Below are 57,671 nucleotides of genomic sequence, written 5' to 3' on the forward strand. Positions count from 1 at the left end.
GGAAAGGTGAAAAGCACCCCGACAAGGGGAGTGAAACAGTTCCTGAAACCGGATGCCTACAAGCAGTCGGAGCCTCTTCATGGGGTGACGGCGTACCTTTTGTATAATGGGTCAGCGACTTAGAGTATGCAGCGAGCTTAAGCCGGTAGGTGGAGGCGCAGCGAAAGCGAGTCTGAATAGGGCGACCGAGTTGCATGCTTTAGACCCGAAACCTGATGATCTAGCCATGGGCAGGTTGAAGGTGCGGTAACACGCACTGGAGGACCGAACTCACGCCTGTTGAAAAAGTCGGAGATGACCTGTGGCTAGGGGTGAAAGGCCAATCAAATCAGGAAATAGCTGGTTCTCCGCGAAAGCTATTTAGGTAGCGCGTCGGATATCACCTGCGGGGGTAGAGCACTGGATGGGCTAGGGGGGCGCGAGCCTTACCAAACCTAACCAAACTCCGAATACCGCAGAGTGCAGTCCGGCAGACAGACGGTGGGTGCTAAGGTCCATCGTCGAGAGGGAAACAGCCCAGACCGCCAGCTAAGGTCCCCAAATCACGGCTAAGTGGGAAAGGATGTGGGAAGGCCATGACAACCAGGAGGTTGGCTTAGAAGCAGCCATCCTTTAAAGAAAGCGTAATAGCTCACTGGTCTAGTTAAGCCGGCCTGCGCCGAAAATGTATCGGGGCTCAAGCCGTGTACCGAAGCTGCGGATGTGATCTTCGATCACGTGGTAGCGGAGCGTTCCGTAAGCCTGCGAAGGGTGTCCGTGAGGCCGCCTGGAGGTATCGGAAGTGAGAATGCTGACATGAGTAGCGACAAACAGTGTGAGAAACACTGTCGCCGAAAGTCCAAGGGTTCCTGCGCAAGGTTAATCCACGCAGGGTGAGCCGGCCCCTAAGGCGAGGCCGAAAGGCGTAGTCGATGGGAACCACGTTAATATTCGTGGGCCTGGCGGAGGTGACGGATCGGAAAGCGTGTATGTCCTTATCGGATTGGACATGCTGTGGACCGGTTCCAGGAAATAGCCCCGCCGTATAGACCGTACCCCAAACCGACACAGGTGGACTGGTAGAGTATACCCAGGCGCTTGAGAGAATGGTGTTGAAGGAACTCGGCAAATTGCCCTCGTAACTTCGGAAGAAGAGGGCCCCGTTGTGGCGCAAGCCATGGCGGGGGGCACAGACCAGGGGGTAGCGACTGTTTACTAAAAACACAGGGCTCTGCGAAGCCACACAAGGCGACGTATAGGGTCTGACGCCTGCCCGGTGCCGGAAGGTTAAGAGGAGAGGTGCAAGCCTTGAATTGAAGCCCCGGTAAACGGCGGCCGTAACTATAACGGTCCTAAGGTAGCGAAATTCCTTGTCGGGTAAGTTCCGACCTGCACGAATGGCGTAACGACTTCCCCGCTGTCTCCAACACCAACTCAGCGAAATTGAACTCTCCGTGAAGATGCGGAGTTCCCGCGGTCAGACGGAAAGACCCCGTGCACCTTTACTACAGCTTTGCAGTGGTGCTAGGGACTTCATGTGTAGGATAGGTGGGAGGCTTGGAAGCATGGGCGCCAGCTCGTGTGGAGCCATCCTTGAAATACCACCCTTGAAGTCTCTGGCATCTAACCGTGGCCCGTTACCCGGGTCCGGGACCCTGCATGGCGGGTAGTTTGACTGGGGCGGTCGCCTCCCAAAGTGTAACGGAGGCGCGCGATGGTGGGCTCAGAGCGGTCGGAAATCGCTCGTCGAGTGCAATGGCATAAGCCCGCCTGACTGCAAGACTGACAAGTCGAGCAGAGACGAAAGTCGGCCATAGTGATCCGGTGGCTCCACGTGGACGGGCCATCGCTCAACGGATAAAAGGTACGCCGGGGATAACAGGCTGATGACTCCCAAGAGTCCATATCGACGGAGTCGTTTGGCACCTCGATGTCGGCTCATCACATCCTGGGGCTGGAGCAGGTCCCAAGGGTTCGGCTGTTCGCCGATTAAAGTGGTACGTGAGCTGGGTTTAGAACGTCGTGAGACAGTTCGGTCCCTATCTGCCGTGGGTGTCGGAGTTTTGCGAGGATCTGTCCCTAGTACGAGAGGACCGGGATGGACATACCTCTGGTGCACCGGTTGTCACGCCAGTGGCATGGCCGGGTAGCTAAGTATGGACGGGATAACCGCTGAAAGCATCTAAGCGGGAAACCCACCTCTAAACCAGAGCTCCCTTGAGAGCCGTGACAGACCATCACGTCGATAGGAGGCATGTGGACGGGCAGCAATGCTCGAAGCTAAGCCTTACTAATCGCTCGATCGGCTTGATCTCACCCCACACAACCGCGCCATGCGCAGCAGCAAGCCTGCTTGGAAAGGCCCTGCTTGACGCAACACCGCCAGTTCGATACTCCTCCCTCACTTGCACTGAACAAGCACATGCTTCGGATAAAGCGTCGGTCTTGAGCCTTGGTGACCTGGTGGTCATGGCGAGGTGTCAAACACCCGATCCCATCCCGAACTCGGCCGTGAAAAGCCTCCGCGCCAATGGTACTGCGTCTTAAGACGTGGGAGAGTAGGTCGCCGCCAGGTCACCAAGCCTCAAGAGACGCTCAATCCAAAAGCATAAGCTTGCATCTTCATCGTCCGTCACCCCATATCAAGAACATCCGCGGGGTGGAGCAGCCCGGTAGCTCGTCAGGCTCATAACCTGAAGGCCGCAGGTTCAAATCCTGCCCCCGCAACCAAGTCAGCGAAAAGCCCGCCTCCGCAAGGAGAGCGGGCTTTTCGCTGTTCCTCGTACGACAACGCCTTCGCCGAGACCATCAAGGACCTCTACAAGACGGGGGTGATCCGGTGCCGTGGGCCGTGGCGGAACCTGCGGTTCGAAGCTGGCCGTTCCGGAGCTTTGGGCGGGCTGACAGGGCTCCACCCATAAAAAGCCCCGGCGGGACGGGTCCGGCCGGGGCGAAAAGGCAGTTGAGACGACGACGACTGCGGAAAGAAACGCGATTACGGCACGGCGGTCACGACGCGTGGCGCAGGGTGGCGGAACCGGGGGAGTTCGGCCGTTTCTGGGCCGTGGTCGTGGGGAAAGGCAGCACCGACGGGCGGCCGTCGGACACCCGCAGGGCATCCGCAGGTTCCCGTCCGTTCAGCAGCCACTGATAGGCGGCGGCGATGGCGACCCGGTCGCGGCCGTCGGCGGACAGCACGCGCAGGCCGGCTGCGGTTTCCCCAGTCGTGCCGCTGCGGCGAACCGCATCGCACAGCGCATGGCCGAGCCGGAGATCCGACACCAGAACCGCGCTGATCCCGGCCTGGACGATGACCGAGGCCAAGGCTCCCAGATGGGAGGACGGCAAGGGGGAAAAGCCGACCTCCCGCAGATCCAGGAACAGGCCACGCCCGTTGCTGCCGCCGGACAGCGCAGTGCGCAACGTCCCGAGCCAAGCGGAAGGAGGAGCGTCACGAAGGCCGCTGCAGGCGACGGCGTGGAGACCCCAGTCGGTGGCTGCGACGGTGATGTCCTTCATGCTGTTCCCCTTCGGTGAAGCCCGGGTTCCTCATGCAGGTCGGCTCCCTTGAGTCCGTCGACTGGGGGGCCGGAAGACCGCGACGGAGCGTCCCTGCCGAAAGAGTATAGGGGAAATTCCTAACAATCAGTAACGGAAACCAGTTTCGGGATTGAAATCCGCATTCCGGTTTCAGCATCCGATGGGCCGTCCCTCCGCCGCGCATTGTAGAAGCAAAGCGGACGGGCGCCATTGCGGGCCGCCGATGTCGCGGTGGTAACGCTGGACCGCCTCGGCGATCTTGCCCACCCCCTCCTGGTTGGCCCAGAACAGCAGGCCGCCGCGCCAGGACGGGAAGCCGTAGCCGTGCAGCCAGATGGCGTCGATGTCCACCGGACGGGCGGCGATGCCTTCCTCCAGGATCTTGGCCGCCTCGTTCACCATCGCATAGAGGCAGCGTTCGCGGACCTCCTCGTCGCTGACGGTGCGCGGGGTGATGCCACGGCGCCGGCGGTCCTCCTCGATCACCGCCGCCACCTCCGGATCGGGGATCGGGGTGCGGCTGCCGGGTTCGTAGCGGTAGACGCCGGCCGAGGTCTTCTGGCCGTAACGGCCGCGTTCCGCCAGCGTGTCGAGCCAGTTGGGCGCCTGCGCCTCAGGATCGCCGGACTTGCGGCGCTCCTCGCGGATGCGCCAGCCGACATCGATCCCGGCAAGGTCGGTCATCGAGAAATGGCCGAGCGGGAAACCGAACTCCGTCAGCACGCGGTCGATCTGCTCCGGGCTGGCGCCTTCCTCGACCAGAGCCATCGATTCCCGGCCGCGCTGGTGCAGGATGCGGTTGCCGACGAAGCCGTAGCAGACGCCGACCGCCACGCCGACCTTGCCGATCCGGCGCGCCAGCGCCATCACCGTCGCCAGCACCGTGTCGGAAGTCTTGGCCCCGCGCACCACCTCCAGCAGGCGCATGACGTTGGCCGGGCTGAAGAAATGCATGCCCAGCACGTCCTGCGGCCGGCCGGTCGACGCGGCGATGGTGTCGACATCCAGCGTCGAGGTGTTGGTGGCGAGGATCGCGCCCGGCTTGCAGGTTTGGTCCAGCGTCCGGAAGATCGTCTGCTTGACCTCCATGCTCTCGAACGCCGCCTCCACCACCAGATCGGCATCGGCGAGGTCGGCGTAGGACAGGGTCGGGTGGATCAGCGCCATACGCTCCTCCACCTGCGCCGCGGTCAGCCGGCCCTTGCGGGCGGTGGCCTCGTAATTGCGGCGGATGGCGGCGATGCCGCGGTCGAGCCCCTCCTGCGCGGTGTCGACCAGCACCGCCGGAATGCCGGCATTGGCGAAGCACATGGCGATGCCGCCGCCCATCGTGCCGGCGCCGATCACCCCGACCTTGCGGATGTCGCGCGTCGGCGTATCGGCGGGCAGGCCGGGGACCTTCGCCACCTCGCGCTCCGCGAAGAAGGCGTGGATCAGGCCGGCGCGCTGCGGCGACTCCATGCAGGCCAGGAACAGTTCCCGCTCACGCGCTGTGCCCTCGGCGAAGGGCAGGGTAACGGCGGCTTCCACCGCGTCGACGATGCGGTGCGGGGAGAACAGGTGCGGCTGGCGCTTGGCGAGTTCGGCCCGCTTCGCTGCGAACAGGGCGGGGTCGGTGCCGGCGATGCGGTCGGTGCGGGCGCTGACCGGCTGCGGGACGCTTCCGTCGGCGAGGAGCCGTTCGGCGGCGCGCAGGCCGGCTTCCAGCGGCGAGGTGCCGTCCTCCACCGCATCGACGAGGCCGAGCGCCAGCGCCTCCTCCGCGCCGACCGGATCGCCGGACAGGATCATATCCAGCGCCTTGGCGGCCCCGACCAACCGCGGCAGCCGTTGCGTGCCGCCGGCGCCCGGCAGCAGGCCCAGTTTCACCTCCGGCAGGCCGAGCTTGGCCGATTTCAGCGCGACGCGGACATGGCAGGCCAGCGCCACCTCCAGCCCGCCGCCCAGCGCCGTGCCGTGGATAGCGGCAATCACCGGCTTGGTCGCGGCGTCCAGGCGCGCCACCACCTCCGGCAGTGTCGGCGGGGCGGAGGGCTTGCCGAACTCCCGGATGTCGGCACCGGCCATGAAGGTGCGGCCGGCACAGACGATCACCAGCGCGTCCGCCCCGTCGTCGGCCAGCCCGGCGTCGAGTGCGGCGACCAATCCGCTGCGCACGCCGTGGCCGACGGCGTTGACCGGCGGGTAATCGACGGTGATGACGCCGATGCGCCCCCAAACTCCTCCATTTTGGCGCGCATACTGGACAGGAGTGGGCGGAACCGCTTCAGTCTGGGCCGGCGACGGCATCGGCACTCTCCGAAAAGCCATGGGTCCGGGCCGATCCGGCTAAAGAGGGAGCGGCCCGCAGACCGTCAGTCTAGCAGACGATCCGCTCAAATCAAGTTTTCGGAATATCATTTCATTATACGAAATTTGATATGCGTGGCGCGGCATCGGGAACCGAAGGGCACGGGTGAAGGTTGGCACTCGGGTCGAAGGTTACCGCTGGAGTTGGGGTTATGGATTTGACGGGGAAGGTCGCGCTGGTCACCGGTGCGGGATCGGGCATCGGCAAGGCGTCGGCGGTGCGCTTCGCCCAGGCCGGCGCCAGCGTCGGCGTGCTGAGCCACACCGCGGACGAGATCACGAAAGCCGCCGAGGAGATCAAGGCGGCCGGCGGAAAGGCGCTGGCGCTGACGGCGGATGTCGGCGACGATGCGGCGATGCGACAAGCCATCGACCGGCTGGTGGGGGAGTTCGGGCGGCTCGATATCGTCTTCGCCAATGCCGGCATCAACGGCGTCTGGGCGCCCATCGACGAACTGACGCCGGAGGAATGGGACCGCACCATCAACACCAACCTGCGCGGCGCCTATCTGACGCTGCACCATTCGGTTCCGCACCTGAAGAAGGCGGGCGGCGGATCGGTGATCGTCACCGCGTCGATCAACGGCACGCGGGTGTTCAGCAACACCGGCGCCACCGCCTATTCCTGCACCAAAGCGGCGCAGCTCGCCATGGTGAAGATGCTGGCGCTGGAACTGGCGCCGAGCCGCATCCGGGTCAACGCCATCTGCCCCGGCATCATCGAAACGGAGATTCCCGACAACACCCTGAAGCGGAACCTTGAGTCGGTGCAAACCCCGATCGAATATCCGCAGGGCAAGGTGCCCCTGACCGGCGGCAAGTCCGGCGACAGCTTCGACGTGGCGGAGCTTGCGCTGTTCCTGGCGTCGGACCGGGCCAAGCACATCACCGGCACGCCGGTCTGGATCGACGGGGCGGAATCCCTGATGGTCGGCTGACGAACCGCAATCACCAAAGGCGAAGACGATCATGAGCTTGCAGGACAAGGTGCGGAACAACGAGGAACTCAGCCGCTATGAGCTGACGGTGGCGGACTCCACCGCGCTGGTGACCTACGACATGCGCGAAGGCAAGATCGCCCTGACCCACACCGAAGTGCCGGGCGCCATGTCGGGCCAGGGTGTGGGGTCGGCACTGGCCAAAGGCGCGCTGGACGACATCCGGGCAAAGGGGCTGAAGGTGCTGCCGATCTGCACCTTCATCGAGGCCTACATCAAGCGCCATCCGGAGTATCAGGATCTCGTCGGCTAGAGTTCATCTGATGCTTATTGGAGCATCAGATGAACTCTAGCCGTTTGATTTTCCGTGCGATTCACGTTTCAGACGAGTCCGTCTGAAACGATCGCACTCTAGGCAGGGTTTCCCTCCTCATCGAGGAAGATCAGTTCGCCGTCCAGCAGGAAGAGGCAGATGCAGTCTTCCTCGCTGGCGCCCTGGGCGTGATGGTCGGTGTCGGCGACATACTGGGCGACATCCCCCAGTGCGTAGCTGCCATATTCGTCGCTGAACGCGCCCTGCAGGACCAGCAGCAACTCGTCCGCCGTATGGCGGTGGGCCGGGACCGGTGCGCCCGAGGCCATGCGAAGCAGGCAGATCGTCGTCCCGGACAGGGTGCGTTCCCAGCCCGACAGCCAGACCCCCGTGGAGATTTCCCGCCAGGATCCGTCGTCGGTGGGCGTGTCGATCGCCTCCGGCAGCCAGCTGCGCAACGGTTCCGGCACCAGTCGGCCGCCTGTCTGGTTGGTGGCGACCAACTGGGGAGGTTTCGCCTCCGCCGGTACCCGGGCAGTGGTGAGCAGGCCGTCCATCCGGTCGAGCAGGGCGTCCAGCCCGTCATGATCGTTGCAGGGCAGCTCCTCGAACCAACTGCCGCACAAGGCTTCATAAGAGGCGACGCGCCGGCGGCAGTCGGGACAATAGGCGAGGTGGGTCGCCACCAGCAGCGACTTGCCGGCCCGCTCCTGCCCGCTGGCATAGCCGATCAGGAGCTGGTCGTCGGGATGGTGGAGCGGCAACGTCACGCCTTGTCCCCCAAGCTGCGTTTCAAATGGCCGAGCGCGAGGCGCAGCCGGGTCTTCACCGTGCCCAAGGGCATTTCGGTGTCCTCGGCGATCTCCTCGTGGGTCTGCTCAAGGAAATACGAACGGCGTAACACTTCGGATTGGTTTGCCGCCAGCGAACCGATCGCCTCCTGCAAGTGCCGGCTGCTCTGGACCAGCTGGGCGGACTCCTCCGGCGTGGCGTGGGACTGCGGGGTCATCGCCGGATCCGCCGGGTCGGGGGCCGGGCGCATCTCCTTGCGCAGGCGGTCGATGCGCCGGTTGCGGGCGATGGTGAAGACCCAGGTGCCGACGGTGGCCTGCGCGGGATCGAAGCTGCCGGCCTTAAGCCAGACCGTCAGCATCACGTCCTGGACCAGTTCCTCCGCCGTGCTGCGGTCGGCACCGAGCCTCAGGCAATAGTGCAGGATCTTCGGGGCGAAATGGCGGAACAGGGCGGCGAAAGCCGTGCGGTCGCGCTCCCGCGCCACCGCACCGACCAGCCTGTCCAGCCGGTCGGCATCCAGGCTCTGCGACGGCCGATCCGGATCCTGATCCGACGGCCCGGGCAAGAGGGGTTCCCGCAAAAACGGCATGCAACCACCAGCCAGCATTCCACCGCCGGGCAGCTTACCCCGAACTCCTTAACGGAGCCCTTTGAAAATCGTCAGTCCTCTTTCGATGTCTTCAGCGGGCCCATGGGATCGAGCGGAGAGACGGTGGGCGTTGTCTGCGGCAGCGGACGGAAGGCGGCCTGCTCCTCGGCCGGCAGCGGCGGACGGACGCGGGACCGCCACAGGCCAAAAATGGTGGCGCACAGCGCGCCGCCGCCAATGAAGGCGAACAGGCCGGTCGGCCCCGTGGTGGTCATCAGGGCCGATGCCACCGGCGGCCCGATGATGGCGCCGACCGAGTTGGAGAGGATCAGGCCGCCGCTGGCCGACACCATGTCCTCCCGCCGGACATAGTCGTTGGTGTGGGCGGCGCAGATCGGATAGATCGTGAAGGACAGGCCGCCGAACAGCGGCGCCACCAGCATCAGCGCCAGCTGCTGGTTCATTCCGGCGGCGGCGATCATGCAGACGCTGATCAGCGACAGCGCCGCCGTCAAGCCGATGATGACGCTGCGCCGGTCGAAGCGGTCGGACAGCCGGCCGAGCGGCCATTGCAGAGCCATGCCGCCAAGGATCAGCACCGACATGAACAGCGCCGTCCCCGACACCCCGAAACCGGAGGCGGCGCCGAACACCGGGGCCAGTCCGTAGATCGATCCGGTGATCGCCCCGCTGATGAAGACCCCGGCCACCCCCAGCGGCGAGCTTTGATAGAGCCGCCGGATGCCGAAGGACGAGACGTCCGGCAGTTGCGGCGGCGTGGTCCGCGTCAGCGCCACCGGCACCAGCGCCAGCGTCAGCAGGATCGACACGATCATGAACAGGCGGATGCCGGTCTCGTCATCCAGCCGCAGCAATTGCTGGCCGACGCCCGATGCGCCGTACAGCGTCACCATGTAGGCCGACAGCAGCTGTCCGCGGCTTTCGTTGGTGGCGGTGCCGTTCAGCCAGCTTTCGATGCACATGTAGAGTCCCGCCATGCAGAACCCCTGTGTCAGGCGCAGCACCGCCCACAGCGACGCATCGACGAACAGCGCATGCGACAGTGCCGCCACCGAAACGACCGAGGCGAAAGCGGCGAAGGACCGGATATGGCCAACGCGGGTGATGATCCGGTGCGCGAAGAGCGACCCCAGGGTCAGCCCGGCATAATAGGCGGCGGTGATCATGCCGACCGCGGTGGTCCCGGAATCGGTCGCCGCGAGGCGAAGGCCGATCACGGTCGACAGGGCGCCGTTCCCCAGCATCAGAAAGGCCACGCCCAGCAGAAGCGAGGCGACCGAACGCACAACCATAGGCATGCCTGATCTCCGCCGCCGTCAGCGAGTCATGGCCGGTAAGCCGGACAGGTTCCGATGATGCATGGCGGGGACTCCGATCCTTTGTTGACGGGCGGCAGCTTGCACTGTTGGGGGTCCAACAGCCAAGCCATGGATTCGCTCCACCGCTGCGGACCGGCACTCCGGCGGCTCTGCCTTACCATTGGGTCACCCAAACCGTTGACAGATCATACCGTTCGGTAACATACCTTCCATCAGGTAATGCCCATCAGCCGATGGTCGTTCAGTTGACGTCAGGGGAGACGCTACCATGTCCGACACCGCCCCGCCGGTCCTTCTCGTCCGCGAGGGGGCCGTCACCTGGATCCGGCTGAACCGGCCCAGCGTGCTGAACGCGCTGGACGAGGCGACCGCGGCCGCCTTCCTCGACGCCTGCCGCAGCGTGGCGGAAGATTGGGCGGATGAGGGCGGGACGGGGCCGACGCGGGTGCTGGTGATCGCAGGCAATGGGCGCGGCTTCATGGCCGGCGGCGATGTCGGCCGTTTCAACGACGATCCCGCCGCGGCTCCCGCCGTGGCCGGCGCCATCATCGCCCATCTGCACGAGGCGCTGCGGGTTCTCGACCGGCTGGACGTGCCGGTGCTGGCCTCCGTCCATGGGCCGGTGGCGGGGGCGGGGATGAGCCTCGCCTGTGCCGCCGATCTCTGTATCGCCGCCGACGACGCCAAGTTCACCATGGCCTACGCCCGCATCGGCGCCACGCCGGACGGGTCGGGCAGCTTCCACCTGCCGCGCCTGGTCGGGCTGCGCCGCGCCATGGAACTGGCGATGCTGTCCGAGGTGATCGACGCCGCGGAGGCCCTGCGGATCGGGCTGGTCAACCGGGTGGTGCCTGCGGCATCGCTGGCTGAGGAAACCGCCAAGCTGGCGGAGCGGCTCGCCGCCGGGCCGACCGTCGCCTATGCCGGCGTCCGCCACTTGATGCGCCAGTCCTTCGACCGGACGCTGGACCAGCAGCTGGACGCCGAGCGCGACCGCTTCCTCGCCACCGCCGCCACCGCTGATTTCATTGAGGGCGTCGGCGCCTTCATCGCCAAGCGCAGGCCGGATTTCACCGGCCGCTGAACCAACGCTCGCCAACCGTTATCTCCGTCCGAGAAGTGGACCCTACCATGCAGAACGACATCGTCATCGTCGGCGCCGCCCGTACCGCCATCGGCGGCTTCGGCGGCAGCCTGAAGGATGTGCCGCTGACCAAACTCGCCACTGTGGCGGTCAAGGCGGCGCTGGAGCGCTCCGGCGCCGCGGCCGACGCGATCGGCCATGTGGTGATGGGCAACGTCATCCCGACCGAGACCAACGACGCCTACCTCAGCCGCGTCGCCGCCATCGACGCCGGCATTCCGATCGGCACCCCGGCCTTCAACGTCAACCGCCTGTGCGGCTCCGGCCTGCAGGCCATCATCTCGGCGGCGCAGTCCATCGCGCTCGGCGATTGCGAAGTCGCCATCGGCGGCGGTGCGGAATCGATGAGCCGCGGTCCCTATTTCGTGCCGAGCGCCCGCTGGGGCACCCGTCTGGGCGACGGGGCGCTGGTCGATTACATGAACGGCATCCTGCACGACCCGTGGCAGAAGATTCACATGGGCGTGACGGCGGAGAACGTCGCCGCCCGCTACGGCATCGACCGCGAGGCGCAGGACGCCCTGGCGCTGGAAAGCCAGCGCCGCGCCGCCCACGCCATCGCCGAGGGCCGCTTCAAGGACCAGATCGTCCCGGTGGAGATCGCGTCCCGCAAGGGCACCATCGTCTTCGACACCGACGAGCATGTCCGCGGCGACGTCACCCCGGAAGGGCTGGCGAAGATGAAGCCGGTCTTCAAGAAGGACGGCTCGGTGACCGCCGGCAACGCCTCCGGCCTGAATGACGGCGCCGCCGCGGTGGTGCTGGCCGACGCCCGCCGTGCCGAGGCGCTGGGGCTGAAGCCGTTGGCCCGCCTCGTCGGCTATGCCCATGCCGGCGTCGAGCCCGATTACATGGGCATCGGCCCGATCCCGGCGACCCGCAAGGTGCTGGAGCGGACCGGCCTGTCGGTCGCCGACTTCGACGTGATCGAATCCAACGAGGCCTTCGCCGCCCAGGCTTGCGCCGTGATCCGCGAGCTGGATTTCGACCCGGCCAAGGTGAACCCCAACGGCTCCGGCATCTCGCTCGGCCATCCGGTGGGAGCGACCGGCGCCATCATCACGGTGAAGGCGATCCACGAACTGCACCGCACCGGCGGCCGCTACGCCCTGGTGACCATGTGCATCGGCGGCGGCCAGGGCATCGCCGCCATCTTCGAGCGGGTTTGAGGTCGAAAGGTTCCCTCTCCCGTCCCCGGGAGAGGGAGCTAAATCCTGCCGCTGGTTTTTCATTGAACGATCAATCAAAATAAAACCCGCCTCCGTCTGCGGCCAATCGCGCAACAGCGCCGTCAAAATGCAGCTTTCGTGAACGCAGCTATCGACCGCGCCCCTTGTCTCGGGGCAATCTACGGCGCGATTGTCTTAACCCTGGTCTGTTGCGTTCCGGAAGCCTTGCCCATGACGATGATCCTGCCCACGCCCATCGGCTCGTCTTCGACGGGCGCTGCACCGGTGCGTCTGGCGGTGCGCGGCCTGCGCAAGGTCTTCGCCGACGATCCGCGCCCGGCACTGGACATGCTGCGCAACGGCGCGACCAAGGCGGAGGTGCTGCATCGGCTGAACGTCAATGTCGGCGTGGCCGAGGCCAGCTTCGACATCCGGGCCGGCGAAATCTTCGTCATCATGGGCCTGTCGGGGTCGGGCAAATCGACCATCATCCGGCTGCTGAACCGCCTGATCGAACCGTCGGAGGGGGAAATCCGGCTGGACGGACGCGACCTGACCGGCCTGTCCTATTCCGATCTGGTCGAGGTGCTGCGGCGGGACATGAGCATGGTGTTCCAGTCCTTCGCCCTGCTGCCCAACCGCACCGCTCTGGAGAACGCCGCCTTCGGTCTGGAGGTCGCCGGAGTGAAGCGGGGGGAGCGGCGCAGGGCGGCGCTGGCGGCGCTGGAGCGGGTGGGGCTGGCGGACTATGCCGACCGTTACCCGAACGAGCTTTCGGGCGGTATGCAGCAGCGGGTCGGGCTGGCCCGCGCGCTGGCCAAGAACCCGACGATCATGCTGATGGACGAAGCCTTCTCGGCGCTCGACCCGCTGATCCGCAGCGACATGCAGGACGAGCTTCTGCGGCTGCAGCGCGAGGATGCCCGCACCATCGTCTTCATCTCCCACGATGCGGAGGAGGCGATGCGCATCGCCGACCGCATCGCGGTGATGGAGGACGGGCGGATCGCCCAGATCGGCACGCCGGCGGAGATCCTGCGCGCGCCGGCCGACGAGTATGTCCGAGCCTTCTTCCGCGGCGTCGATGCCTCGCGCGTTCTGCGCGCCCGCGACATCGCCCGGCCGCCTGACGACGGTGATCCCGACGAGCCGGTACGATTCCGCTACCGCACCGATGCGGCGGGGATTTTCCGCGGCGTTCTGGCCGGCGACGGCGCATCGGCGCTGTTCGGGCTGGAACCGGTGGCGGCCGACACTCCCATCCATGCGCTGCTCGGCCGAGTCGCCGCGGCGCCCTGTCCGCTGCCGGTCATCGAGGCGGACGGCCGGCTCATCGGCGTGATCTCCCGCGCCGTGCTGCTGGCCGCTCTCGACCGTGGCGAGGATGCCGGGCGCGAGGTGCGCCATGGCTGACGCCGGTCCGATCGACGTCGAATGGCTGAGCGAGACCATCGGCGGCGGCATCGCCCGCGGCTCCGAATGGCTGGTGAACACGATCCTCGACCATGGGCAGCCGGTGCTGACCGTCATCGCCGCGGCGGTCGACGGGCTGGGCGAGACGCTGGACGGGCTGCTGCTGGGGGTGCCGCCCTGGCTGCTGGCGCTGGTGCTGGCGGCCATCGCCCTGTGGCGGGTCGGGCGCGGCTTCGCGCTGTTCACCCTGCTGGCGATGGGCGGCATCTTCGTAATGGGGCTGTGGGAGCCGACGGTCTCCACCCTCGGGCTGGTGCTGGCCTCCACCGCGCTCAGCCTGATCGGCGGGGTGCCGCTGGGCATCTGGATGGCGCGCAGCAAACTCGCCGACGGGCTGGGCAAGACCCTGCTCGACCTGATGCAGACGATGCCGGCCTTCGTCTATCTGATCCCGGCGGTGCTGTTCTTCGGGCTGGGACGGGTGCCGGGAATCATCGCCACCGTGGTCTTCGCCATGCCGCCGGCGGTGCGGCTGACCGCGCTCGGCATCCGGCAGGTTCCGGTGGAACTGGTGGAGGCCGGCCGCGCCTTCGGCTGCCGCGGCCACCAACTGCTGTTCAAGGTGCAGCTTCCCAACGCCCTGCCGTCGATCATGGCGGGCGTGAACCAGACCATGATGATGGCGCTGTCGATGATCGTCGTCGCCTCGATGATCGGGGCCGGCGGCTTGGGCAACGTGGTGCTGCAGGGCATCCAGCGCCTGGACATCGGGCTTGGCGTGCAGAGCGGGCTGAGCGTGGTGTTCCTGGCCGTCGTGCTTGACCGCATCACCCAGAGTTTCGGCCGGGGCTTTGGTCGACCGGCCGCCGCCAGAACAGCCAAGCGGCGCTGGTGGCGGCGGTGAGGTCAGGCGTTCAGTTCGGAATCGAGGTAGCCCAGCGCCACGGCGCGCGCGGCGCTGCCGTCGATGGCGCCGGTCAGGGCGAAGCGCAGCCACAGCCCGTCGATCATCGCGGCCAGCCCGACCGCCACCCGTTCCGCCCGCTCCGGCGGCAGCAGCGGGCGCAGGGCGTGCAGCAGGTTGGAGTGCAGCCGGCGGGCGTTGATCCGCTGCAGCCGCGACAGCGCCGGATTGTGCGGCGCTTGCGCCCAGAAGCCCAGCCATGCCGCGACCACCCGCGGATCGAACTGGTCGGGCGCGAAGTTGCAGTCGACGATCGCCTCCAGCCGGGCGCGCGGGGAATCGGCCGCCGCCAGCCGCTTGGTCGCGTCGTCGCGCAGCTGTTGCAGCATGCTGCGCATGGTGGCGGCCAGCAGTTCGTCCTTGCCGCCGAAATAATGGTGGATGATGCCGGGCGAAACGCCGGCCCCGCGGCTGATCGTCTGCACCGTGGTGTCGACCAGCCCGTGCTTGCCCATCGAGGAGATGGTCGCGTCGATCAACTGGCGGCGGCGGATCGGTTCCATTCCGACTTTGGGCATGGGGCTGGCGGTCTCCTGTCCTTTTCCGCCAAGGCCGTCCGCGACCGGGACCTTGGCTTTCGCCGCAACAAATGCGCCATTTTCACCGCTCCGTCGATGACGAAAACGGCAGGCGCCGCGGACTGGAACAACAAGAACGAGGAGTTGAGCATATGAACGGATGGAAGGCTCCGGCCAAATGGATCGCGGGCGCGGGCATCGCGGCGGTGATGGCGCTGGGCGCCGGCGGGGCGCTGGCCGCCGATCCGGCCGCCTGCAAGGCGGTGCGCTTCGGTGACGTCGGCTGGACCGACATCGCGGCGACGACGGCGCTCGCCTCCGTCACGCTGGACGCGCTGGGCTATAAGCCGACCACCACGATGTCGTCGGTCCCGCTGGTCTACACCGGGCTGAAGACCAAGTCGCTGGACGTCTTCCTCGGCAACTGGATGCCGACGATGGAGCCCTTCATCAAGCCGGTGCTGGAGGACGGCTCGGTCGAGGTGACGCGCGTCAACCTGGAAGGCGCCAAATACACGCTGGCGGTGCCGAAATACGCCGCCGAGGCCGGGCTGAAGAGCTTCGCCGACATCGCGAAGTTCAAGGACAAGCTGAGCGGCAAGATCTATGGCATCGAGGCCGGCAATGACGGCAACCTCATCATCGACAAGATGCTGAAGGCCGACGCCTTCGGCCTGAAGGACTTCAAGCTGGTGGAATCCAGCGAGGCCGGCATGCTGGCCGAGGTGAAGCGGGCGACCCGCAACAAGGGCTGGGTGGTCTTCCTGGGCTGGGAGCCGCACCCGATGAACAAGAGCTTCGAGCTGACCTATCTGGAAGGCGGCGATGACTGGTTCGGCCCCAACCTGGGCGGCGCCACCGTCAGCACCAACGTCCGCAAGGGCTATGCCGCCGAATGCCCGAACGTGGGCAAGCTGCTGTCCAACCTGTCCTTCACGCTGGACATGGAAAATGCGGTGATGGGCGACATCATGAACGCCAACAAGAAGCCGGAGGCCGCCGCCAAGGCCTGGCTGAAGAAGAACCCCGACGTGCTGAAGGGCTGGCTCGACGGCGTCACCACCTTCGACGGCAAGGATGGGCTCCCGGCCGTGCAGGCCAAGCTGGGCATCGCCGGCAAGTCCTAATCCGAGAGCGCGGCAGGGCGGAGTGGGGCGGGGCGACTCTTCGCCCCATCCGCTCTACTCCGTTCCCTCTTGAAGCATTACCCCTTTGCCCCCGAACATTGCTCTGCTAAGGCCCATTAGGTCCTGAATGCGGAGCGTTCGTGGCGGCTCGCCGATTACCCTTTGCCAGATCCTTGCCCCTGCCTCTGTCCCGGCGGCCTGTCCGGGCAACCTGCGCGCGTGACGGCGCGGCGGGGCGCGGATGAGGATTCGGTCGCGCATCGCCATGGTCGGCGGCGTGCCGGTGGCGGTCGCCGCGGTGATCGCGGTCGCCGGCGGGCTGCTGCTGGCCCGCAGCGAGCGGGTCTATGAATCGGCGGTACTCGCCGGCTCCGTCTATCGCGACGTTCTGGCGGCGACGGCGGCCCGCATCGACTATCTCCAGGTCGCGCCGGCCGACCGCGCCGGCCGTGCCGACCGTTTCGAAAAGATGTCGCAGTCGGCGGCGTCCGAACTGCGGCAACTGGACGAGGCCGGATCGGCCAGGACCCACCGGCCGGAGGTGGAGCGCGCGACCGGTGTGCTGGCGCGCTATGTCGACCAGATGCGCAGCTTCATCCAGGTGACCGCGGCGAACGACGCCGCCGTGGCCGACATGGGGCTCCACGCCGCCACCCTGATGGCGTTGACCGACCGTGCCCGCGAACGGCAGCATGCCGCCAATGTCGACTCCCTGGGATCGCTGACCGAAGCCGACAAGCGTCTGCGCGACAGCCGCGAGGTGGTCGACGGCGCCCACGAACTGCGCGAGGCGATGCTGGACCTGCAACGCGCCGAGGCCCAGCATGTCGCGGCGCTCGGCTTCGGCAGCGGCCTGCATGGCGGCGGGCAGCCCCTGACCGCCGGCGATTTCCGCATCGCCACCGACCGGCTGACGGCGACCGCCGACCGGCTGCAGGCGGTGCTGGGGCGGACGGATCCGCTGGTCGACCGCTATCCGGCGAAGCAGGCCGCCGCCCGCTACGCGGCCACCGTCGCCGGGCTGCAGGGCGCCGTCGCGGACCTGCGCGCGGCCGATGCGGAGCGCGACGCGGCGCTGAACCGGTTCGAGGCGGCGGCACGGGCGGCAGCGGGCATTGCGGAGGCCAGCGCCGATGATGGGGGAGATGCCGGACCTGCCGGCAGTCTGGGCGAGCGGATGCTGGGGGAACAGGTCCTCCGCACGCTGCCGGTGGTGCGGGCGCTGGTCCTGACCGGGACGCTCGGCCGTCAGCCCGACGTGACCTACCTGTCCTCTCTGCTGCCGACGCTGCGCCCGGCGCTCGACGGGTTGTATCGGGCGCAGACCCGCACTGCCGCGGCCCAGCGGGCGCTGGACTCGGCACAGCGCGCCGGCGCGGAGGCGGCTGCGGCGATCGAGGCGCTGACCGCTCGGATCCTGATGGTGAAGTCCACCGGCTACACCGCGATCCAGGACGAGGTGGTCCAGCTGATCGCCTATGCCATCCAGGCCAACGACACCGAGCAGGAGACCCAGAACGTCGCCGTCGTCGCCCTGCGTTTGGGCCGGCGGGCGGCCGACGCCGTGTCCGTGCGCGACGCGGAGGAGGCCGACCGGATCGTCGCCGATGCCGGCGCCCTGCTGGCGACCGTGCGCGAGCTTCCCATGTCGCCGCTGCTGCAGGACGAGGTGCTGGCGGCCATCCGCAATTGGCGCGACAGCCTGCGCCGCACGGCGGACGGGCTGCGCCACCTGAACCAGCTTCTGATCGCCATGGACCGCGACGCCGGCGCCCTGGTCGAAACCGCCCGGCAACTGGACGAGACCTTCCGCGAGGAGGCCGCGCGCATCGGCGAACTGTTGACCCGCATCCTGGTCATCGGCGCGACCATCGGCCTGCTGCTGGCCGCCGGCGCCGCGTCGGTGGTGGCGCGGTCGATCAGCCGCCCGGTTCTGCGCCTGCAGCGGCAGATGACCCGGCTGGCCGAGGATCCGCTGGCCGGTCCGATCGACGGCACCCGCCGCCAGGACGAATTCGGCGCCATGGCGCGCGCCGCCGCCTTCTTCATCCGCGAGATCGGCCTGCGCGAACAGGCGGCCCGCCACGCGAAGGACCGCGCCGACCGCGCCCTGGAGGATCTACGCCGGACCCAGGCCGACCTGATCCAGGCGGAGAAGATGGCGTCGCTGGGCGGGCTGGTCGCCGGGGTGGCGCACGAGATCAACACCCCGCTCGGCAATGCCCTGATGGGGGCGACCCATCTTCAGGACCGGCTGACGGCCATCGGGCGGCTGGCTGGCGAGGGCAACCTGCGCCGCAGCGACTTCGCCGAATTCCATGAGACGGCTGACGAGCTGGCCCGGCTGATGGTGCTGAACCTGCGGCAGGCCGGCGAGCTGGTGCAGAGCTTCAAGCAGGTGGCGGCCGACCAGACCAGCGGCGAAGGGCGGCAGTTCCTGCTGAAGCCCTATCTGGAGGATCTGGCGACCAGCCTCAGCCCGTCATGGCGCCGGGCGGGTCACAGCCTGCGGGTGGAATGCCCCGAAGACATCGAGATCGACGGCTATCCCGGCGTTCTGGCGCAGATCCTGACGAACCTCGTGATGAACTCCATCACCCACGCCTATCACGAGGGGCAGCAGGGCCATCTGCTGATCCAGGTCGCCGCGCCGGAACCGGACATGGTGGATCTGGTCTACACCGACGATGGCCGGGGGATCGCCAAGCCCGATCTCGTGCGGGTGTTCGATCCGTTCTTCACCACCAGACGCGGAAGCGGCAGCACCGGCCTCGGGCTTCACATTGTGTACAATCTCGTGGCGAATCGCCTGGGTGGCAGGGTCGCGGTCGATAGTCCTTCCGGCGGCGGCGTGCGCTTCACCATTCGCTTTCCACGGCGATTTGCTACTGATAACGTATCGTTGGCGCCCGCAATACCATCCCCGCAGGAGCAGTGAATGCCTTTGCCGCTGAAGACGTCGATGCGGAGTCTTGCGAAGGGGGCTGCTGTTTTGATCGGGCTTGCCGGGCTGTCGGACCCGGCGCTCGCCGACAAGTCGCTGGTCTACTGCACGGAAGGGAATCCGCAGGGTTTCAATGCGCAGGTGTCGACCTCGGGCACGACGGTGAACGCTACGACGCCGCTGTTCAACAATCTGGTGGAATTCGGTCCGGCAGGGCAGGTCATGAATTCCGGTCTGGCCGAATCCTACAAGATTTCGGACGACGGGCTGGTCTACGAATTCCGTCTGCGCCGGAATGTCGCTTTCCATTCCAACGAGATGTTCACTCCGAGCCGGCCGCTCAATGCCGATGACGTGCTGTTCACCATCAACCGTCAATGGTGGGCTGACCACCCCTATCACACCGTCGGAACGGCGAATTACGAATATTTCAGGGGAATGGGGCTTCCGGCCCTGCTGAAGTCGGTGGAGAAGCTGGACGATCACACGGTCCGCATCACCCTGACCCATCCGGAGGCTCCCTTCCTGGCCGATCTGGCCATGCCGTTCCTGTCGATCCAGTCCGCCGAATACGCCGATGTCCTGATGAAGGCCGGCAAGCAGGATTTGTTCGACGACAAGCCCATCGGTACCGGGCCGTTCCGGCTGGTGTCCTACCACAAGGATGTGGCGATCCGTTACAAGGCCTTCGACGGCTATTGGCGGGGGCGCCGGCTGCTGGACAACCTGATCTATTCGATCACGCCGAACATCGCGGTGCGCCTGAACAAGCTGCGGTCCGGCGAATGCCATGTGATGATCTTCCCCAATCCCGCCGAATTGGGGGCGATAGAAAAAGATCCGAATCTGGTGATCGAGCAGCAGGACGGCCGGAATGTCGCCTATATGGCGTTCAACACCAGCAAGGCCCCGCTGAATGATGTGCGGGTGAGGCGGGCCATAACCATGGCGATCGACAAGCGCACGCTGGTCGATGCGGTCTATCAGAATGGGGGATCGCCGGCGAAGAACCCGATTCCGCCCGGCATGTGGTCCTACGATGACGGGATCGAGGATTATCCGTTCGACCCGGCGGCGGCCCGCCGCCTGCTGGCTGAAGCGGGGTATCCCGAGGGCTTCTCGCTCGATCTGTGGTACACGCCGGTCACGCGCCCCTACCTGCCGAACGGCAAGCGCGCCGCCGAAATGATCCGCGAGAATCTGGAGCGCGTCGGAATCCGGGTCAGCCTGAAGACGGACAGCTGGAGCAATTATCGCCAGCAGGTGACCCAGGGCGATCCGGACATGGTGATCTACGGCTGGACCGGCGACAACGGCGATCCGGACAATTTCCTGTATTTCCTGCTCAGCTGCGGCGCCGTGCGTCCGGGCGGCGCCAACCTTGCGCGATGGTGCAATCCGGATTTCGAAGACCGGATCACGAAGGCAAAGGTCACCACCGACGTCGAAAGCCGCACCGCCGACTACAAGGAAGCGCAACGCATCTTCCATCGGGAAGCTCCGTGGTTTCCCATCGCGAATTCCATCATCGCCGTCGCCCATCGCAAAGAGGTGAAGAACTACACCAACAACATCTTCAATCAGGATTTCTCCGGCGTCGACATCGAGCCCCAGTGAGCGACAGGCCTATGCAAACCTTGTCTGGGCAAGTCCCGACCGTGGACGCGTCTCCCGATGACCTGATGTTCGAGGACGAAGACCCCGGCACGGTGCCGGAACGGCAATCCGTGGCCGCCGCCCCCTGGCCGATCCTGGTGGTGGACGACGACGAGCAGGTGCACGCGATGACCCGCGTGCTGCTGAAGGATTTCGAGTTCGAAGGCCGGCGCTTCGCCATCGTCAGCGCCTTTTCTGCGGCGGAGGCGCGGGAAATCCTCGCCGAGCGGTCGGATCTGCCTGTGGCTCTGCTCGACGTGGTGATGGAGACGCAGGATGCCGGACTCCATCTGGTCCATCACATCCGGCGCGACCTGGGCAACCGCCACATCCGCATCATCCTGCGCACCGGCCAGCCCGGACAGGCGCCGGAGCGCGAGGCCATCGTCGCCTACGACATCAACGACTATAAGAGCAAGGCGGAGCTGACCGCCCAGAAGCTGTTCACCAGTCTGGTCGGCGCGGTGCGCAGCTGGCGCGATCTCGTCACCATCGAGACGCTGAACCAGTCGCTGGAACGCCGCGTCGCCGAACGCACGGCGGAACTGGAACGGCAGACCGCGCTGGCCGACGGGCAGCGCCGTTTCATCGAGAACCTCGTCGAGATGATGCCGAGTCCGGTCTGGTACAAGGATGCCGCCGGCCGGTATGCCCTGTGCAACCGTGCCTTCCGCGAGCTGTTTCCCAATGCAGCCGACGGGATGGAATGGTCCGCCGACCGCCGGACCGCGTCCGAACCGATGCCGGCCGGCACGGGGGCCTTCTCCTTCGAATCGAGCGTGGAGGGACCGGACGGGCGGACGCGGGAACTGCTGGTGGTGAAGCGTCCGCTGACCGCCCCCGACGGAACGGAGACCGGGGTGATCGGCATCGCCACCGACATCACCGAGCGCCGGCGGATGGAGCATGAGCTGCACCGCCTCGCCACCACCGATCCGTTGAGCGGCGCCCACAACCGCCGCCAAATCCTGGAGCTGCTGGATCGGATCGTGGACGGGCGGGGTGCCGCGACCACCTGCCTCGTCATGCTCGACATCGACCATTTCAAGCGCATCAACGACGAGCTGGGCCATGCCGCCGGCGACGTCGCCATCCGCAGGGTGGTCGAGGAGATTCGCAGCCAATTGCGCGGCAGCGACCAGATCGGCCGCATCGGCGGGGAGGAGTTCGCCATTCTGCTGCCCGAGACCACGCGCACCGGCGGTGCGGCGATCGCGGAGCGGCTGCGCGGCGGATTGGCGGCGATGGCGATCGAGCTTCCCGATGGCCGGTGTTTCCAGTTGACCGGAAGCTTCGGCCTGACCGAGGTGCGTCCGCTGGAGGATACGGTCGAAAGCGTGCTGGGCCGGGCCGATCAGGCGCTCTACCGGGCCAAGGCGGCCGGGCGGAACCGGGTCGAGGTGGCCTGAGTGCCGGGCATTGGCCTGCGACATTTTGCACGATGGCGGCTTGACCGCCGCCACGGCAACGGGTATGCAGATCCTATGAACACCACCGACACCATGCGAATGCGAATTACCGGCCCGGCGCTCTGAAGCGTCGGAGAGTTGCCGCGTTCGTGTTCACTGGTCGTGTGGAGTGTGTGGCGTGTCGCTGCACCCTGTGGTCCCCGGAGCCCTCAATCCGGTTCATGAGAAGTCCAATCGTCTGACCGCTGTTGCGGCGTCGAACAACGGCGTCCGTCTCGGTGAGCGAATGTGTGGCTCGGCGCGAATTATTCACCCGGTCCGCTGAAGCGGTCCGGGGCACGCCCGTCCTACCCAAAAATTCGTTCGTCGAGGAACTTCGCGATGTTCACCGCGCATGCCGATGCCGCGCGCACCCTCTCTGTCTGCGCTCCTGTCCAGCACCACGACCCCGAAGACCGTCTGCCGGCTTGGCTGCCGCTGTCGGCGGTGACCGACGCGGCCCGGCGGCTGTCCGGCCAGATCGTTCGCACGCCGCTGCTGCATGCCCCGACGCTCGACCGCGATCTGTGGCTGAAAGCGGAGGTGTTCCAGGCCACCGGCGCCTTCAAGGAGCGCGGCGCGCTGAACCGCCTGCTGCGGCTGACGGCGCCGGAACGGGCTGGCGGGGTCGTGGCGATGTCGGCCGGCAACCATGCGCAGGGGGTGGCGCTGCACGCCGCCCGGCTGGGGGTGAAGGCCACCATCGTGATGCCGGAGACGGCCCCCCGCTGCAAGGTGGAGCGCACTGCGGAACTGGGCGCCGAGGTGGTGCTGCACGGCGCCACGGTGGGCGAGGCGAAGAGCAAGGCGCTGGAACTGGCGGCGGAGCGGCGGCTGACCTTCCTACACCCCTATGACGATCCCGATGTGATCGCCGGACAGGGGACGGTCGGGCTGGAGATCCTGGCCGACCGGCCCGACGTCGACACGGTGGTGGTGCCGGTCGGCGGCGGCGGGCTGCTGGCCGGCGTGGCCGCCGCGGTGAAGGCGCAGCGCCCGTGGGTGCGGGTGATCGGCGTACGGCTGGCCCGACGCGGCGGCCCGACGCTGGCCGATGGCATCAACGTCCATGCGCTGGGCAAGCTGCCCCAGGCCATCGTAAACACGCTGGTCGACCGGGTGGTCGAGGTGGAGGAGGCGGAAATCGCCGCCGCGATGCGCGCCCTGCACCGGTCCTTCGGCGTGGTAGCGGAAGGGGCCGGCGCCGCCGGAGTCGCCGCTGTGCTGGGCGGCCGGCTTGGGCGGACCGGGCGGACGGTGGCGGTGCTGTCCGGGCGCAACGTGGACGGCGATACGCTGGCGCGGACATTGGCGGCGTGATTCCCGACTTGCGATTGCGGCGACCTCTTGCCCCCTCCCCAACCCTCCCCCGCTTTGCGGGAGAGGGAGCACGCGCCAAGCCGGCGGCAGTCCCCTCTCCCGCGTTGGCGGGGGAGGGTTAGGGAGAGGGCAAAACGGCTGGTACCAAAGGACCACCCACCGGCCGCTCCCCCGCAAATCGCATAGCCGCCCTCTTCGCCGAAGCGAAGTATGGATAGGTCAGCAGAAATGACCTATGTTGATGCTCGCGTGTAAACACACAGGCGACGCCAAGGGGTAGCTGGCATGACGAACAATTCCGCCTCGACCATTTCGTCATCCGCTGCATCGGTCACTTACGAGCGCCCGCTTGCGGCGCACAGTGTCTTTGACAATTTGCAAGGTCAACTGTTCGGCGTTGTCATGACGTCGTTCGGGATTGCCATTCTCCATGCCGCCGGGCTGGTCACCGGGCAGGCGGCGGGGTTGGCCTTCGTGATTTCCTACGCGACGGGCGTGGAGTTCGGACCTCTGTTCTTCCTGGTCAATTTGCCCTTCTACTTCCTTGCGCTGGCCCGCATCGGCGTCGGCTTCACCATCAGGTCGCTGATTGCGGTGACCGGCATCGCCCTGCTGTCCGGTCTGCTGCCGACGATGATGAGCTTCAGCGCCATCAACCCTTACGTGGCGGCGGTGCTGGCCGGATTCTGCGTCGGGATCGGCGTCATCGCGCTGTTCCGCCACGGCGCCAGCGGCGGCGGTGTCGGCATCCTCGCCTATTACCTGCAGGAGAAGACCGGTTTCCGCGCCGGCTGGCTGCAGGCGCTGTTCGATCTGGCGGTATTCTCGGCCGCCGCCTTCGTGCTGGAATGGCCGGCGCTGCTGGCGTCGATCCTGGGTGCGGCGGTGCTGAACGCCTTCGTCGCCTTCAACCACCGCGCCGACTGGTACGTTGCCCGGTAAACAGTATGGGGCCCGCTGAGAGGGGAGCGGGCCGCCCTATTCGCGGCCCAGCACCCGGTCGACCACCGCATCGGCCCATTCGCGCGACCGGAAGCTCGCCTTGGCCTCCACGGGATCATAGACGCGCTCGACCCAGTCCCAGAAGGCGATCGGGCGCTTCTGATTGTAGGCGGCGTAGAGTTCGAAGAAGTAGTCGAGGATGCCGGTCTTCGCCTGCTTGAAATGGCCGTATTTCCAGGACAACTGCTTCATCGCCTGGTCGAGCGGCTGGCCTTCGTGGGCGAACAGGTACAGCGTCGCCATGAAGCCGGCGCGGTCGGCGCCCGACTTGCAGTGCATCAGCGCCGGATAGGTCATGGTCTTGAACAGCTCGCGCGCCTTCAGAAGGGTCTCCTTCTTCGGCATGTCGCGGGAGTTCACCGGGAAATCGACCAGTTCCAGCCCATGAGCACGGCAGGCCTCCGCCTCCAGGATGTAGGAGGCGCAGTCGCGCGAGCCGCGCAGGTTCAGGATCGTCTTCACCCCATTGCGCTTCGCCATCGCGATGTGCGACGGCGAGGGCTGGCTCGCCCGGTACATGTTGGGGGAGATGCGATAGGTGTTGGAATAGATCAGCCGGAAACAGGCGTGGTCGATGAACACGCTTTCCAGATGGCCGAGCGCCCGCTGCCACGGCGTCGCCATGCGGCTGCGGCCGCGCTTGATCGCGTCGGCCAGCGCGGTGGTGGTGACCGCCCGCAGGGTGCTTTTCTTCGCCAACTCCAAACCTTCCGACTCTGACGGAACGCCAACATAGGCATGGCCGGCGTTCCGTCAAGAACCCCATCACGCCAAAGCGTCAGGCGACCCTGTCCTGCAGGCGGACATACATGCCGTACTGCGCCGCCAGCGTCAGCACGATTTCCATGTAGAGATTGATCAGACCGTTTGCGTAGAAGGCCGGGCAGCCGGTGTAATGACGCTCCCCCGCCATCGCGGTCGGTTCGATCAGGTCGGTGTTCAGGACGATCAGATCCTTGTCCGGATCATAGAGGAAGGCCGACTGGTCGGGACGCAGCGGGTGGATGGCCTGATGGTCGTCGGCCTCGATCTTTCCCGCCGCCATGAACTGGCACAGCATGCCCAGGCTGCCCATGGCGAGCGGCAGAACCTGCTTCAGGCTGCGGCGGGCGAGGTCGTCATAGGCCGCGGCCTCCAGCCCCGGACGCAGCAGCGGCGCCGCTTCCACCAGATTCCAGCAGACATGAAGCGCGGTGTGGCTGCCGGTCTTGGTGATCGACAGCATGTCGTAGCCGGACGGCCCGTGCAGCACCGACTTCTGCAACTCGCGCCCCAGCACATAGCCGGCGGCGGCCATGTCGGTGATGGTGCCTTCCGTCCGGCAGCGGTCCTCCTCCACCATCACCTTGATCGCCCAATCCTTGATGATGGCGTCCAGCAGATGGCAGACGGAATCGCGGAGGAAGCCGACCATGCGGTCGGGATCGGCGGCGGCCATGCCGTCGGGATCGGCGAAGTCCAGCCCGTGCGGCGAGTCCGGCGGGGTCGCCAGCACCAGATGCCCGGATTCGTCCAGCGGCATGCGAGCGATGATGTGCTCCCGCAGATCGACATAGAGGAATCCCAGCAGGGTGTTGATCGCGACCTTCTCGAAATCCTCCTTGCGGGTGTCGGCATGGGCCGGGCAGTGGCCGGCCAGCGTCAGCAACTCCTCGCTGAGCAGGTACGCCGGCTCCTCGGCGATCCGGTGCAGGATCGGCGCGAGGCTGATCCGGGTCATCCCGGCTTCCTCATGCGCGCCGGCATAGGTCAGGGCGAAGTCGTTGGTGCGGGCCATCGGGCTCAGCCCTCCTGCAGGCGGTCGTAGACGCCGTAGTCGAGCGCCAGCCCGGCGACGATGTCGAGATACAGCTTGATCAGGTTGGTGGTGTAGAAGGCCGGGCAGCCGGTGTAATAGCGCTCGCCCGGCTTGGCGAAGGTGACGATTGGATCGGCGTTCAGCCGGATCAGGCCGTTGGCGTCCAGCACGAAGGCCGTCTGGTCCTTGGGCAGCCGGTGGACGGCCAGCCCGTCGGCCGGCTCGATCCCGCTTTCCTCCATGTAATGGACCAGCATGCCCAGGCTGGCCATCGACAGCGGCACGATCTGCTTCAGGCTGCGGTGGACGAGGTCGTCGTAGAAGGCGGCATCACGCCCCGGCACCAGCAGCGGCGCGGCCTCGACCATCGCCCAGCAGATGTGGATGGCGGTGTGGCTGCCGGTCTTGGTGATCGACAGCATGTCGTATCCGGCGCGCTGGTACAGCGGCGAATGCTCCAGCAGCGTGCGCAGGACAAAGGTCGCCGCCGCCTCCAGCGAGATCTCGCCGGAGCCCTGGGAGCGGAAATACTCCTCCTCACGCACCAGATCGACGGCCCAACCGGTGATGAGCCCGTCCAGCAGGTGGCAGGTGGCGTCGCGCAGGACGGAGCAGAAGACGTCCGCCGCCGCCGCCGCCATGGCGGTGCGGTCGGCCGGGTCCAGCCCGTGCGGCGAACGCGGCGGGATCGGCAGCATCGGCCGGCCATCCGCATCGAAGGGAAGGTGGCCAGCGATGTGGTCGCGCAGCCGGTTGAACAGCAGGGCCAGCAGGCTGTTGACCGCCACCTTGTCGGCGTCGTCCTGGGGAATGGCCTGTGGGCTCGAGGCCGCACCGTCCGCCGTTCCCTCGGCCTTCCCGGCATGGAACGGGCATTGCCCGGCGCCCTTGCGGAAGTCGTCGCTGAACAGGAAGTTCGGGTCGGACTGGATGCGCTGCAGGATATGGGCGATCGACACCCGGCCCAGCCCCGCCTCGCCATGGGCGGTGTTGAAGGTCTGGGCGAAGTCGTTGGAGCGGGCGGTCAGGGTGTCGGACATGCGTGCAGCCTTCGGCGCGGATGTAGAACGGACGGATTACCCTAGATGGAAACGCCGGCCGCGCGCAACGGAGTGTCGCCCCCGGGCTCTATAATGTCCCGGCCACTGCGTTATTTTGCCACGATCCGCCCCTCCACCGCGGGCGCGACCGTTTTCTTGGCCTCGACGTAAGTCATCACGATGGTCGCCAGCAACACCGCGCCCGAGGCATCGACGATGACTTTCGCCCGCGGGAAGGCGGCATAGCCGTCGCCGCCTTTCAGCATGTAATCGTTGGTAGCGACGCGGTAGGTCGCCTGCGGGTCCAGCGGCTTGCCACCCACCATGATCGAGGTCACCCGCCGTCCGGCCGGGGCCTTGGGGTCATAGGTCATGGTCAGGCCGGACACCTGGGGGAAGCGGCCGGCCTTCTCCTCCACCTTGCTGACGCCATGTTCCAGGGTGGAGATCAGGTCCTGTCCCGAAATCTCCACCAGCACCCCGACATTGCCGAAGGGCAACTCGGCGAAGATGTCCTTGCGGGTCAGTTTGGAGCCGGCGGGGTGCAGCGCGTCGGCGCGGATCCCGCCGCCGTTGGTGATGGCGACATCGGCCTTCAACGCGTCGCGCAGGGCATCGGCAATCAGGTTGCCCATGCTGGCTTCGCGGCTGCGCACCACGTCCTTGCGGCTGTCGAGGTCCGTCGTCGTGGTGCCGATCACCGTGGCCAGATCGGTGTCCAGACGCTTGGTGTAGCCCTCCACCACCCCTTCCACCTGCGGGTCGGCGGCGACGCCGGCGGTGGTGACGAAGCGCCACTCCGTCGGCACGGTGGTGGTCGCCGGCCCCTTGCCGGCGTCCCCTTTGCCAGCATCCTTCGTCTCGACCGCCAGCTTCACCACGCCGAGATACTGCGCGTCGTGCCCGGCCTTGAGGATCAAGGTGGAGCCTTCATAGAAGCTGATCGGGTCGTGGTCGTGGCCGCCCAGGATCAGGTCGATGCCCTTGACCTTGGCGGCCAGTTCCCGGTCCTCCGCGATGGTCAGGTGGGTCAGCGCCACCACGACCGACGCCCCCTTGGCCCGCAACTCCTTCACCGTCGACGCTGCCGTCTCCAGCACCGGAGAGAAGCTCAGGCCCGGCCCGGCGCTGGAAAGGCGGGCGGTGTCGGGGGTGATCAGGCCGAGGAAGCCGACGGTGATGCCGTCGATGGTCCTGGTCCAGCTAGGCACCGTGCCGGCGAAGGCGGAGCCGTCGGCTGACCGTACATTGCTGCCGATCCAGGGGAACTTCGATTCGGCCATCCGCTGCTTCAGCGTGTCGGCGCCGAAGTCGAATTCATGGTTGCCGAAGGTCACCGCATCGACGCCGATGGCGTTGAACAGCGCGATCATCTGCTCGCCCCGCGTCGTGCCCGACAGCAGCGACGGCGACAGGAAATCGCCGCCCACCGTGGTGATCGCATCGGGGGCCGCGGCGCGTTCGCGCTTCAGCAGGGTCATCAGCGGCCCGAAGCCGCCCTGTCCCTTCACCGGCGCGATCTCGTACACGTCGTTGACGTGCAGGAAGGTCAGCGTGCCGTTTTGCGCCCAACCGGGCAGGGCAGCACCCAGGATAACGGCAAACACTGGAGCGGCGATCAGGCGGAAACGGAACAGCATGGAGAGCGGACCTTCGATGTCATGCCTGCGTATTCTAGACCAGCTTTGCCCCGCCGCGCATAGCGGCTTTGCGGCGCGGAGCATACGGTCGGGAGCGGCTGCGGCTTGAACTCCGCCTGCGACGGTCTCACAACTTCATGACAGCCTTACCAACGACGCGAGCCGAGCAGACCCATGCGCATCCTGGTCGTTCAGAACAGCCGAACCGCTCCCATCGGTCTGGTGGGCGATGCGCTGACCGACAACGGCGCCACCCTCCACACCATCGCCGCCAACGAAGGCGAGGCGATCCCCGACAAGGACGGCTATGCCGGCCTCGTCGTGCTGGGCGGCCCGCAGGATGCTTGGAACGACGAGAAGGGGCCGCATTTCGGCCGGGTGATGGAGACGATCCGCGACTTCACCGATGCCGACCGGCCGGTGATGGGCATCTGCCTGGGCGCGCAACTGGCGGCCCGCGCCTATGGCGCCAAGGTCTACCGCCACACCACGCCGGAACTCGGCATCCATCGCGTCAGCCTGACCGACGGTGCCCAGGACGACCCGTTGCTGGGCGGCTTCGGTCCGGAGTTGAACCTCGCCCAGTGGCATTACGACACCTTCGAGTTTCCCGACCGCGCGGTGCCGCTGGCTTTCAGCGAAGCCTGCGACCGTCAAGCCTTCCGCCTCGGCCGCGCCACCTACGCTTTCCAGTTCCACCCCGAGGCCACCGGCGACATCCTGCGCGGCTGGGCCTCGCGCATCCGGGAGGAGGCGCGCGAAAGCAACGCCGAAATGCTGCACGGTCTGGAGAACTCGATCGCCACCCACCTGCCGGTGGCGGAGCGCTTCACCCGCGCGATGACCCGGCGCTGGCTGGATCTGGCGCGCTGACCGTTTCGGTGAAACGGGCCAGCAGGTCGGGGGTGTCGACGTCGTAGAGGATGCCGGCATCGTCCACCGGCACCTCGCACAGCCGGTCGGCATGCTGGCCGATCAGCCGTTTCGCCCCGGCGTCCCCTGTCAGAGTCGCCATTTCCGTGAAGAAGGCGCGGTCCCACAGCACCGGGTTGCCCTGCTTACCGTGGGTGGTGGGAATGCAGATGGCGCGGCCTTCCACCGGGCTGTAGGCGGCGATCAGCCGGTCGATCACGGCGGACGCCACCCGCGGCATGTCGCCCAAACACACCACCACCGCATCGGATTCGCTGGGCACCGCCGCCAGACCGGCGCGCAAGGAACTGCTCAGCCCCTCGGCGAAGGCCGGATTGTGGACGAAAGTGACGGGCCGGTCGGCCAACGCCCGCGCCACACTTTCCCCCTGATGGCCGGTGACGACGATGACGTTGGCGGCTTGCGAGGCCAGGGCTGCGTCGACGGCGCGGGCGACCAGCGGCGCGCCGTTGATCTCCGCCAGCAGCTTGTTGGTCGGCCCCATGCGGCTGGAGCGGCCGGCGGCCAGCACCAGGGCGGTGACGCGCGGCGCGCGGGGCGTCTCGGTCGAGACACCCGCCCGCGGCAGCGGCCGTGTCGGAATCTCGGCCAGCAGCCCGCCGACGCCCATCCGCATCACCTCGGTTCGGCTCGGCGGAATGCCGGCGGCGATGCGCTGCAGCACCCAGTCGAAGCCGTTCAGCTTGGGCGAGCGCGCACAGCCCGGCAGCCCCAGCACCGGCTTGCCCTCGCGACGGGCCAGCAGCAGCAGGTTGCCGGGATCGACCGGCATGCCGAAATGCTCCACCACGCCGCCGGCCCGCTCGATGGCCGCCGGCAGCACGTCGCGCCGGTCGGTGATGGCCGACGCGCCGGCGATCAGCAGCAGGTCGGCCGCCGGCATCGCCGCAATCTCAGCCGCCAGCGCCGCCTCGTCATGGTCGCAGCGCGACTCATGGATCAGCGTGCCGCCGAGCGCTTCGACCCGCTCCCGTGTGACGTTGACGGTCTTGTCGAGCACGCTGTCCTTCACCCCCGGCAGCCGGGTTTGGATCAGCGCCACCGACAGTGGGCGATAGGGCAGGACGGCCAGCGGCGGCGGCCCGTCGGTGGCGATGTGTTCCGCCTGCTCCACGGCGGCGGTGGGAGCGGCGAAGGGGATGATCTTGACGGTGGCCAGCATCTGACCGGGCTCGACGGGAGCGAAGTCGGGCAGGGTGGCGATGGTGACGCTCTCGTCGATTTCGTTGATGGCGTCGATGCGGGCGGGGTCGAGGCGCAGAAGCCCATGCGCTTCGGCGAACAGGTTGACCCGGCCGGTGAAGGCGGCGGCGACCTGGACGGAGCCGCCGGCCACGACGGCGGCGATGCGGGTGGCGGCGGCATCCTCGGCGATGTCGCTGTCGGACAGCTTGGCGGCGATCACGTCCGAAATGCCGGCGTCGCGCAACGCGGTGACGTCATCGGCCGACAGCCGGCGGCCCTTCTTGAAGGCCAGCCCGCTCAGGCGCAGGGAATGGGCGAGGATCGCGCCCTCGGCATCGGACAGGGGAAGCGGGCCGAAGAACATGGGGGCTCCGGAAGGGCACGGTCGGTGTATGCCCACGGATATGGCGACCGGTCCGGAGCCGGGCAATGGGCGGAAGGTATGGGGTGCGGAGGTATCAGCTGACGATGCCCCCTCCCTAACCCTCCCCCGCTTCGCGGGAGAGGGGACTGCCGCCGCTCCGCGCAGAACTCCGCCAAGCATTCTACCCCCTCTCCCGCAAAGCGGGGGAGGGATGGGGAGGGGGCACCCGCTGCAACCACTCCCCTCAGCAGGGATGATTCTCCCCCCGCCGCACGCAGGTGATCTGCCCCATGATCGCTATCGCGATTTCCGCCGGGGTGACGGCGCCGATCGACAGCCCGACCGGGCCGCGGATGCACTTCACCTCGGCCTCGCTCAGCCCCTCGTCGCGCAGGCGGTCCAGGCGCAGGGCATGGGTGCGCTTGCTGCCCAGCGCGCCGACATAGAAGGCGGGGGAGCGCAGCGCCGTCACCAGCGCCGGGTCGTCCAGCTTGGGGTCGTGCGTCAGGGTGACCACGGCGGTGCGGGCGTCGGGCTTCAGTTCCGCCAGCGCCTCGTCCGGCCACAGGTGGTTCAGCTTGACGCCGGGGAAGCGCGCCTCGGTCGCGAAGGCGCCGCGCGGGTCGATCACCGTCACGTCATAGCCGGTCAGCGCCGCCACCGGGGCCAGCGCCTGGGCGATGTGCACGGCGCCGACGATCAGCAGCCGCATCGCCGGATTGTGGACATGCACGAACAGGCGGAAGCCGTCCTCGTCCTGCGGATCGACCAGCAGGCCGGAGCGGTCCTGGCGGATGCGCCGGCGCACCTCGTCCAGCAGGTCGGATTCAAGCCCGAAGCCGCCATGGACGGTGTCCTCGTAAACCAGGGTCTGGAGGCCGGTGTTGAGATCGGTCACCAGGGCGGCTGGGATCGCTGCGGCCTTCGCCGCGAGCAGCCGGTCCAGAATATCGCGTTTCATTCCACGGCCTCGACATAGACCTGCACCTGCCCGCCGCAGGCCAGCCCGACTTCCCAGGCCATTTCGTTGGTGATGCCGAAGGACAGCAGGCGCGGTTCGCCGTCCTCCATCGACTTGGCGGCCTCGTGCGCCACGGCGCTTTCGATGCAGCCGCCGGACACGGACCCGGCCATCGACCCACGGTCATCGACCGCCATCTGGCTGCCGACCGGGCGCGGCGAGGAGCCCCAGGTCGACACGACCGTCGCCAGGGCCACCCTGCGGCCGGCGGCGCGCCATGCGGCTGCTTGCTCCACGATGTTGTCCGCCATCAGGGTGTCGTTCATCCCGCCGCCTCCTTCAACCAGCGGCGCAAGCCCGGGCTCCGACGCGGACCATCGGCCGACAGGACACCGGCCAGATCCGCGAGGCTGTTCAGGCTGTGGGCCGCAAGAAAATCGTCCACATGCGGCAGCAGCGCCCGGATGCCCGAGGATTTCGGCGCGAAGCCTTCCCAGCGCAACAAAGGATTCAGCCAGACGAGCCGCCGACAGCTTTTGTGCAACCGATCGGCCTCTGCCGCAAGCCCTTCCCCTGCATCCCTGTCCAGCCCGTCGGTAATGAGAAGCACCACCGCGCCCTGGCCCAGCACCCGCCGCGCCCAGGTCCGGTTGAAGGCGTGCAGCGCGGTGCCGATCCGCGTGCCGCCGGACCAGTCGGCGACCGCCCCCGACACGGCGTCCAGCGCCACGTCGACGTCCTTGTGCCGCAGATGGCGGGTGATGTTGGTCAGCCGGGTCCCGAAGACGAAGCTGTACACCCGGTCGCGGTCGTTGGTCACCGCATGCATGAAATGCAGCAGCATCCGCGAATAGCGGGTCATCGATCCGGAGATGTCGCACAGGACCACCAGCGGCGGCGGCCGGGTGCGGCGGCGCTTGCGGGCAAGGTCCGACAGGTCGCCGCCGGTGCGCAGCATCCGCCGCAGCGTGGCGCGCGGATCGACGCGCGGCCCCATCGGGTCGGAGCGGTAGCGGCGGGTGGTGACCTCCGCCAGCGGCAGGGCGAGACGGGCAAGCAGGCGCTTGGCCTGCGCCATCTCCTCCCCCGTCATCTTCTCGAAATCCTTGTCCTGCAGCCGTTCGGTGGCGGAGACGGTGAAGGAGGCATCGACCTCGATCTCGGTCTTCTCCGGCTCCTCCTGTTCGGCGCCGCTGCCGTGCAGGGCCTCGGCAAGGCGCTGCGCCATCTCCGGCTGGTCGGGCGCCTCTGTCCGCACCTTCGGCAGCATCAGTGACATCATCTTCTTCAGGATGTCGGGATTGCGCCAGAAGACGTGGAAGGCCTGGTCGAACAGCTCGCTCTGGTCGTGGCGGTTCACGAAGATGGCATGCAGCGCCCAATAGAAATCGGTGCGGTTGGACAGGCCGACCGCCTCCACCGCTTCGACCGCCTGCAACACCTTGCCCGGCCCGACCGGCAGGCCGGCGGCGCGCAGCGCGCGGGCGAAATGCATCAGGTTGAGGGTGAGGCGACCGACCGGCGCGTCGTCCGTCATGGCGGCCTCAGCGCGCGGTGGTGGCGGCCAGCTCGGTCTTGACCTGGGTCAGGATGCGCGCCGCCTCGCTGCCCTGGATGCGGGCGATGTCGTCCTGGTATTTCAGCAGCGTGCCCAGCGTGTCATTGATGACGGAGGGCTCCAGCTCCAACTGGTTCAGTTCCACCAGCGCCTGCGCCCAATCGAGCGTCTCCGCCACGCCCGGCGCCTTGTAGAGGTCCATGCCGCGCAGAGTCTGGACGAAGCCGACCACCTGGGCCGCCAGTCGCGCATCGGCCTGCGGCGCCTTGACCGACAGGATCTCCCGCTCCCGCGCGGCACTGGGGTAATCGACCCAATGGTAGAAGCAGCGCCGTTTCAGCGCGTCGTGAATCTCGCGGGTGCGGTTGGAGGTGAGGATGACGATCGGCGGCTCCGGCGCATGGACGGTGCCGAATTCCGGGATCGAGACCTGATAATCCGACAGAATCTCCAGCAGATAGGCCTCGAACGGTTCGTCGGTGCGGTCCAACTCGTCGATCAACAGCACCGGCGGCCCGGCGAGGTCCGGCTCCAACGCCTGCAACAGCGGGCGCTTGACCAGAAAGCGCTCGGAGAACAGGTCGGAAGCCAGCGATTCACGGTCCTGCCCGCCCGATGCCTCGGCCAGCCGGATCTCCATCATCTGGCGAGCATAGTTCCACTCATAGACGGCGGACGAGGCGTCCAGCCCCTCATAGCATTGAAGCCGCAGCAGCTTGCGCCCGAGCGTCGCCGACAGGACCTTGGCGATCTCGGTCTTGCCGACACCGGCCTCGCCCTCCAGGAACAGCGGGCGCTTCAGCTTCAGCGCCAGGAACAGCGCCGTTGCCAGCGAGCGGTCCGCGACGTAGGAGCCGCGGGTGAGAAGCGCCAGCGTGTCGTCGACGGAGGCGGGGAGGGGGGTGGTCATGGACGGCCTTGGAGATGGACAACAAATGCCCTCTCCCGTCCCGGGAGAGGGAGGGGACACACCGAAGGTGGGGAGGGTGAGGGGTGAGGCAAGACTCCCGAACCGCACGGTTCCTTGGATCACCCCTCACCCTTCCCAAGCTTTGCTTGGGCCCCTTCCCTCTCCCGGGGCGGGAGAGGGAGCTAAATCACCCCGCCGCTTCGACCGCGCGCTTCGCCATCACGGTGACGAGGTGGGCGCGGTAGTCGGCGCTGGCGTGGATGTCGGCGTTCAGGCCGTCGGCCTCCACCGACAGGCCGTTCAATACCTCCGGCCGGAAGTCGGCGGCGAGCGCCGTCTCGAACGCCTCGGCGCGGAAGACGGAGCCGGCGGCGCCGGTCACCGCCACTCGCACCTCGGCGCCGAACTTGGCGACGAAGACGCCGACGATGGCATAGCGGCTGGCCGGATTGCGGAACTTCGCGTAGGCCGCCTTGTCCGGCCGCGAGAAGCGCACCGACTTGACGATCTCGCCCGGCTCCAGCGCGGTTTCGAACATGCCGGTGAAGAAATCGTTGCCGGCGATGGTGCGGCGGTCGGTGGTCACGGTGGCCTTCAGAGCCACCACCGCCGACGGATAGTCGGCCGACGGATCGGCGTTGGCGATGGAGCCGCCCATCGTGCCCATGTTGCGGACCTGCCGGTCGCCGATGCCCTCGGCGAGGCTGGCCAGCGCCGGGATCACCCGCTTGACGAGGTCGGAATGGGCGACCTCCGCATGGCGGGTGAAGGCGCCGATCTCCAGCCCGCCATCAGCCTCGCGGATGCCCTTCAACTCCGGAATGGCACCGAGGTCGATCAGGTCGGTCGGGCGGGCGAGGCGCTGCTTCAGCGTCGGCAGCAGGGTCTGGCCGCCGCCCAGCAGCTTGGCCTCTTCCGCCTGGATGGCGGTCGCCGCGTCGGCAAGCGATGTCGGCCGTTGGTACGTGAACGCGTACATTCTCTAGCCTCCTTCTTCTTCGGCCGTCTTATTCCGCCGCCATTGCAGGGGTGGCGTCGCGGATCGTCCGCCAGACTTTCTCCGGCGTCGCCGGCATGTCCATGTGGGTGACGCCATACTCAGACAGCGCGTCCACCACCGCGTTCATCACGGCTGCGGCGGCGCCGATGGTTCCGGCCTCGCCGCAGCCCTTCACGCCCAGCGGGTTGTGGGTGCAGGGCTGGTCCTCGTGATAGCGCACGGTGAAGGATGGGACATCGTCCGCCCGCGGCATGCAATAGTCCATGTAGGAGCCGGTGACGAGCTGCCCCGAGTCCTCGTCATAGACGCAGTTCTCGTACAGCGCCTGCCCGATGCCCTGGACAAGGCCGCCATGCACCTGCCCCTCGACGATCAGCGGGTTGATGACGTTGCCGAAGTCATCCACCGCGGCGAAGCTAACGATGGTGGTGACGCCGGTGTCGGGATCGATCTCCAGCTCGCAGACATGGCAGCCGTTGGGGTAGGTGAAGTTCTTCGGATCGTAGAAGGCCTGCTCGTCCAGCCCCGGCTCCAGCTCGTCGAGCGGGAAGTTGTGCGGGACGTAGGCCTGCAGGGCGATGTCGCCGATGCCCAGGCTCTTGTCGGTGCCGGCGACGGTGAAGCGGCCGTCCTTCACCTCGATGTCGGTCTCGGCGGCTTCCAGCATATGGGCGGCGATCTTCTTCGCCTTGCGCTCCACCTTGTCCATGGCCTTGACCAGGGCCGAGCCGCCGACCGCGAGAGAGCGCGAGCCGTAGGTGCCCATGCCGAAGGGGATCTTGTTGGTGTCGCCGTGGACGATCTCGACATTCTCGATCGGGATGCCGAAGCGGTCGGCCACGATCTGGGCGAAGGTGGTCTCATGGCCCTGGCCGTGGCTGTGAGAACCGGTGAAGACCGTCACCGAACCCGTTGGATGGAAACGGACTTCCGCGCATTCATAAAGTCCTGCGCGAGCACCGAGGGCGCCGGCGACATTGCTGGGGGCGATGCCGCAGGCTTCGATGTAGGTGGCGAATCCGATGCCGCGCAGCTTGCCGCGCGCCTTCGATTCGGCCCGGCGCTGCTGGAAGCCGGGGTAGTCTACCAGCGGCAGAGCGATGTCCAGGTTCTTGGCAAAGTCGCCGGTGTCGTACTGCAGGGCGACCGGCGTCTGGTACGGCATCGCCTCCTTCGGCACGAAGTTGCGGCGGCGGATCTCGGTCTTGTCCATGCCCATCACGCCGGCGGCGACATCCACCAGCCGTTCGATCAGATAGCAGGCCTCCGGCCGGCCGGCGCCGCGATAGGCGTCGACGGGGGAGGTGTTGGTGAAGACCGCCTTCACCTCGGCATAGATCGCCGGGGTCTTGTACTGGCCGGCCAGCAGGGTGGCGTAGAGATAGGTCGGGATCGACGGCGCGAAGGTCGACAGATAGGCGCCGAGATTGGCGAGCGTCGAGACGCGCAGTGCCAGGAAATTGCCGTCGGCGTCCATCGCCAGCTCGGCATGGCTGACATGGTCGCGGCCGTGGGCGTCGGTCAGGAAGCTTTCGGAGCGGTCGGCGGTCCATTTCACCGGCCGGCCGACCTTGCGCGCCGCCCAGGTGACGACGGCCTCCTCGCCGTAATGGAAGATCTTCGACCCGAAGCCGCCGCCGACGTCCGGCGCCACCACGCGCAGCTTGTGCTCCGGAATGCCCAGCACGAAGGCGCCCATCAGCAGGCGGGTGACGTGCGGGTTCTGGCTGGTGGTGGTCAGGGTGTATTCGCCGGTCGACTGGTCGTATTCGCCCATCGCCGCCCGCGGTTCCATGGCGTTCGGGACCAGACGCTGGTTGACCAGATCGATCTTGGCGACGTGGGCGGCGTTGGCGAAGGCGGCATCCACCGCGGCCTGATCGCCCAGATGCCAGTCGTAGCAGACATTGCCCGGCGCATCGTCATGCACCAGCGGCGCAGCACCGTCGATGGCGCGGGTGGAGGATCCCACCGCCGGCAGTTCCTCGTAATCGACCACCACCATCTCGGCGGCGTCGCGCGCCTGCTCGCGGGTTTCCGCGATCACCACCGCCACCGCGTCGCCGACATAGCGCACGCGGTCGCGCGCCAGCGGGTAATGCGGCGGCTCCTTCATCGGCGAGCCGTCCTTGGAGTGGATCTGCCAGCCGCAGGGCAGGCTGCCGACCTTGTCGGCCTCCATGTCGGCCCCGGTCAGCACGGCGACCACGCCCGGCATCGCCGCCGCGTCGGCGAAGTCGATGCCCAGGATGCGGGCATGGGCATAGGGGGAGCGCACATGGACCGCATGGGTCATGTTGGGGCGCTTGAAATCGTCGGTGTAGTTGCCGCGGCCGGTCAGAAAGCGCTGGTCTTCGCGCCGGCGCACCGAGGCGCCGATGCCATTGGGGTTCGCCATCTCGTGTTTCCTCCCACAGGAACGCGTAAGATGCGGAAATGCCTGCTTCTTGCTGGGCTTATCGCCCTTATTCGGCCGCGACCGGCGCCTGTTGCGCCCCCGCCATCGCCTCGGCACCCGCCTTCACCGCCTTGACGATGTTGTGATAGCCGGTGCAACGGCAGATGTTGCCCTCCAGCCCCTCGCGGATCTCCGCCTCGGTCGGGTTCGGGTTCTCGCGGACCAGATCGACCGCGCTCATCACCATGCCCGGCGTGCAGAAGCCGCACTGCAGGCCGTGATGCTCGCGGAAGGCGGCCTGCATCGGGTGCAGCGTGCCGTCGGCCGCCGCCAGCCCCTCGATCGTCGTCACCTCCGCCCCGTTGGCCTGGACGGCCAGCGTGGTGCAGGACTTCACCGACCGGCCGTCGACATGGACGACGCAGGCGCCGCACTGGCTGGTGTCGCAGCCGACATGGGTGCCCGTCAGGCCGAGATGCTCGCGCAGGAAGGCGACGAGCAGGGTTCGCTCCTCCACCTCGCGCGAGACCGTCTTGCCATTGACGGTCATCGATACGGTACAGGACATCGGTTTTCCTCCCGCTGGCTGAAGTCTGGCTTGCAGTCGTATGGCGTGCAGTTGGGACTGTTCACTGTCGTTCGACGCGCCGCCGGCCGGGGGCAAGCCCAGGGCTATACCGGTGTCCGCTTCGGCCGGCGGTCTTCCGCCACAAGGATAGGGGGTGTCTGCCCGTCGAGGTCAAGGAGCCTGTGCATGCCTTGGCCGAAAGAATGGCATGTGAACGGTCCTTATGTCGGATTGTACGTACTGGCGCGCAATTTTGTGGCGCGTTACAGTGGGTTGGGGCTGCCCATGGCTATGGGTGTGCAAACAAATCCGCCCGGCAACGATCCGGGCGCAGCAACGATAATGGGGAGAGCCGCTATGAATCGCCCATCCGTGAAGCGTCACCTTCTGGCCCTGTGCACGGCCGCCGGCCTTGGCGTCAGCCTTGGACTCGCCGCCCTGCCGGCCAAGGCGGAGACCTTCATCACCGTTCTGACCGGCGGCACCAGCGGGGTCTATTATCCGCTCGGCGTGGCGCTGTCGAACGTGTACGGCAAGGCGCTGCCGGGGGCCAAGGTGACGGCGCAGGCGACCAAGGCGTCGGTGGAGAACCTGAACCTGCTGCAGGCCGGCCGCGGCGAGATCGGCTTCACGCTCGGTGATTCGCTGAGCGATGCCTGGAAGGGCAACGAGGAGGTCGGCTTCAAGCAGAAGCTGTCCAAGTTGCGCACCATCGCCGCCATCTACCCCAACTACATCCAGGTCGTCGCTGCCAAGGAGTCGGGCATCAAGACGCTGGCCGATCTGAAGGGCAAGCGGGTGTCGGTCGGCGCGCCGAAGTCGGGGACGGAGCTGAACGCGCGCGCCATCTTCAACGCCGCCGGTCTGGCCTATAAGGATTTCGCCAAGACCGAATATCTGCCCTTCGGCGAATCGGTCGATCTCATCAAGAACCGCCAGCTGGACGCGACGCTGATCTCCGCCGGTCTCGGCGTGGCGGCGATCAAGGATCTGTCGTCGTCGCAGGAGATCACCGTCGTCAGCATCCCGGCAGACGTGGTGCAGAAGGTCGGCGACGCCGCCTACATCACCGAGACGATCCCGGCCGGCACCTATCCCGGCCAGGATGCCGATGTGCCGACCGCCGCGGTCCGCAACCTGCTGGTCAGCCATTCCGGGGTGTCGGACGACGCCGCCTATGCGATGACTAAGACGCTGTTCGAGAATCTGGACGCACTGGCCGCCGCCCATGTCGCCGCCAAGCAGATCAAGCTCGACAAGACCGCCACCCAGTCGCCGGTGCCGTTCCACCCCGGCGCCGTCAAGTTCTACAAGCAAAAGGGGCTGATGTAAGAAACGGGCCTGATAAAAAAGAATTGGCGGAGAAGCCGTAGTGAGCGCACAGAAGAAACAGGCGGACTCCGAGATCCGCCAAGCCATCGACCGGGAAAATCCGTCCACGGTCGCCGCTTTCGAAGGGTTCGACGGGCGGGCGGTTTTCGCCATCGCGGTCGCCTTCTCCGCCTTCCAGATCTGGACCGCCGCCTTCAACCCGGTGTCCACCATGGTGGTGCGGGCGGTCCACGTCGGATTCCTGCTGCTGATGACCTTCACCCTGTTCGGCTTTCGCCAAACGGCGGAACGCAGGCGGGTTCCCTGGTACGACTGGCTGCTGGGCCTGACCGCCTTCGGCGTCGGCCTCTACCATTATGTGTTCGAGGTCGACCTGATCCAGCGGGCGGGCGATCCCAACACCACCGACCTGATCGTCGGCACCATCGCGATCGCACTGGTGTTCGAGGGCGCCCGGCGGATCATGGGGCTGGCGTTGCCGATCATGTGCGGCATCTTCATTCCTTATGCCCTGTTCGGCCGCCATCTTCCCTTCGGGCTCGCCCACCGCGGCTATGACATCGATCAGGTGATCGACAACCTGTATCTGTCGACCGAGGGGATTTACGGCACGCCGACCTTCGTGTCAGCCAGCTACATCTTCCTGTTCATCCTGTTCGGCGCCTTCCTGGAGCGCGCCGGCATGATCAAGCTGTTCAACGACGTGTCGCTTGGCCTCGTCGGTCATGCCAAGGGCGGGCCGGCGAAGGTGGCGGTGATCTCCTCCGGCCTGATGGGCACCATCAACGGGTCGGGCGTCGCCAATGTGCTGACCACCGGGCAGTTCACCATTCCGCTGATGATGCGCTTCGGCTATCGCCCTGCCTTCGCCGGCGCGGTGGAGGCGACGGCCAGCATGGGCGGGCAGCTGATGCCGCCGGTGATGGGGGCCGCGGCCTTCATCATGGCGGAAACCATCGGCGTGCCTTACAGCGAGGTGGCGATCGCCGCCGCGATTCCCGCGATCCTCTATTTCGGCAGCGCCTTCTGGATGGTCCATCTGGAGGCGGGCATGCGCAACCTTGTCGGCCTGCCGAAGGACCAGTGCCCGAACGCGCTTCGCGCCGTGGTGGAGGGCTGGTACCTGATCATGCCGTTGGCGGCACTGGTCTATCTGCTGTTTTCGGGTTTCACGCCCCTGTTTGCCGGGGTGATCGGCATTGCGGCGACGGCGGCGCTAATCCTGGGCACGTCGATCGTCGGCAAAATCGGTCCGATGGTCCTGCGGGTCGCCTTCTGGGTGGCGGTCGGGCTGGTGGCGGCCGGCCTGTGGAAGCTGGGTTTCCGGACCGAGCATCTGGCCTTCACCATGGTCGTGCTGCTCATCATCCCGTGCCTGATGTTCAAGGGCGGCCGGGAGACGCTCACGCTGGTGGTGAACAGCATCGCCGACGGCGCCAAGAACGCTGTCGGTGTCGGTGTTGCCTGTGCGCTCGTCGGTGTGCTGATCGGCATGATGACGCTGACCGGCCTCGCCTCCAGCTTCGCCTCCACCATTGTCGACTGGTCGGGCGGCAACCTGCTGGCGGCGCTGGTGCTGACCATGATCGCCTGCATCGTGCTGGGAACCGGCCTGCCGACCACGGCGAACTACATCATCACCGCGTCGATCGCCGCGCCGGCCCTCCTGACCATGGGCGTGCCGCTGATGGTCAGCCACATGTTCGTCTTCTATTTCGGCATCATGGCCGACCTGACCCCGCCAGTGGCCCTGGCGGCCCTGGCGGCCTCGTCGATCTGCAAGGCCGATCACATGGACATCGGCTGGATTGCGACACGGGTGGCGATGGCGGGTTATGTCGTGCCCTTCATGGCTGTCTACGACCCGGCTCTGGTCATGCAGACCGGAAGCTGGCTGGCGGTGGCCTATGTGTTCATCAAGGCCTGCGTCGCCATCGCCCTGTGGGGAGCCGCAACCATCGGCTTTTTCTGGACACCGCTGCCGCTGGTCGCCCGGGTCTATGCCGCTTTGACAGCCTTCCTGTTCGTGGTCGCCTTGCCGCTGACCGACGAGGCCGCCTTCGTCATGACCGGCTTGTTCCTGCTGTGGCAACACCGGCGCCGCAGCATACCGGCTGCGGCCGCCGTCTCTTAGTCCATGGCCGGTCTCTGCCTGTTCGCCCTCGGCGGTGCGCTTTTGGCGTCGCTGCCGGGAACGCAGTTCACCCTGTCCTGGACTCACTCGATCGAGAAGACCGAGTGGCGGGAGGCCTGGACGGTCGAGGCCGGCCGGCTGCGACCGACCGAGGCCCGCATCCGCGGCACCGGCGCCGGGATGGAGCCCGGCCCCGATGCCCGGCTGACCGCCGAGGGCTGGATGGTCTGGACGCCCGACCTGCCGCCGCAGGACAGCGTCACGTTGGCGGCCTCAAACTTCACTGGCGAGCACCGGCTGTGCGCCGGGAACGAGTGCCGGCCCTTGTCGGGCTGGACCGGGGTGAAGGATCAGGCGGTGGCGATGCGGGCCTGCCCGTAGGCGGCGCCGCCCCCGCCTACGAAAGTTCGTGTGGTCAACGTCCCTTCCGGCTTGGCTTACGCTGCGTCAATCCGCATACTCCCGCTTCTTTCGTCAGCCTACCATCCGGACCGATGATCAATTCCCCCACGCACCAACGCCGCCCATCCTTCCTTCCGGCCGTTCTCGGCGCGGCGCTCGCCGTCGGTGGCGTGCTGCTGAGCACGCACGGAGTCCAGGCGGCGGAGGTGGCGGCGGAGGTTGCCCATGGCGGCGTGCCGCATCTGGACGGGCGGCTGCTGAGTGCCGCCTGGGTCGTGCCCTTCGCTGGAATCCTGCTGTCGATCGCGCTGTTCCCGCTGCTGGCGCCGATGGTCTGGCACCATCACTTCGGCAAGATTTCGGCGGCCTGGGCGCTGGCCTTCCTGGTGCCCTTCGCCGCGACCTTCGGGATCGACCTTGCGACCTACGAGCTGCTACACACGGTCCTGCTGGAATACATCCCCTTCATCGTGCTGCTGACCGCGCTGTTCACGGTGGCGGGCGGCGTGCGGCTGACCGGGTCGCTGGTGGGGACGCCTGCGGCCAACACCGTCGGGCTGGCGCTCGGCACGGTGCTGGCGAGCCTGATGGGCACCACCGGCGCCTCGATGCTGCTGATCCGCCCGCTGCTGCGGGCGAACGAACACCGGCGCTACCGGGTCCACACCATCGTCTTCTTCATCTTCCTGGTGTCGAATGTCGGCGGATCGCTGACGCCGCTGGGTGACCCGCCGCTGTTCCTCGGCTTCCTGAAGGGCGTCGATTTCTTCTGGCCGACAGTCCATCTGCTGGCGCCGATGTCCTTCCTGTCGGGCCTGCTGCTGGTGATCTATTTCGTGCTGGACCTCGTCCTGCACACCCGCGACCCCGGCAAGCACCCGCTGATCGAGGGCGTTCACGAGCGCGAGCCGATCCGCATCGAGGGCAGCGTCAACCTGCTGCTGCTGGTCGCCATCATCGGCGCGGTTCTGCTGAGCGGCGTCTGGCATCCCGGCGTGGGGGTCACGCTGTACCATGTGACGGTGCAGTTGGAGACCATCGTGTCGAACCTGCTGCTGCTGGGCATCACCGGCCTGTCGCTGGCGCTGACCAGCAAGCAGAGCCGCCGCCTGAACGGCTTCAGCTGGGGCCCGATCCTGGAGGTGGCGAAGCTGTTCGCCGCCATCTTCCTGACGATCATCCCGGCCATCGCCATCCTGAAGGCCGGCACCGACGGCGCGCTGGGCGCCATCATCTCCGCGGTGAACGAGGGCGGGAAGCCCAACCCGGCCGCCTATTTCTGGGCGACCGGCATCCTGTCCAGCTTCCTCGACAACGCCCCCACCTACCTGATCTTCTTCAACACCGCCGGCGGCGAGGCGCAGCCACTGATGACCGACCTGTCGCTGACGCTGACCGCGATCTCCGCCGGTGCGGTCTTCATGGGCGCCAACAGCTATATCGGCAATGCCCCCAACTTCATGGTCAAGGCGATCGCCGAGGAACGCGGCGTCGCCATGCCCAGCTTCTTCGGCTACATGGCCTGGTCCTGCGGCATTCTCGTGCCGTTGCTGGGCCTGACCACGCTGGTCTTCTTCCTGTGATGGTCCCTATTCTGTAACAGCCAGCCACGAAACCAATCCTCACCTCCGCCGTTAATCCGCGATAGGGCCGCTTTTTCGCCTGCGAACCGGCAGGCGTGCGCGGCGCAACGGCTGGAGGGCGACGTGGTTTCGAAGAATTTCGGCGGGAACCTGGGTGCGGGATCGAAGGCGGGGCGGCCGATGGTCGTGTCCGGCGGCATGCCAACGGGACGGGTCCCATCGGCCTGACCGGCCGGAGCCTGCGCCATGAGCACGCAGACCCAACCCCGTCACCTGCACTCCCTGACCCCGTTGCGCGGCATCGCGGCCCTGTGGGTGGTGCTGTACCATTACAGTTTCCAGTATTTCCCCAACCTGCACCCGGACAGCTACACGCATCTGGTGCAGAAGGGCTATCTGGCCGTCGACCTGTTCTTCATGCTCAGCGGTTTCGTGCTGACCCATGTCTATCACGACACCTTCAGCCGGTCGGTCGGCGACAAATACTGGAGCTTCCTGAGGGCGCGCATCGCCCGGCTCTATCCGCTGCATCTGGCGGTCCTGCTGCTGTTCGTGGCGACGGCGCTGGCCGTGCGGACGGTGGAGTACGCCGCCACCGGCAGCTTCCCGGCGATCCCGCTGAAGGGCGCCGAATCGATCTGGGCGCTGGTCGCCAACCTGTTCATGCTCCAGGGCCTCTATGCCAGCGTGCTGAGCTGGAATTATCCGGCATGGTCGATCAGCCTGGAATTCATGGCCTATCTGGTCTTCCCCTTCGCGCTGCCCTGGGTTTGGCGGTCCAACGGCCGGACGCAGGCCCTGATGGCGGCCGGTGCGCTGGCGACGCTCTGCCTGTTGGCCTGGGCGACGCAGGACAATCTGAACCAGTGGGACGGGCCGCAGACGCTGCTGCGCTGCCTGCCGGAATTCCTGCTGGGCACGCTGCTCTACAGCGCCTTCCGCAGCGGGCTTGCCGGGTCGGTGCTGTCGAGTGACCTGACGATGGCCGGGGTCGTGCTGGCGATCCTGCTGCTTCTGCACACCGGCGGGCCGGACCTGCTGGCGGTGCCGCTGTTCGCCCTGCTGATCCTGGCGGCGGTCGCCAACCGCGGCCGGGCCGCGGGCGCCTTGAATGTCCGGCCGCTGGTCTGGCTGGGCGACGTGTCCTATTCGCTCTACCTGATCCACGGCTTTGTCGAATATGCCACCACAAGGGTGCTTGGGCTGGGTCTCGGCATCTACGACCGCAAGGCGCTGCCCGGCGGCTGGTCGATGGCGCTGCTGGTGGCGATGGTCACCGCCTGCCTTCTGATGGCTGGCCCGGCCTATCGCCGGATCGAAGTGGGCGGCCGGCGCCTTCTGCGGGAGAGGCCGAATGTCGGCCGGCTGACGCTGGCGGTGGCGGGACGGCGGGCCGACTGAGAAGGCTTTCGGCCTAAAAAAATGCGCCCGGAGGCGGGGGCCTCCGGGCGCAAAGTTACAGTACGAAAGAGGATCATCAGCAATTGATGATGCAATCGGGAGATCGATTGTGGCGCCACCTTGTCATGGGTTGCGCGTACTCCCCTTGACCGTGGTCAAGCTTGAGCGAAAGAGTAGACTATTAGTCCCCCAGCGCCGGCCCGGGCAGCGCCCCGTTCATCCCGTCGTCCTCCACCTCTTCCGTCTCCGGCCGGGGCACGCGGAACCAGGCCGCATAGAGCGCCGGCAGGAAGAAGATCGTCAGCACGGTGGCGCCCGCCAGACCGCCCATGATGGCAACCGCCATCGGGCCCCAGAACACGCTCTGCGTCAGCGGGATCATGGCGAGGATCGCCGCGGCGGCGGTCAGTGCGATGGGGCGGGCGCGGCGGACGGTCGCCTCGACGATGCTGTCCCAACGCGACCGGCCGCTACGGATGTCCTGCTCGATCTGGTCGACCAGGATGACCGAGTTGCGCATGATGATGCCGGCCAGCGCGATGACGCCCAGCATGGCGACGAAGCCGAAGGGCAGGTTGAACAGCAGAAGCGAGGCGGTGACGCCGATCAGCCCCAGCGGCGCCGTCAGCAGGACCATGAACACGCGCGAGAAGCTCTGCAGCTGCAGCATCAGCGTGGTGACCATGATCAGCAGCATCACCGGCATCATGGCGTTGATCGAGTCCTGGCCCTTGGCGCTTTCCTCGATGGCGCCGCCCATGGTGATGGCGTAGCCGTCGGGCAGGGTGGCGCGCAGCGCGTTCAACTGCGTGTTCAATTGGGTGCTGACCACCGGGGCCTGCAGGCCGCCGGTCACGTCGCCCTTGACCGTCATCGTCGTCTCGCGCGCCCTGCGCCACAGGACCGGTTCCTCCAGTTCATAACGCACGCTGGCGACTTGACTGAGGGGCACGGTGGTGCCGCGGCTGGTGCGGATGTTCAGCTCGCCCAGCCGCGACAAATCCATCCGCTCTTCCGGCGTGGTGCGCAGCAGGACGCCGATCAGCTCCGTACCCTCGCGGTACTGGGTGACCGACATGCCGTTCAACAGCAGTTGCAGGGCGTTGGACAAATCCTGCTTCGACACGCCCAGCGCACGCGCCTTGGCGGTGTCCACCTCCAGCCGGACGCGCTTGGACAGCTCGTCCCAATCCAGATGGACGTTGGCGGTGTTGGGGTGGGCGCGCATGGTGTCGCGCACCTGATAGGCGATCTTGCGGATGGTCGCCGGATCCTCGCCGGTGACGCGGAACTGCACCGGATAGCCGACCGGCGGGCCGTTCTCCAGCCGGCTGATGCGGACGCGGGCGGCGGGGAAGTCGGATTCCAGCCTCGGCTCCAGCCGCTGCATGAAATGCTCTCGCTGCTCCAGCCCCTTGGTCATCACCATGAACTGGGCGAAGTTGGCGGTCTCCAGCTGCTGGTCGAGCGGCAGGTAGAAGCGCGGCGAGCCGCCACCGGTGTAGGCGACCCAGTAATCCACGTCCGGGTCCTTTGCCAGCACCGCCTCCATCCGCTTCACCTCGGCGGCGGTCGCCTCGAAGGAGGAGCCTTCGGCGAGACGGATGTCGATCAGCAACTCCGGCCGGCTGGCCGAGGGAAAGAACTGCTGCTGGACATGGCCGAAGCCGACCAGCGCGGTGACGAAGGCCGCCACGGTCACGCCGATGGTGACCCAGCGCGCCCGCACGCATGCTTCGATCATGCCGCGCAGGATGCGGTAGGCGCGGGTGTCGTAGATGTCCAGCTCGTGCCCGTCCGGCACCACATGCTTGGGCTTGGGCAGCAGCAGCCAGCCGAGATAGGGGGTAAAGACCACCGCCACCACCCAGGACAGCAGCAGCGACAGCGCCACCACCCAGAAGATCGAGTTGGTGTATTCGCCGGCCGCCGACGCCGCGAAGCCGACCGGCACGAAGCCCGCCGCCGTGACGATGGTGCCGCTCAGCATCGGAAAGGCGGTGGAGGTGTAGGCGAAGGCGCCCGCCTTCAACCGGTCCCAGCCCTGCTCCATCTTCACCACCATCATCTCCACCGCGATGATGGCGTCGTCCACCAGCAGGCCGAGCGCGATGATGAGGGCGCCCAGCGAGATGCGCTGCAGGTCGATGTGCAGGAGCTGCATCGCCACCAGCGTCATCGCCAGCACCAGCGGCACCGCCAGCGCCACGACGATGCCGGTGCGCCAGCCCAGGCTGACGAGGCTGACCAGGATGACGATGCCCAGCGCCTCGGCCAGCGATTCCATGAATTCGCCGACCGAATGTTCGACCACCTTCGGCTGGTCGGCGACCTGCGCCACCTCCAGCCCGACCGGCAGTTCGGCGCGGACCTTCTCCATCGCCGCATCCAACTGCTCGCCCAGCTTCAGGACGTTGCCGCCCTTCGCCATCACCACGCCGATGCCGATGGCGTCACGGCCGTCGTAGCGCAGGGTGTAGCGCCGCGGTTCGACATAGCCGCGCTTGACCTCCGCCACGTCGCCGATGGTCAACAATCGGCCGCCGCTCTCCACCGGGATCGCCCGCACCGCCGCCGCGGTGTCGAGGCCGAGGTCCAGCCGGACATAGACCCGCTGCGATCCGGTATCGACGTCGCCCGACGCGGCGATGGCGTTCTCGCGCTGGAGCGCCTGGATCACCGACTCCACCGGCAGGCCGAAGCTGGCGAGCCGCTGGCTGGAGATCTCGACATAGACACGCTCCTCCTGCGGGGCGATCAGGTCGATCTTCTCGACGCCCGGCAGCTTCAGCAGGCGGGCACGCGCCTGTTCGGCCACCTTCTTCAACTGGGCCGGGGTGAAATCATCCCCCATGAAGGCGTAGATGGCGGAATAGACGTCGCCGAACTCGTCATTGAAGAAGGGACCGACCACGCCGTCGGGCAGGGTATAGCGGATGTCGCCGATCTTCTTGCGCACCTGATACCACAGGTCCGGCACCATCTTCGGCGGGGTGTAGTCCTTCAGCTGGACGAAGACCACCGACTCGCCGGGCTTGGAGTAGCTGCGGGCGACGTCGTAATAGGGCACCTCCTCCAGCTTCTTCTCGATGCGGTCTGTGACGAACTGCTCGACCTCGCGCGCGGTGGCGCCCGGCCATTGGGTGCGCACCACCATCACCTTGAAGGTGAAGGATGGATCCTCCGCCCGGCCCAGATTCTTGTAGGCGAGAGCGCCGGCCAGCACGCTGGCGAGCATCATGAACAGCACCAGCGTGCGGTGGGCCAGCGCCCAGGCCGACAGGTTGAGGCGGGAGTGGTTCATCGTGCCGGCTCCGTCCAGACGCGGACCTTCTGGCCGGCGTCGAGCTTGTGCACACCGGCGGTGACGACGCGCTCGCCGTCCTTCAACCCGCCGCCGATCAGGGCAAGGTCGCCGGCGTAAGCCGCGACGGTGACCGGGCGCAGTTCCAGCCGGTCGTCCGGCGCCGACAGCACCCAGACCGCCGGCGCCTGCTCGCGCTGGGTCAGCGCGCTCAGCGGCAGTCGGGCGACCGGGGCGCCATGGCCGGCAGCGGCGGTGACCGTGGCGGTCATGCCGAGCTGAACCGTCGGCGGCGGGTCGGTCAGCGCGATCTTCGCCTGGAATGTGCGGGTCGCGGCATCGGCGCTGGGCGAGACCTCACGCAAGGTGCCGGCGATGCTCTGGTCGGGGTGCGACCACAGCTCGACCGACAGCGTCTGGCGGGGCAGGGCGCCGACGCTCTGCTCGGGGATGTTCGCCACAGCTTCGAGCGCGCCCAGCCGGGCGACGCGCAGGGCGGTCTGGCCGGCGGCCACCACCTGTCCCGGTTCGATCAGCGTCGCGGTGACGATACCGGCTTCGTCCGCCACCAGCGTGGCATATTGGGCGGAGTTGGTGAGGACGCGCAGCTGCGCCTCCTGCTCCCGCACCTTGGAGTCGGCCTTGTCCAGCGTGGTCTTGCGGCGGTCGTATTCCTGGCGGGTCGTCCATTCGCCCTGGCGCAGGCTGGCATAGCGCTGGAAATCGCTGCGGGCGTTGGCCGCGTCGGCCTGCGCCGAGGTCAACTGCGCCTGGGCAGCGCGGATCTGCAATTGCAGGTCGGTCGGGTCCAGCCGGGCCAGCGGCATGCCGGGTTCGATGCGGGTCCCGACCTCCACCAGCCGGGCGGTCACCTTGCCGCCGACGCGGAATCCGACATCGGCCTCCACCCGCGGGCGGATCACCGCCGGGTAGCGCACGCTGTCGACCAGCGGTTCCAGTGCCACGGTAGCGACGCGGACCGGCCGCACCTCTCCTTCCGCCGGAGTGGAGGCGGACTGCGTTTCATTGCAGCCGGCGAGCAGGCCCGCCACCGTCAGCAGCGCCGTTGTCGCCATCACGGCGGACGCAAGCCGCCTTTCGCGGAATCGGGCCATACCACGTCTCCCCACTGGACTGGACTGTATCGTACTGCTACCGTCCTACTCCGGCACCCAACCCACGTCAAGAGTGAACGGTACAGTTCAGTGCAGTCATCGGAGCAAAAAGCGTCTCATCCGCCCGTGTCCCATGATGCGAAGGCGGAACAGATCGTCGCCGCCGCGCGGGAGGTCTTTCTGGAGCTTGGCTATGCCGCCACGTCGATGGATCAGGTGGCGCAGCAGGCGCGGGTGTCCAAGACCACCCTCTACACCCGCTTTCCGTCGAAGGAGGAGCTTTACACCGCGGTGATCTCCGCCGAATGCGAACGGCGCGGCCTGCGCTTTTCGGCGGAGATGTTCGATGGACTGCCGTTGCGTGACGTCCTGATCCAGGTTGGCCGCCGCTTCACCGACCTGCTGTGGTCGGATGCGGCGATCCGTGTCCATCAGGCGGTGGTGGGGGAGGCGACGCGGATGCCGCTCGCCGCCCGGCTCTATTTCCAGGCGGGACCGGAGCAGGGAATCGCCAACTTCGTCGCGCTGTTCACCCGGCTGGCCGAGCGCGGGGTGATCGCCACCGACGATCCGGCCTTCGTCGCCCGGCAGTTCCTGGCCGCCATGCAGGGCGGCGCCTATTGCCAGCTCGTGCTGGGTCTCTGCCCCGCACCGACGGAGGAGGAGCGCCACGCCTTCGTCGACAAGGCGGTGGACCTGTTCCTGCGCGGTCTGGCGCCCTGACCGTTCAGGCCAGCTTGAAATAGCGCATCACCAGTCTGCTCAGTTCCTCCCGCACGCCGTCGTCGCCCATCTCGGTCAGCCGTTCGTGCAGGCCGGCGGCGATGGCGGTGAAGCGGGCGAGCACGTCCGGGTCGAAATGCTTGCCGGCGCCGTCGGCGAGGATGCCCATGGTGGTGGCGTAGGACATCGGCTCCTTGTAGGGGCGGCGTGAGGTCAGGGCATCGAACACGTCGGCGACGGCGAAGATGCGGGCGGAAATCGGAATCGCGTGCCCCTTCAATCCGCGCGGATAGCCCGATCCGTCGAACTTCTCGTGATGGCCGCCGACCACGTCGGCCGCATCGGCCAGCCAGTCGGACGAGCCGACGATGTCCAGCCCATGGACGACATGGGTCTTCATCACCGCGAACTCCTCGGCATCCAGCTTGCCGGGTTTCAGCAGGATGCTGTCGGGAATGGCGATCTTGCCGACATCGTGCAGGAAGGCGCCCTTCACCAACTGCCGGATCGCCGCCTCCTCCAGCCCCAGCGCCTCGGCCAGACGGATTGCCAGGACCGTCACCCGGTAATTGTGGGCGTTGGTGTCGCTGTCGCGCTTGGCGATGGCGCTGCCCAGCGCGGTCAGCATGCCGATGTTGGCGTCGAGCAGGCCGCGCGACAGCCGCAGGATGCCCCGGTTGTAGGCCCCGAAGATCGGCAGCAGGACCAGCGCGGTCCCCAGCACCGACAGCGACGACACGGCGACCACCGTTGCGGTGTCGCGCAGGATCTCGTGCGAGCGGCGGGCCGAAAGCTGGAAGACGCTTTCGAAATAGCCGAGCAGCCGGCCATCGGAATCGAGCAGCGGCTCCATCGTCTGGATGAAGATATGCCCGTCTAGCGTGAAGCGGTCGTAGATCGCATCACCGTCGGTGGGGAAGCCGTGCCGGGTGGAAGACAGGCGCTGTTCCGCCCATTCCGCACCGGGTGCGACATATTCGGCCGTCTTCCGCTGATCGGGTGCATAAAGCTCCGCGACGATGAAATGGCCGTCGCCATGGTTCAGGTACAGCCCGTTGCGGCTGGCCATGAAGCGCTGCAGCAACGATTCCAAATCCGAATCGGCGGCGCCGGCCGCGAGCGAGGAGCGGGCATCGGTCAGGAAAGCCGCCGATTCCTCCCGCGCCAGTTCAACCACACGGCCATCGGCGATCTCGACCTCGACCAGAAAGGCGATGCCGCCGACCGCCAGCGCCAGGAACAGGGCGGCGCCGGCCAGCCGCAGCAGGACGGCGCGGGGGGTGGGCAGCCGCATCGTCGCCACATCGGCATGGCGGCCGGACAGGGACCTGAAAAGCAGGCTGAGCCGCCGCCGCTCGCCCATCGCGGTCATCGTACTGCCGATCACCTTGCTGCCGACTCCCGCGCTCATCGCCACACCCCGTTTGCGCCATACCCTTTTTGCGGGGCTCACCGTTCTGGACGATGTCCATGCCAAGCGTCAATATCGCCGCCCCGGATCAAAGGATCCGTTGGGAATTGTTGAGACGGCGTTAAGTTTCGGCAGGCACCGTGCCGCCGGCCGCTACCTGCTGCTTATGGAAGGAACCGTATCGTGATGTCCGCCTGCCCCTGCGGTTCGGGTCTTGAATTCGAGCGCTGCTGCGGCCCGATCCTGGCCGGGCAGCCCGCCCCCTCGGCCGAAGCGCTGATGCGGTCGCGCTACACCGCCTTCGTCCGCCACGACATCGACCATATCGAGCGCAGCTGTGCCCCGGAAACCCACGCCGCCTTCAGCCGGGCCGATGCCGAACGGGTGGCGCAGGAATGCGAGTGGGGGCCTTTGACCGTCATGAAGACGGAGGAGACCGGCGACGACGGCATGGTCGAGTTCTTCCTGACCTTCCACCGCGACGGGGAGGAGTGGCCGCTGCACGAACGGTCGCGCTTCCGCCGGGTCGACGGGCGCTGGCTCTACGTCGACAGCGTCCTGAACCCGAAGGACCCGCCGCGCCGCGTGGTCAAGGTCGGTCGCAACGATCCGTGCCCGTGCGGCTCGGGGCGCAAGCACAAGGCCTGCTGCGGGCGTTGAGAGATCTCAGTTGCGTTAAGGACCTTTCTCGGCCGTCATTCCCGCGAAGGCGCACTGCTGTCCGGGATTTTCAGGGCTCCGCCAGGGGCAGACTAAGTTGACGGTCTGGCGGTCTTTTTTGCGGTGGCCGTGGTCTTGTCGGACAATGATTGGTGGTGTCGAAAGGTTCGAAGAGTGCAACCTTGAGCCTGATCTTCAGGGCCTTCGCACCGCCGACATGGTTTTTGGCGTAGGTGTTCTGGAACAGCCGCAACAAGCAGAAGGCAATCAATGCCGTGTAGATCTGAATTCTGACGGCATTCTCCGAGCGACCGAAGAATGTCTTCAGCTTCAGGTTCTGTTTGATCCACTTGAAAAACAACTCAATCTGCCAACGCTCCTTATAAAGGTCGGCGATCTCCTGAGCAGTCCGGTCAAGATCATTGGTGATCAGATGGAGTGGCTCCTTATCCGGACGCGCCACCACCACTTCACGAAGTTCGGCGTCGTAGAGTGGGTTGGTCGCGCCGCCACGCGGCTTTTTGTGGCCGACCTTCACCCGGCGGTCCGCCACGATGTTGTCGCCAACCGCCTCCACGGTTCGCTCTACACGGCGGTGTGCATTGGCCTTCAGCCGGGTCACGAACAGCGCCTGCGCCATGGTGATCTCATGCCACCAGCGGTAATCCGTGTATCCCTTGTCAAAGACATAGGTGGCCCCGGCAGCGAACGGCAGGCGTCGCGCCATCTTGATTTCGCTGAGCTTGGGCGTTTCCACGGCAAAATGCACCGGCGTGGCTGTCCGCGGATCGTAGACCAGATGGAGCTTCAGGCCACGGCAGCGCGAATCGGCTTCGGCCCAGTTGAAGCGGCGGTCCCGCAACATGATCGCAGAGCCGTCGATCAGCCGCACCAACTCCCGGCTTTCCTGACGCGCCGATCGGGCCAAGCCGCCCATGACCTGTTCGGCAATCTCCCGGAACACCGCCGCAGGCCGGGCCGCCGAGGCATCGCTGAGCGTGCTCTTGCTAACCGGCCGCAGCCCGGTGTGGTAAAGCCCTGCCGGTTGGGCCGCCAACCCCTCCGCAATCTCGCGAAGGCTCTTCAGCCCGGCGAACTGGGCGAAAAGCATCGCCTTCAGGTGCCGCTGGCACGTCCAGCCCTTGTCACCACTCCCAACCCCATGATTGCCACGGTGCCGCGCCACAATCCCGTTCACCACACGACGGTCCAGAGGTTCCACAAGGCGCAAAAATCCGCTAGCTTGGAACGGCACGGCAGACCTCAAAATCTATGTTTGGCGACTGCGATTTTGGGCCAGAACTCTGGCTTTGTCTGCCGTGCAGCTTCAATCCATCCAAAAATCCCGGACAGCAGTGCGCCTTCGCGGGGATGACGGCTGAGAAGATTGCGGACGTTGAATTCCAGGCGTCCGCAGCGGTCACGCCTCAGCTGATGCCGAGATAGCGCCCCGGCTTGTGGTTGATCGCCAGCGTGATGTTGACGATGACGGCCCCCAGGATCGACAGCAGCAGCCGGTCCGGCGCCAGAACGAAGAAGGCGCCGCCCAGGATGGCGAGGTCGACGCCCAGTTGGAAATAGCCGGCGCGGATGCCGTAGGTCTCCTGCAGGTAGATCGCCAGGATGTTGACGCCGCCCAGGCCGGTGCGGTGGCGGAACAGCATCAAGAGGCCGGTGCCGCAAAGCCCGCTGCCCACCACCGTGGCATAGACGGGGTCCAGATGGGTGAAGCCCACCCACTGGTCGGTCAGGCGGGAGAACAAGGTCACCAGCGCCACGGCGATGAAGGTGCGCGCCGTGAACTGCCAGCCCAGCCGCTTCCAGGCCAGCCAATAGAAGGGCAGGTTGATCGCGAAGAAGATGATGCCGAACTGAACCTTGGTGATGTAGCTCAGCAGCAGCGCCAAGCCGGCGGTGCTGCCGGTCAGCAGCATCGTCTTGGAATAGATCAGCATGCCCAGCGCGATGAACAGCGTGCCCATCAGCATGGCGAGCGCGTCTTCATACAGCTGGTGACGCTCCACCGCGGCGGGCGGGGCCTGGAGGGTCGCGGCCATCGTCGTCCGTCCTCACTTCAACGAAGAGCTACGAACTTCGCCACCACATCGTCCACCTCGGCCGTCTTCAGGCCGGCGATGTTGATGCGGCCCGAGGTCGGCATGTAGATGGCATGGTCGGCGCGCAGGCGCAGCACCTCCGCCTCGGTCAGCGGCAGCAGGGAGAACATGCCCTCCTGCTCCGCCACCGCCGTCAGGGCGGGGAAGGCGCCGGCCAGCCCGGCGGCCAGCTTGTGGCGGATGCCGGTGATGCGGGCGCGCATGCCGTCCAGCTCGGCGGTCCAGTCGGCGGTCAGGGCGGCGTCGCTCAGGATGGTGCGGACCACGGCGGCGCCATGGTCGGGCGGCATGGAGTAGCTGGTGCGGGCCAGCGCCATAAGGTTTGATTTGGCAAGGTCGGCGGCGGCCGGTGCCGCGGCGACGGCGAAGATGGCGCCGGTGCGCTCGCGGTAGAGGCCGAAGGACTTGGACGACGATACCGCGACCAGCGTTTCCGGAACCGCCCCGATCAGGTAACGCAGCCCCTCCGCATCCTCGTCCAGCCCGCGGCCGAAGCCCTGATAGGCAAGATCGACCAGCGGCAGCACGCCGCGCTTTTCCAGCACCGCCGCGATGGTCTTCCACTGGTCAAGCGACAGCGGCGCGCCGGTCGGGTTGTGGCAGCTGCCGTGCAGCAGGGCGACGTCCCCGGGCTGCGCCGCCTCGAACGCCGCGATCATGCGGTCGAACAGCACGGTCTGGCTGGCGGTGTCGAAGAAGGGATGGCTCACCACCTCCAGCCCGGCGGCGGCGAAGATGCCGACATGGTTGGGCCAGGTCGGCTGGCCGACCAGCACCCGCTTCGACCCGCCGCGCAGGACGAGGTCGGCGGCCAGCCGCAGCGCGCCCGATCCGCCGGGGGTCTGCACGCCGGCCGCGGTGACCTTCGTCCCGGCCGCGCCGCCCACCAGCGACCACAGCCGCTCCAGATATCCCGCGTCGCCTTCCAGCCCCAGATAGGACTTGCTGTCCTGCCCCTCCAGCAGCAGCCGTTCCGCCGCCTTGACCGCGCGGAAGACCGGGGTGCGCCCCTCCTCGTCACGGTAGACCCCGACGCCGAGATCGACCTTGCCCGGCCGCGGATCCTGCTTGTACAGCCCGATCAGGGCGAGCAGGGCGTCGTCGGGTTGGCGGGAAAGCGCGTTGAACATGGCGGTGCGTCCGGTCCTTGGTGGCGGTGATGGCGGCCGTGAAATCCGGCTGCTGCGATCCTCCACTTTCGCGGGCTTCGGGACAATGGTGAATTCATTTCTTCTGATACGCTTGAGCATCGCAACGATTTGCAATGCCATCAATTGCGGGGCATCCTCCACCGTGAAGGAGCAGTCAGATCGATGACCGATTTTCACAAGACCCGCGCCCGCTTCCGCCTTCCGGACGGGGTGATCTATCTCGACGGCAACTCGCTGGGGCCGCTGCCGATCGGTGCCGAGGAGCGGGTGGCCCGCACCCTGGCGGATGAATGGGGCGGCCAGCTGATCCGCGGCTGGAACAGCGCCGGCTGGATGGTGCAGCCACGTAAACTCGGCGACCGCATCGCCCGCCTGATCGGCGCGCCGGAGGGCAGCGTCGTGGTTGGCGATACCCTGTCGATCAAGGTCTATCAGGCGCTCGCCGCCGCGCTGGCGATGCGGCCGGACCGCCGGGTGATCCTGTCCGATAGCGGCAATTTCCCCACCGACCTCTACATGGCGGAGGGGCTGATCGAAACGCTGGGCCGCGGCCATGTCCTGAAGGTGGTGGCGCCGGAGGAGGTCGAGGGAGCCATCGGCGAGGATGTCGCCGTGCTGATGCTGACCCAGGTCGATTACCGGACCGGCCGCCTGCACGACATGGCCGCGCTGACCGCCAAGGCCCATGCGGCGGGGGTGGTGACGGTGTGGGACCTCGCCCATTCCGCCGGTGCGCTGCCGGTCGATCTGGCCGGCGCCGGAGCGGATTTCGCCGTCGGCTGCACCTATAAGTATCTGAATGGCGGGCCGGGTGCTCCCGCCTTCATCTATGTTGCCCCGCAGCATGCGGAAGCCGCGCGGCCGGCGCTGTCCGGCTGGATGGGGCATGAGGCGCCCTTTGCCTTCGACCCCTCCTACCGCCCCGGTGCCGGGGTGGAGCGGATGCGCGTCGGCACCCCGCCGGTGATCGCGCTGGCCGCGCTCGACGCCGCGCTGGATGTCTGGGAAGATGTCGACATGGCCGACATCTGCCGCGCCTCCGTCGCGCTGGGCGACCTGTTCATCGAGCTGGTCGAGGCGCAATGCCCGATGCTGGAATTGGCCTCCCCGCGCGAGGGCGACCGGCGCGGCAGCCAAGTGTCGTTCCGCCATCCCCAGGGCTACGCCATCATGCAGGCGCTGATCGACCGCGGCGTGATCGGCGACTTCCGCGCGCCCGACGTGCTGCGCTTCGGCTTCACCCCGCTCTACATCGGCGAGTCGGAAGTGCGCGGCGCCGTCGCGATTCTGAAGCAGGTTATGGACGGCGGGCTTTGGGACCGGCCCGAATACCACAAGAAGGCGATCGTGACATGAGCGGGCAGGACAAGAGGGGACCTTACGATCCGGCGTCCGAAGGCGCGCAGATGGCGTTCGATGGGCGGATGTCCTACGG

At 67.0% G+C, this 57,671-nt stretch carries 46 protein-coding genes, 1 tRNA gene and 2 rRNA genes (2 of these 49 only partly in view); 25 read left to right on the forward strand and 24 right to left on the reverse strand.

The features are described 5' to 3' along the window. The 3 genes from M5E06_RS21835 to M5E06_RS21845 form a co-directional block, all read left to right on the forward strand. A 23S ribosomal RNA gene (locus M5E06_RS21835) occupies positions 1 to 2,294 on the forward strand (it extends 451 nt beyond the left edge of the window). 144 nt (positions 2,295 to 2,438) lie between these two features. Next, a 5S ribosomal RNA gene (gene rrf / locus M5E06_RS21840) occupies positions 2,439 to 2,554 on the forward strand. Between the two features lie 78 nt (positions 2,555 to 2,632). Then, positions 2,633 to 2,709: transfer RNA gene (locus tag M5E06_RS21845), tRNA-Met, on the forward strand. 279 nt (positions 2,710 to 2,988) lie between these two features. Here M5E06_RS21845 and M5E06_RS21850 read toward each other — a convergent pair. Together M5E06_RS21850 and M5E06_RS21855 are read right to left on the reverse strand one after the other, a co-directional pair. Continuing rightward, entirely contained in the window at positions 2,989 to 3,498 is a 510-nt protein-coding gene (locus M5E06_RS21850; protein WP_252139988.1) for a hypothetical protein, read from the reverse strand. 171 nt (positions 3,499 to 3,669) lie between these two features. Continuing rightward, on the reverse strand, positions 3,670 to 5,808 hold the full coding sequence (locus M5E06_RS21855) for a 3-hydroxyacyl-CoA dehydrogenase NAD-binding domain-containing protein (RefSeq protein WP_252139989.1): 2,139 nt from the start codon (positions 5,806 to 5,808) through the stop codon (positions 3,670 to 3,672). 212 nt (positions 5,809 to 6,020) lie between these two features. Between M5E06_RS21855 and M5E06_RS21860 the strand changes: the two genes are divergently transcribed. Together M5E06_RS21860 and M5E06_RS21865 are read left to right on the forward strand one after the other, a co-directional pair. Then, positions 6,021 to 6,806: an SDR family oxidoreductase gene (locus M5E06_RS21860; RefSeq protein ID WP_252139990.1), complete on the forward strand. Its 786-nt coding sequence runs from the start codon at positions 6,021 to 6,023 to the stop codon at positions 6,804 to 6,806. A 31-nt stretch (positions 6,807 to 6,837) separates the two neighbouring features. Further along, entirely contained in the window at positions 6,838 to 7,119 is a 282-nt protein-coding gene (locus M5E06_RS21865) for a GNAT family N-acetyltransferase (RefSeq protein ID WP_252139991.1), read from the forward strand. 98 nt (positions 7,120 to 7,217) lie between these two features. Here the strand turns inward: M5E06_RS21865 and M5E06_RS21870 are convergent, their stop codons facing one another. The 3 genes from M5E06_RS21870 to M5E06_RS21880 form a co-directional block, all read right to left on the reverse strand. Continuing rightward, positions 7,218 to 7,889 carry a ChrR family anti-sigma-E factor gene (locus M5E06_RS21870; protein WP_252139992.1) on the reverse strand — a complete coding sequence of 224 codons (672 nt, stop codon included), beginning with the start codon at positions 7,887 to 7,889 and terminating at the stop codon, positions 7,218 to 7,220. Then, positions 7,886 to 8,479 carry a sigma-70 family RNA polymerase sigma factor gene (locus M5E06_RS21875; protein WP_252139993.1) on the reverse strand — a complete coding sequence of 198 codons (594 nt, stop codon included), beginning with the start codon at positions 8,477 to 8,479 and terminating at the stop codon, positions 7,886 to 7,888. Before M5E06_RS21875 ends, M5E06_RS21870 begins: the two co-directional genes overlap by 4 nt. Positions 8,480 to 8,574: 95 nt before the next feature. Then, positions 8,575 to 9,822 (reverse strand): MFS transporter, encoded by a 1,248-nt coding sequence (locus M5E06_RS21880; protein WP_109154925.1) that lies wholly within the window; start codon positions 9,820 to 9,822, stop codon positions 8,575 to 8,577. Positions 9,823 to 10,111: 289 nt separating this feature from the next. Between M5E06_RS21880 and M5E06_RS21885 the strand changes: the two genes are divergently transcribed. From M5E06_RS21885 to M5E06_RS21900, 4 genes are all read left to right on the forward strand, one after another. Continuing rightward, positions 10,112 to 10,927 carry an enoyl-CoA hydratase/isomerase family protein gene (locus tag M5E06_RS21885; RefSeq protein WP_252139994.1) on the forward strand — a complete coding sequence of 272 codons (816 nt, stop codon included), beginning with the start codon at positions 10,112 to 10,114 and terminating at the stop codon, positions 10,925 to 10,927. A gap of 47 nt (positions 10,928 to 10,974) precedes the next feature. Beyond that, complete coding sequence (locus M5E06_RS21890; RefSeq protein WP_252139995.1) at positions 10,975 to 12,156, forward strand: acetyl-CoA C-acyltransferase family protein; 1,182 nt, start codon at positions 10,975 to 10,977, stop codon at positions 12,154 to 12,156. A 231-nt stretch (positions 12,157 to 12,387) separates the two neighbouring features. Beyond that, the gene (locus M5E06_RS21895; protein ID WP_252139996.1) at positions 12,388 to 13,569 is read left to right on the forward strand and encodes a quaternary amine ABC transporter ATP-binding protein; all 1,182 of its coding nucleotides are present in this window, start codon (positions 12,388 to 12,390) and stop codon (positions 13,567 to 13,569) included. Further along, on the forward strand, positions 13,562 to 14,473 hold the full coding sequence (locus M5E06_RS21900) for an ABC transporter permease (RefSeq protein ID WP_252139997.1): 912 nt from the start codon (positions 13,562 to 13,564) through the stop codon (positions 14,471 to 14,473). The genes M5E06_RS21895 and M5E06_RS21900 overlap by 8 nt, the downstream gene beginning before the upstream one ends. A 2-nt stretch (positions 14,474 to 14,475) precedes the next feature. Here M5E06_RS21900 and betI read toward each other — a convergent pair whose 3' ends face one another. Next, entirely contained in the window at positions 14,476 to 15,051 is a 576-nt protein-coding gene (betI, locus tag M5E06_RS21905; RefSeq protein WP_252139998.1) for a transcriptional regulator BetI, read from the reverse strand. A 152-nt stretch (positions 15,052 to 15,203) separates the two neighbouring features. Here betI and M5E06_RS21910 point away from each other — a divergent pair, with 152 nt between their 5' ends. From M5E06_RS21910 to M5E06_RS21935, 6 genes are all read left to right on the forward strand, one after another. Continuing rightward, positions 15,204 to 16,178, forward strand: a complete 975-nt coding sequence (locus M5E06_RS21910) for a choline ABC transporter substrate-binding protein (protein WP_252139999.1) — start codon at positions 15,204 to 15,206, stop codon at positions 16,176 to 16,178. A gap of 241 nt (positions 16,179 to 16,419) precedes the next feature. Beyond that, positions 16,420 to 19,116, forward strand: coding sequence for a sensor histidine kinase (locus M5E06_RS21915; RefSeq protein WP_252140000.1), 2,697 nt, complete (start codon positions 16,420 to 16,422; stop codon positions 19,114 to 19,116). Then, complete coding sequence (locus tag M5E06_RS21920; protein ID WP_252140001.1) at positions 19,117 to 20,739, forward strand: ABC transporter substrate-binding protein; 1,623 nt, start codon at positions 19,117 to 19,119, stop codon at positions 20,737 to 20,739. Positions 20,740 to 20,780: 41 nt separating this feature from the next. Further along, entirely contained in the window at positions 20,781 to 22,187 is a 1,407-nt protein-coding gene (locus M5E06_RS21925; protein WP_353654355.1) for a sensor domain-containing diguanylate cyclase, read from the forward strand. 381 nt (positions 22,188 to 22,568) lie between these two features. After that, positions 22,569 to 23,546: a pyridoxal-phosphate dependent enzyme gene (locus M5E06_RS21930; RefSeq protein ID WP_252140002.1), complete on the forward strand. Its 978-nt coding sequence runs from the start codon at positions 22,569 to 22,571 to the stop codon at positions 23,544 to 23,546. A gap of 285 nt (positions 23,547 to 23,831) precedes the next feature. Then, positions 23,832 to 24,488, forward strand: coding sequence for a YitT family protein (locus M5E06_RS21935; protein ID WP_286208925.1), 657 nt, complete (start codon positions 23,832 to 23,834; stop codon positions 24,486 to 24,488). Positions 24,489 to 24,524: 36 nt separating this feature from the next. On the opposite strand, the gene M5E06_RS21940 is transcribed toward M5E06_RS21935, so the two are convergent. From M5E06_RS21940 to M5E06_RS21955, 4 genes are all read right to left on the reverse strand, one after another. Next, positions 24,525 to 25,247, reverse strand: a complete 723-nt coding sequence (locus M5E06_RS21940) for a protein tyrosine phosphatase family protein (RefSeq protein WP_109154912.1) — start codon at positions 25,245 to 25,247, stop codon at positions 24,525 to 24,527. Positions 25,248 to 25,326: 79 nt separating this feature from the next. Continuing rightward, positions 25,327 to 26,325 carry a hypothetical protein gene (locus M5E06_RS21945; protein ID WP_252140004.1) on the reverse strand — a complete coding sequence of 333 codons (999 nt, stop codon included), beginning with the start codon at positions 26,323 to 26,325 and terminating at the stop codon, positions 25,327 to 25,329. Between the two features lie 5 nt (positions 26,326 to 26,330). Next, positions 26,331 to 27,386 carry a hypothetical protein gene (locus tag M5E06_RS21950; RefSeq protein ID WP_252140005.1) on the reverse strand — a complete coding sequence of 352 codons (1,056 nt, stop codon included), beginning with the start codon at positions 27,384 to 27,386 and terminating at the stop codon, positions 26,331 to 26,333. 110 nt (positions 27,387 to 27,496) lie between these two features. Further along, a complete protein-coding gene (locus M5E06_RS21955) occupies positions 27,497 to 29,026 on the reverse strand; it encodes a bifunctional metallophosphatase/5'-nucleotidase (protein WP_252140006.1) in 1,530 nt (509 codons plus the stop codon). 174 nt (positions 29,027 to 29,200) lie between these two features. On the opposite strand from M5E06_RS21955, the gene M5E06_RS21960 reads away from it, so the two are divergent. Beyond that, the gene (locus M5E06_RS21960) at positions 29,201 to 29,899 is read left to right on the forward strand and encodes a type 1 glutamine amidotransferase (RefSeq protein ID WP_252140007.1); all 699 of its coding nucleotides are present in this window, start codon (positions 29,201 to 29,203) and stop codon (positions 29,897 to 29,899) included. Here M5E06_RS21960 and M5E06_RS21965 read toward each other — a convergent pair. From M5E06_RS21965 to M5E06_RS22000, 8 genes are all read right to left on the reverse strand, one after another. After that, positions 29,856 to 31,508, reverse strand: a complete 1,653-nt coding sequence (locus M5E06_RS21965; protein WP_252140008.1) for an NTP transferase domain-containing protein — start codon at positions 31,506 to 31,508, stop codon at positions 29,856 to 29,858. The genes M5E06_RS21960 and M5E06_RS21965 overlap by 44 nt on opposite strands. Positions 31,509 to 31,752: 244 nt before the next feature. Then, entirely contained in the window at positions 31,753 to 32,469 is a 717-nt protein-coding gene (locus tag M5E06_RS21970) for an XdhC family protein (protein ID WP_109155378.1), read from the reverse strand. Next, positions 32,466 to 32,795, reverse strand: coding sequence for an XdhC family protein (locus tag M5E06_RS21975; protein ID WP_109155379.1), 330 nt, complete (start codon positions 32,793 to 32,795; stop codon positions 32,466 to 32,468). The genes M5E06_RS21970 and M5E06_RS21975 overlap by 4 nt, the downstream gene beginning before the upstream one ends. Then, the gene (locus M5E06_RS21980; RefSeq protein WP_252140009.1) at positions 32,792 to 34,006 is read right to left on the reverse strand and encodes a vWA domain-containing protein; all 1,215 of its coding nucleotides are present in this window, start codon (positions 34,004 to 34,006) and stop codon (positions 32,792 to 32,794) included. The genes M5E06_RS21975 and M5E06_RS21980 overlap by 4 nt, the downstream gene beginning before the upstream one ends. 7 nt (positions 34,007 to 34,013) lie before the next feature. Further along, positions 34,014 to 34,937 (reverse strand): AAA family ATPase, encoded by a 924-nt coding sequence (locus M5E06_RS21985; RefSeq protein ID WP_252140010.1) that lies wholly within the window; start codon positions 34,935 to 34,937, stop codon positions 34,014 to 34,016. A 187-nt stretch (positions 34,938 to 35,124) separates the two neighbouring features. Next, positions 35,125 to 35,916, reverse strand: coding sequence for an FAD binding domain-containing protein (locus tag M5E06_RS21990; RefSeq protein WP_252140011.1), 792 nt, complete (start codon positions 35,914 to 35,916; stop codon positions 35,125 to 35,127). Positions 35,917 to 35,944: 28 nt separating this feature from the next. Continuing rightward, positions 35,945 to 38,335, reverse strand: a complete 2,391-nt coding sequence (locus M5E06_RS21995; RefSeq protein ID WP_252140012.1) for a xanthine dehydrogenase family protein molybdopterin-binding subunit — start codon at positions 38,333 to 38,335, stop codon at positions 35,945 to 35,947. Between the two features lie 67 nt (positions 38,336 to 38,402). Beyond that, the gene (locus tag M5E06_RS22000) at positions 38,403 to 38,903 is read right to left on the reverse strand and encodes a (2Fe-2S)-binding protein (protein WP_252140013.1); all 501 of its coding nucleotides are present in this window, start codon (positions 38,901 to 38,903) and stop codon (positions 38,403 to 38,405) included. 357 nt (positions 38,904 to 39,260) lie between these two features. Here M5E06_RS22000 and M5E06_RS22005 point away from each other — a divergent pair, with 357 nt between their 5' ends. The 5 genes from M5E06_RS22005 to M5E06_RS22025 all read left to right on the forward strand — a co-directional run bounded on the left by M5E06_RS22005 (position 39,261) and on the right by M5E06_RS22025 (position 45,755). Next, positions 39,261 to 40,235 carry a TAXI family TRAP transporter solute-binding subunit gene (locus M5E06_RS22005; RefSeq protein ID WP_252140014.1) on the forward strand — a complete coding sequence of 325 codons (975 nt, stop codon included), beginning with the start codon at positions 39,261 to 39,263 and terminating at the stop codon, positions 40,233 to 40,235. A 40-nt stretch (positions 40,236 to 40,275) separates the two neighbouring features. Further along, a complete protein-coding gene (locus tag M5E06_RS22010) occupies positions 40,276 to 42,369 on the forward strand; it encodes a TRAP transporter permease (protein WP_252140015.1) in 2,094 nt (697 codons plus the stop codon). Between the two features lie 3 nt (positions 42,370 to 42,372). Continuing rightward, a complete protein-coding gene (locus M5E06_RS22015; protein ID WP_252140016.1) occupies positions 42,373 to 42,750 on the forward strand; it encodes a DUF1850 domain-containing protein in 378 nt (125 codons plus the stop codon). A gap of 113 nt (positions 42,751 to 42,863) precedes the next feature. Continuing rightward, positions 42,864 to 44,354, forward strand: a complete 1,491-nt coding sequence (locus M5E06_RS22020; protein WP_252140017.1) for a sodium:proton antiporter — start codon at positions 42,864 to 42,866, stop codon at positions 44,352 to 44,354. A gap of 246 nt (positions 44,355 to 44,600) precedes the next feature. Beyond that, complete coding sequence (locus tag M5E06_RS22025) at positions 44,601 to 45,755, forward strand: acyltransferase family protein (RefSeq protein ID WP_252140018.1); 1,155 nt, start codon at positions 44,601 to 44,603, stop codon at positions 45,753 to 45,755. 181 nt (positions 45,756 to 45,936) lie between these two features. Here M5E06_RS22025 and M5E06_RS22030 read toward each other — a convergent pair whose 3' ends face one another. Both M5E06_RS22030 and M5E06_RS22035 read right to left on the reverse strand, forming a co-directional pair. Beyond that, positions 45,937 to 49,059, reverse strand: a complete 3,123-nt coding sequence (locus tag M5E06_RS22030; RefSeq protein ID WP_252140019.1) for an efflux RND transporter permease subunit — start codon at positions 49,057 to 49,059, stop codon at positions 45,937 to 45,939. After that, positions 49,056 to 50,174 carry an efflux RND transporter periplasmic adaptor subunit gene (locus M5E06_RS22035; protein WP_252140020.1) on the reverse strand — a complete coding sequence of 373 codons (1,119 nt, stop codon included), beginning with the start codon at positions 50,172 to 50,174 and terminating at the stop codon, positions 49,056 to 49,058. Before M5E06_RS22035 ends, M5E06_RS22030 begins: the two co-directional genes overlap by 4 nt. Before the next feature lie 126 nt (positions 50,175 to 50,300). Here M5E06_RS22035 and M5E06_RS22040 point away from each other — a divergent pair, with 126 nt between their 5' ends. Further along, complete coding sequence (locus M5E06_RS22040) at positions 50,301 to 50,897, forward strand: TetR/AcrR family transcriptional regulator (protein WP_252140021.1); 597 nt, start codon at positions 50,301 to 50,303, stop codon at positions 50,895 to 50,897. A 4-nt stretch (positions 50,898 to 50,901) separates the two neighbouring features. Here the strand turns inward: M5E06_RS22040 and M5E06_RS22045 are convergent, their stop codons facing one another. Beyond that, positions 50,902 to 52,308, reverse strand: a complete 1,407-nt coding sequence (locus M5E06_RS22045) for an HD-GYP domain-containing protein (RefSeq protein WP_252140022.1) — start codon at positions 52,306 to 52,308, stop codon at positions 50,902 to 50,904. Between the two features lie 186 nt (positions 52,309 to 52,494). Here M5E06_RS22045 and M5E06_RS22050 point away from each other — a divergent pair, with 186 nt between their 5' ends. Further along, positions 52,495 to 52,968, forward strand: coding sequence for a YchJ family protein (locus tag M5E06_RS22050; protein ID WP_252140023.1), 474 nt, complete (start codon positions 52,495 to 52,497; stop codon positions 52,966 to 52,968). Between the two features lie 70 nt (positions 52,969 to 53,038). Here M5E06_RS22050 and M5E06_RS22055 read toward each other — a convergent pair whose 3' ends face one another. From M5E06_RS22055 to M5E06_RS22065, 3 genes are all read right to left on the reverse strand, one after another. Continuing rightward, positions 53,039 to 54,223, reverse strand: coding sequence for an IS4 family transposase (locus tag M5E06_RS22055; protein ID WP_252137514.1), 1,185 nt, complete (start codon positions 54,221 to 54,223; stop codon positions 53,039 to 53,041). Positions 54,224 to 54,395: 172 nt separating this feature from the next. Then, positions 54,396 to 55,025, reverse strand: a complete 630-nt coding sequence (locus M5E06_RS22060) for a YitT family protein (protein WP_109153422.1) — start codon at positions 55,023 to 55,025, stop codon at positions 54,396 to 54,398. Positions 55,026 to 55,042: 17 nt separating this feature from the next. Then, the gene (locus M5E06_RS22065; protein ID WP_252140024.1) at positions 55,043 to 56,215 is read right to left on the reverse strand and encodes an amino acid aminotransferase; all 1,173 of its coding nucleotides are present in this window, start codon (positions 56,213 to 56,215) and stop codon (positions 55,043 to 55,045) included. A 183-nt stretch (positions 56,216 to 56,398) separates the two neighbouring features. Between M5E06_RS22065 and kynU the strand changes: the two genes are divergently transcribed. Then, the gene (gene kynU, locus M5E06_RS22070; protein WP_252140025.1) at positions 56,399 to 57,592 is read left to right on the forward strand and encodes a kynureninase; all 1,194 of its coding nucleotides are present in this window, start codon (positions 56,399 to 56,401) and stop codon (positions 57,590 to 57,592) included. Beyond that, positions 57,589 to 57,671, forward strand: partial view of a tryptophan 2,3-dioxygenase gene (gene kynA, locus M5E06_RS22075; RefSeq protein WP_252140026.1) — the start only. The gene runs 769 nt beyond the window's last position; the window shows 83 of its 852 coding nt (coding positions 1-83); its start codon is at positions 57,589 to 57,591; its stop codon lies beyond the right edge, outside the window. Before kynU ends, kynA begins: the two co-directional genes overlap by 4 nt.

The sequence above is a fragment of the Azospirillum sp. A1-3 genome (assembly GCF_023806445.1).
GTDB lineage: Bacteria > Pseudomonadota > Alphaproteobacteria > Azospirillales > Azospirillaceae > Azospirillum.

Bases quoted from the DNA above. Each gene is read 5' to 3' on its own strand.
- M5E06_RS21910 (WP_252139999.1), top strand. From the start codon at position 15,204: ATGAACGGATGGAAGGCTCCGGCCAAATGGATCGCGGGCGCGGGCATC.
- M5E06_RS21880 (WP_109154925.1), bottom strand. From the start codon at position 9,822: ATGCCTATGGTTGTGCGTTCGGTCGCCTCGCTTCTGCTGGGCGTGGCC.
- M5E06_RS21990 (WP_252140011.1), bottom strand. From the start codon at position 35,916: ATGTACGCGTTCACGTACCAACGGCCGACATCGCTTGCCGACGCGGCG.
- M5E06_RS22005 (WP_252140014.1), top strand. From the start codon at position 39,261: ATGAATCGCCCATCCGTGAAGCGTCACCTTCTGGCCCTGTGCACGGCC.
- M5E06_RS21885 (WP_252139994.1), top strand. From the start codon at position 10,112: ATGTCCGACACCGCCCCGCCGGTCCTTCTCGTCCGCGAGGGGGCCGTC.
- betI (WP_252139998.1), bottom strand. From the start codon at position 15,051: ATGCCCAAAGTCGGAATGGAACCGATCCGCCGCCGCCAGTTGATCGAC.
- M5E06_RS21920 (WP_252140001.1), top strand. From the start codon at position 19,117: ATGCCTTTGCCGCTGAAGACGTCGATGCGGAGTCTTGCGAAGGGGGCT.
- M5E06_RS22015 (WP_252140016.1), top strand. From the start codon at position 42,373: ATGGCCGGTCTCTGCCTGTTCGCCCTCGGCGGTGCGCTTTTGGCGTCG.
- M5E06_RS22045 (WP_252140022.1), bottom strand. From the start codon at position 52,308: ATGAGCGCGGGAGTCGGCAGCAAGGTGATCGGCAGTACGATGACCGCG.
- M5E06_RS22030 (WP_252140019.1), bottom strand. From the start codon at position 49,059: ATGAACCACTCCCGCCTCAACCTGTCGGCCTGGGCGCTGGCCCACCGC.
- M5E06_RS21890 (WP_252139995.1), top strand. From the start codon at position 10,975: ATGCAGAACGACATCGTCATCGTCGGCGCCGCCCGTACCGCCATCGGC.
- M5E06_RS22065 (WP_252140024.1), bottom strand. From the start codon at position 56,215: ATGTTCAACGCGCTTTCCCGCCAACCCGACGACGCCCTGCTCGCCCTG.
- kynU (WP_252140025.1), top strand. From the start codon at position 56,399: ATGACCGATTTTCACAAGACCCGCGCCCGCTTCCGCCTTCCGGACGGG.
- M5E06_RS22000 (WP_252140013.1), bottom strand. From the start codon at position 38,903: ATGTCCTGTACCGTATCGATGACCGTCAATGGCAAGACGGTCTCGCGC.
- M5E06_RS22020 (WP_252140017.1), top strand. From the start codon at position 42,864: ATGATCAATTCCCCCACGCACCAACGCCGCCCATCCTTCCTTCCGGCC.
- M5E06_RS21930 (WP_252140002.1), top strand. From the start codon at position 22,569: ATGTTCACCGCGCATGCCGATGCCGCGCGCACCCTCTCTGTCTGCGCT.
- M5E06_RS21950 (WP_252140005.1), bottom strand. From the start codon at position 27,386: ATGTCCGACACCCTGACCGCCCGCTCCAACGACTTCGCCCAGACCTTC.
- M5E06_RS21975 (WP_109155379.1), bottom strand. From the start codon at position 32,795: ATGAACGACACCCTGATGGCGGACAACATCGTGGAGCAAGCAGCCGCA.
- M5E06_RS21965 (WP_252140008.1), bottom strand. From the start codon at position 31,508: ATGTTCTTCGGCCCGCTTCCCCTGTCCGATGCCGAGGGCGCGATCCTC.
- M5E06_RS21900 (WP_252139997.1), top strand. From the start codon at position 13,562: ATGGCTGACGCCGGTCCGATCGACGTCGAATGGCTGAGCGAGACCATC.
- M5E06_RS21850 (WP_252139988.1), bottom strand. From the start codon at position 3,498: ATGAAGGACATCACCGTCGCAGCCACCGACTGGGGTCTCCACGCCGTC.
- M5E06_RS21970 (WP_109155378.1), bottom strand. From the start codon at position 32,469: ATGAAACGCGATATTCTGGACCGGCTGCTCGCGGCGAAGGCCGCAGCG.
- M5E06_RS22035 (WP_252140020.1), bottom strand. From the start codon at position 50,174: ATGGCCCGATTCCGCGAAAGGCGGCTTGCGTCCGCCGTGATGGCGACA.
- M5E06_RS21980 (WP_252140009.1), bottom strand. From the start codon at position 34,006: ATGACGGACGACGCGCCGGTCGGTCGCCTCACCCTCAACCTGATGCAT.
- M5E06_RS21985 (WP_252140010.1), bottom strand. From the start codon at position 34,937: ATGACCACCCCCCTCCCCGCCTCCGTCGACGACACGCTGGCGCTTCTC.
- M5E06_RS22050 (WP_252140023.1), top strand. From the start codon at position 52,495: ATGTCCGCCTGCCCCTGCGGTTCGGGTCTTGAATTCGAGCGCTGCTGC.
- M5E06_RS21995 (WP_252140012.1), bottom strand. From the start codon at position 38,335: ATGGCGAACCCCAATGGCATCGGCGCCTCGGTGCGCCGGCGCGAAGAC.
- M5E06_RS21935 (WP_286208925.1), top strand. From the start codon at position 23,832: ATGACGAACAATTCCGCCTCGACCATTTCGTCATCCGCTGCATCGGTC.
- M5E06_RS21960 (WP_252140007.1), top strand. From the start codon at position 29,201: ATGCGCATCCTGGTCGTTCAGAACAGCCGAACCGCTCCCATCGGTCTG.
- M5E06_RS21855 (WP_252139989.1), bottom strand. From the start codon at position 5,808: ATGCCGTCGCCGGCCCAGACTGAAGCGGTTCCGCCCACTCCTGTCCAG.
- M5E06_RS22060 (WP_109153422.1), bottom strand. From the start codon at position 55,025: ATGGCCGCGACCCTCCAGGCCCCGCCCGCCGCGGTGGAGCGTCACCAG.
- M5E06_RS21915 (WP_252140000.1), top strand. From the start codon at position 16,420: ATGAGGATTCGGTCGCGCATCGCCATGGTCGGCGGCGTGCCGGTGGCG.
- M5E06_RS21945 (WP_252140004.1), bottom strand. From the start codon at position 26,325: ATGGCCCGCACCAACGACTTCGCCCTGACCTATGCCGGCGCGCATGAG.
- M5E06_RS21955 (WP_252140006.1), bottom strand. From the start codon at position 29,026: ATGCTGTTCCGTTTCCGCCTGATCGCCGCTCCAGTGTTTGCCGTTATC.
- M5E06_RS22025 (WP_252140018.1), top strand. From the start codon at position 44,601: ATGAGCACGCAGACCCAACCCCGTCACCTGCACTCCCTGACCCCGTTG.
- M5E06_RS21865 (WP_252139991.1), top strand. From the start codon at position 6,838: ATGAGCTTGCAGGACAAGGTGCGGAACAACGAGGAACTCAGCCGCTAT.
- M5E06_RS21895 (WP_252139996.1), top strand. From the start codon at position 12,388: ATGACGATGATCCTGCCCACGCCCATCGGCTCGTCTTCGACGGGCGCT.
- M5E06_RS21860 (WP_252139990.1), top strand. From the start codon at position 6,021: ATGGATTTGACGGGGAAGGTCGCGCTGGTCACCGGTGCGGGATCGGGC.